General features: G+C 68.0%; 57 protein-coding genes, 2 pseudogenes and 1 other annotated feature (1 of these 60 only partly in view). Of the genes and pseudogenes, 22 read left to right on the top strand and 37 right to left on the bottom strand.

Features of this window, described 5'->3' with window-relative positions:
• Window positions 1-16: 16 nt before the first annotated feature.
• Window positions 17-238 carry a translation initiation factor IF-1 gene (infA, locus tag ACZ50Z_RS24805; RefSeq protein ID WP_003418601.1) on the bottom strand — a complete coding sequence of 74 codons (222 nt, stop codon included), beginning with the start codon at window positions 236-238 and terminating at the stop codon, window positions 17-19.
• Between the two features lie 253 nt (window positions 239-491).
• Between infA and ACZ50Z_RS24800 the strand changes: the two genes are divergently transcribed.
• From ACZ50Z_RS24800 to ACZ50Z_RS24760, 9 genes are all read left to right on the top strand, one after another.
• Window positions 492-2,156: an NAD(P)/FAD-dependent oxidoreductase gene (locus ACZ50Z_RS24800; protein ID WP_464485902.1), complete on the top strand. Its 1,665-nt coding sequence runs from the start codon at window positions 492-494 to the stop codon at window positions 2,154-2,156.
• Window positions 2,157-2,164: 8 nt separating this feature from the next.
• On the top strand, window positions 2,165-3,688 hold the full coding sequence (locus ACZ50Z_RS24795) for an ATP-binding protein (protein ID WP_464485901.1): 1,524 nt from the start codon (window positions 2,165-2,167) through the stop codon (window positions 3,686-3,688).
• 39 nt (window positions 3,689-3,727) lie between these two features.
• Window positions 3,728-4,576 carry an LLM class F420-dependent oxidoreductase gene (locus tag ACZ50Z_RS24790; RefSeq protein WP_464485900.1) on the top strand — a complete coding sequence of 283 codons (849 nt, stop codon included), beginning with the start codon at window positions 3,728-3,730 and terminating at the stop codon, window positions 4,574-4,576.
• A 16-nt stretch (window positions 4,577-4,592) separates the two neighbouring features.
• Entirely contained in the window at window positions 4,593-5,459 is an 867-nt protein-coding gene (locus ACZ50Z_RS24785; RefSeq protein ID WP_464485899.1) for an LLM class F420-dependent oxidoreductase, read from the top strand.
• A gap of 27 nt (window positions 5,460-5,486) precedes the next feature.
• A complete protein-coding gene (gene rfbB / locus ACZ50Z_RS24780; RefSeq protein WP_464485898.1) occupies window positions 5,487-6,482 on the top strand; it encodes a dTDP-glucose 4,6-dehydratase in 996 nt (331 codons plus the stop codon).
• 1 nt (window position 6,483) lies between these two features.
• The gene (gene rfbC, locus ACZ50Z_RS24775; protein ID WP_464485897.1) at window positions 6,484-7,101 is read left to right on the top strand and encodes a dTDP-4-dehydrorhamnose 3,5-epimerase; all 618 of its coding nucleotides are present in this window, start codon (window positions 6,484-6,486) and stop codon (window positions 7,099-7,101) included.
• 239 nt (window positions 7,102-7,340) lie between these two features.
• A complete protein-coding gene (locus tag ACZ50Z_RS24770; RefSeq protein WP_464485896.1) occupies window positions 7,341-8,462 on the top strand; it encodes an acyltransferase family protein in 1,122 nt (373 codons plus the stop codon).
• Between the two features lie 129 nt (window positions 8,463-8,591).
• Window positions 8,592-9,728, top strand: coding sequence for an acyltransferase family protein (locus ACZ50Z_RS24765; protein WP_464485895.1), 1,137 nt, complete (start codon window positions 8,592-8,594; stop codon window positions 9,726-9,728).
• 101 nt (window positions 9,729-9,829) lie between these two features.
• Complete coding sequence (locus ACZ50Z_RS24760; RefSeq protein ID WP_464486395.1) at window positions 9,830-10,918, top strand: acyltransferase family protein; 1,089 nt, start codon at window positions 9,830-9,832, stop codon at window positions 10,916-10,918.
• A 55-nt stretch (window positions 10,919-10,973) separates the two neighbouring features.
• On the opposite strand, the gene ACZ50Z_RS24755 is transcribed toward ACZ50Z_RS24760, so the two are convergent.
• A complete protein-coding gene (locus ACZ50Z_RS24755; protein WP_464485894.1) occupies window positions 10,974-12,419 on the bottom strand; it encodes an NAD(P)/FAD-dependent oxidoreductase in 1,446 nt (481 codons plus the stop codon).
• Window positions 12,420-12,522: 103 nt separating this feature from the next.
• Between ACZ50Z_RS24755 and ACZ50Z_RS24750 the strand changes: the two genes are divergently transcribed.
• The 3 genes from ACZ50Z_RS24750 to mmsB are packed head-to-tail and all read left to right on the top strand — an operon-like array spanning window position 12,523 to window position 16,123.
• The gene (locus ACZ50Z_RS24750; protein WP_464485893.1) at window positions 12,523-14,043 is read left to right on the top strand and encodes a CoA-acylating methylmalonate-semialdehyde dehydrogenase; all 1,521 of its coding nucleotides are present in this window, start codon (window positions 12,523-12,525) and stop codon (window positions 14,041-14,043) included.
• Window positions 14,044-14,050: 7 nt separating this feature from the next.
• On the top strand, window positions 14,051-15,232 hold the full coding sequence (locus tag ACZ50Z_RS24745) for an acyl-CoA dehydrogenase family protein (RefSeq protein ID WP_464485892.1): 1,182 nt from the start codon (window positions 14,051-14,053) through the stop codon (window positions 15,230-15,232).
• Window positions 15,233-15,244: 12 nt separating this feature from the next.
• Window positions 15,245-16,123: a 3-hydroxyisobutyrate dehydrogenase gene (mmsB, locus tag ACZ50Z_RS24740; RefSeq protein WP_464485891.1), complete on the top strand. Its 879-nt coding sequence runs from the start codon at window positions 15,245-15,247 to the stop codon at window positions 16,121-16,123.
• 77 nt (window positions 16,124-16,200) lie between these two features.
• Here the strand turns inward: mmsB and ACZ50Z_RS24735 are convergent, their stop codons facing one another.
• The 5 genes from ACZ50Z_RS24735 to ACZ50Z_RS24715 are packed head-to-tail and all read right to left on the bottom strand — an operon-like array spanning window position 16,201 to window position 21,225.
• A complete protein-coding gene (locus ACZ50Z_RS24735) occupies window positions 16,201-16,707 on the bottom strand; it encodes a MarR family transcriptional regulator (protein WP_464485890.1) in 507 nt (168 codons plus the stop codon).
• 8 nt (window positions 16,708-16,715) lie between these two features.
• Window positions 16,716-17,786, bottom strand: coding sequence for a pyridoxal phosphate-dependent aminotransferase (locus ACZ50Z_RS24730; protein WP_464485889.1), 1,071 nt, complete (start codon window positions 17,784-17,786; stop codon window positions 16,716-16,718).
• On the bottom strand, window positions 17,786-18,805 hold the full coding sequence (locus ACZ50Z_RS24725) for a 3-oxoacyl-ACP synthase III family protein (protein WP_464485888.1): 1,020 nt from the start codon (window positions 18,803-18,805) through the stop codon (window positions 17,786-17,788). The genes ACZ50Z_RS24730 and ACZ50Z_RS24725 overlap by 1 nt, the downstream gene beginning before the upstream one ends.
• A gap of 7 nt (window positions 18,806-18,812) precedes the next feature.
• On the bottom strand, window positions 18,813-19,460 hold the full coding sequence (locus ACZ50Z_RS24720; protein WP_464485887.1) for an SRPBCC family protein: 648 nt from the start codon (window positions 19,458-19,460) through the stop codon (window positions 18,813-18,815).
• Window positions 19,441-21,225: a thiamine pyrophosphate-binding protein gene (locus tag ACZ50Z_RS24715; protein WP_464486394.1), complete on the bottom strand. Its 1,785-nt coding sequence runs from the start codon at window positions 21,223-21,225 to the stop codon at window positions 19,441-19,443. The genes ACZ50Z_RS24720 and ACZ50Z_RS24715 overlap by 20 nt, the downstream gene beginning before the upstream one ends.
• A gap of 54 nt (window positions 21,226-21,279) precedes the next feature.
• Here ACZ50Z_RS24715 and ACZ50Z_RS24710 point away from each other — a divergent pair, with 54 nt between their 5' ends.
• Window positions 21,280-21,975 (top strand): ABC transporter ATP-binding protein, encoded by a 696-nt coding sequence (locus ACZ50Z_RS24710; RefSeq protein ID WP_464485886.1) that lies wholly within the window; start codon window positions 21,280-21,282, stop codon window positions 21,973-21,975.
• Window positions 21,972-24,488 (top strand): FtsX-like permease family protein, encoded by a 2,517-nt coding sequence (locus ACZ50Z_RS24705; RefSeq protein ID WP_464485885.1) that lies wholly within the window; start codon window positions 21,972-21,974, stop codon window positions 24,486-24,488. Before ACZ50Z_RS24710 ends, ACZ50Z_RS24705 begins: the two co-directional genes overlap by 4 nt.
• Here ACZ50Z_RS24705 and ACZ50Z_RS24700 read toward each other — a convergent pair.
• The 8 genes from ACZ50Z_RS24700 to secY all read right to left on the bottom strand — a co-directional run bounded on the left by ACZ50Z_RS24700 (window position 24,475) and on the right by secY (window position 31,052).
• A complete protein-coding gene (locus ACZ50Z_RS24700) occupies window positions 24,475-25,101 on the bottom strand; it encodes a class I SAM-dependent methyltransferase (protein WP_464485884.1) in 627 nt (208 codons plus the stop codon). The genes ACZ50Z_RS24705 and ACZ50Z_RS24700 overlap by 14 nt on opposite strands.
• Window positions 25,098-25,664 (bottom strand): DUF4389 domain-containing protein, encoded by a 567-nt coding sequence (locus tag ACZ50Z_RS24695; RefSeq protein ID WP_464486393.1) that lies wholly within the window; start codon window positions 25,662-25,664, stop codon window positions 25,098-25,100. Before ACZ50Z_RS24695 ends, ACZ50Z_RS24700 begins: the two co-directional genes overlap by 4 nt.
• Window positions 25,665-25,687: 23 nt before the next feature.
• Window positions 25,688-26,914: an FAD-dependent oxidoreductase gene (locus tag ACZ50Z_RS24690; protein WP_464485883.1), complete on the bottom strand. Its 1,227-nt coding sequence runs from the start codon at window positions 26,912-26,914 to the stop codon at window positions 25,688-25,690.
• A 15-nt stretch (window positions 26,915-26,929) separates the two neighbouring features.
• Window positions 26,930-27,649 (bottom strand): anti-sigma factor family protein, encoded by a 720-nt coding sequence (locus ACZ50Z_RS24685; protein WP_464485882.1) that lies wholly within the window; start codon window positions 27,647-27,649, stop codon window positions 26,930-26,932.
• Between the two features lie 30 nt (window positions 27,650-27,679).
• Entirely contained in the window at window positions 27,680-28,213 is a 534-nt protein-coding gene (locus ACZ50Z_RS24680; RefSeq protein ID WP_464485881.1) for a sigma-70 family RNA polymerase sigma factor, read from the bottom strand.
• Between the two features lie 168 nt (window positions 28,214-28,381).
• Window positions 28,382-29,182, bottom strand: coding sequence for a type I methionyl aminopeptidase (gene map, locus ACZ50Z_RS24675; protein ID WP_464485880.1), 801 nt, complete (start codon window positions 29,180-29,182; stop codon window positions 28,382-28,384).
• A 2-nt stretch (window positions 29,183-29,184) separates the two neighbouring features.
• Complete coding sequence (locus ACZ50Z_RS24670; protein ID WP_464485879.1) at window positions 29,185-29,730, bottom strand: adenylate kinase; 546 nt, start codon at window positions 29,728-29,730, stop codon at window positions 29,185-29,187.
• A complete protein-coding gene (secY, locus tag ACZ50Z_RS24665) occupies window positions 29,727-31,052 on the bottom strand; it encodes a preprotein translocase subunit SecY (RefSeq protein WP_020823569.1) in 1,326 nt (441 codons plus the stop codon). Before secY ends, ACZ50Z_RS24670 begins: the two co-directional genes overlap by 4 nt.
• 269 nt (window positions 31,053-31,321) lie before the next feature.
• On the opposite strand from secY, the pseudogene ACZ50Z_RS24660 reads away from it, so the two are divergent.
• Window positions 31,322-32,244 (top strand): annotated as a pseudogene (locus ACZ50Z_RS24660) (SAM-dependent methyltransferase).
• Between the two features lie 23 nt (window positions 32,245-32,267).
• Here ACZ50Z_RS24660 and ACZ50Z_RS24655 read toward each other — a convergent pair.
• Window positions 32,268-32,933 (bottom strand): GNAT family N-acetyltransferase, encoded by a 666-nt coding sequence (locus ACZ50Z_RS24655; protein WP_464485878.1) that lies wholly within the window; start codon window positions 32,931-32,933, stop codon window positions 32,268-32,270.
• 9 nt (window positions 32,934-32,942) lie between these two features.
• Complete coding sequence (locus tag ACZ50Z_RS24650; RefSeq protein ID WP_464485877.1) at window positions 32,943-34,304, bottom strand: xylulokinase; 1,362 nt, start codon at window positions 34,302-34,304, stop codon at window positions 32,943-32,945.
• A gap of 30 nt (window positions 34,305-34,334) precedes the next feature.
• Between ACZ50Z_RS24650 and ACZ50Z_RS24645 the strand changes: the two genes are divergently transcribed.
• From ACZ50Z_RS24645 to ACZ50Z_RS24635, 3 genes are read left to right on the top strand one after another with little or no spacing between them, the layout of a single operon-like run.
• Window positions 34,335-35,324, top strand: a complete 990-nt coding sequence (locus ACZ50Z_RS24645; protein WP_464485876.1) for an NAD(P)-dependent oxidoreductase — start codon at window positions 34,335-34,337, stop codon at window positions 35,322-35,324.
• Window positions 35,325-35,329: 5 nt separating this feature from the next.
• A complete protein-coding gene (locus ACZ50Z_RS24640; RefSeq protein WP_464486392.1) occupies window positions 35,330-35,983 on the top strand; it encodes an L-fuculose-phosphate aldolase in 654 nt (217 codons plus the stop codon).
• Window positions 35,980-36,921, top strand: coding sequence for an MBL fold metallo-hydrolase (locus ACZ50Z_RS24635; RefSeq protein ID WP_464485875.1), 942 nt, complete (start codon window positions 35,980-35,982; stop codon window positions 36,919-36,921). Before ACZ50Z_RS24640 ends, ACZ50Z_RS24635 begins: the two co-directional genes overlap by 4 nt.
• Before the next feature lie 15 nt (window positions 36,922-36,936).
• Here ACZ50Z_RS24635 and ACZ50Z_RS24630 read toward each other — a convergent pair whose 3' ends face one another.
• The 4 genes from ACZ50Z_RS24630 to ACZ50Z_RS24615 form a co-directional block, all read right to left on the bottom strand.
• Window positions 36,937-38,163 carry a cytochrome P450 gene (locus ACZ50Z_RS24630; RefSeq protein WP_464485874.1) on the bottom strand — a complete coding sequence of 409 codons (1,227 nt, stop codon included), beginning with the start codon at window positions 38,161-38,163 and terminating at the stop codon, window positions 36,937-36,939.
• Complete coding sequence (locus ACZ50Z_RS24625; protein WP_464485873.1) at window positions 38,160-38,735, bottom strand: TetR/AcrR family transcriptional regulator; 576 nt, start codon at window positions 38,733-38,735, stop codon at window positions 38,160-38,162. Before ACZ50Z_RS24625 ends, ACZ50Z_RS24630 begins: the two co-directional genes overlap by 4 nt.
• Before the next feature lie 120 nt (window positions 38,736-38,855).
• Window positions 38,856-40,088, bottom strand: coding sequence for a zinc-dependent alcohol dehydrogenase (locus tag ACZ50Z_RS24620; RefSeq protein WP_464485872.1), 1,233 nt, complete (start codon window positions 40,086-40,088; stop codon window positions 38,856-38,858).
• Window positions 40,085-40,861, bottom strand: a complete 777-nt coding sequence (locus ACZ50Z_RS24615; protein ID WP_464485871.1) for an SDR family NAD(P)-dependent oxidoreductase — start codon at window positions 40,859-40,861, stop codon at window positions 40,085-40,087. Before ACZ50Z_RS24615 ends, ACZ50Z_RS24620 begins: the two co-directional genes overlap by 4 nt.
• Before the next feature lie 97 nt (window positions 40,862-40,958).
• On the opposite strand from ACZ50Z_RS24615, the gene ACZ50Z_RS24610 reads away from it, so the two are divergent.
• Genes ACZ50Z_RS24610 through ACZ50Z_RS24600 form a run of 3 tightly spaced genes read left to right on the top strand, consistent with a single transcriptional unit; the run spans window position 40,959 to window position 43,729 of the window.
• A complete protein-coding gene (locus ACZ50Z_RS24610) occupies window positions 40,959-41,903 on the top strand; it encodes a class I SAM-dependent methyltransferase (protein ID WP_464485870.1) in 945 nt (314 codons plus the stop codon).
• Window positions 41,896-42,804, top strand: a complete 909-nt coding sequence (locus tag ACZ50Z_RS24605) for a class I SAM-dependent methyltransferase (protein WP_464485869.1) — start codon at window positions 41,896-41,898, stop codon at window positions 42,802-42,804. The genes ACZ50Z_RS24610 and ACZ50Z_RS24605 overlap by 8 nt, the downstream gene beginning before the upstream one ends.
• A 10-nt stretch (window positions 42,805-42,814) precedes the next feature.
• A complete protein-coding gene (locus ACZ50Z_RS24600; RefSeq protein ID WP_464485868.1) occupies window positions 42,815-43,729 on the top strand; it encodes a class I SAM-dependent methyltransferase in 915 nt (304 codons plus the stop codon).
• 59 nt (window positions 43,730-43,788) lie between these two features.
• Here the strand turns inward: ACZ50Z_RS24600 and sppA are convergent, their stop codons facing one another.
• Entirely contained in the window at window positions 43,789-45,591 is a 1,803-nt protein-coding gene (sppA, locus tag ACZ50Z_RS24595) for a signal peptide peptidase SppA (RefSeq protein WP_464485867.1), read from the bottom strand.
• A gap of 39 nt (window positions 45,592-45,630) precedes the next feature.
• Here sppA and ACZ50Z_RS24590 point away from each other — a divergent pair, with 39 nt between their 5' ends.
• Complete coding sequence (locus ACZ50Z_RS24590) at window positions 45,631-46,569, top strand: LLM class flavin-dependent oxidoreductase (RefSeq protein WP_464485866.1); 939 nt, start codon at window positions 45,631-45,633, stop codon at window positions 46,567-46,569.
• Here ACZ50Z_RS24590 and rplO read toward each other — a convergent pair.
• The 15 genes and pseudogenes from rplO to ACZ50Z_RS24515 all read right to left on the bottom strand — a co-directional run.
• On the bottom strand, window positions 46,566-47,009 hold the full coding sequence (gene rplO, locus ACZ50Z_RS24585; RefSeq protein ID WP_464485865.1) for a 50S ribosomal protein L15: 444 nt from the start codon (window positions 47,007-47,009) through the stop codon (window positions 46,566-46,568). The two genes, ACZ50Z_RS24590 and rplO, sit on opposite strands and share 4 nt — an antisense overlap.
• The gene (rpmD, locus tag ACZ50Z_RS24580; RefSeq protein ID WP_464485864.1) at window positions 47,006-47,206 is read right to left on the bottom strand and encodes a 50S ribosomal protein L30; all 201 of its coding nucleotides are present in this window, start codon (window positions 47,204-47,206) and stop codon (window positions 47,006-47,008) included. The genes rplO and rpmD overlap by 4 nt, the downstream gene beginning before the upstream one ends.
• Window positions 47,203-47,892, bottom strand: a complete 690-nt coding sequence (rpsE, locus tag ACZ50Z_RS24575; RefSeq protein WP_464485863.1) for a 30S ribosomal protein S5 — start codon at window positions 47,890-47,892, stop codon at window positions 47,203-47,205. The genes rpmD and rpsE overlap by 4 nt, the downstream gene beginning before the upstream one ends.
• Before the next feature lie 37 nt (window positions 47,893-47,929).
• Complete coding sequence (gene rplR / locus ACZ50Z_RS24570) at window positions 47,930-48,298, bottom strand: 50S ribosomal protein L18 (protein ID WP_464486391.1); 369 nt, start codon at window positions 48,296-48,298, stop codon at window positions 47,930-47,932.
• A gap of 41 nt (window positions 48,299-48,339) precedes the next feature.
• Complete coding sequence (gene rplF, locus ACZ50Z_RS24565; protein ID WP_464485862.1) at window positions 48,340-48,879, bottom strand: 50S ribosomal protein L6; 540 nt, start codon at window positions 48,877-48,879, stop codon at window positions 48,340-48,342.
• A gap of 11 nt (window positions 48,880-48,890) precedes the next feature.
• Window positions 48,891-49,289: a 30S ribosomal protein S8 gene (rpsH, locus tag ACZ50Z_RS24560; RefSeq protein ID WP_007773558.1), complete on the bottom strand. Its 399-nt coding sequence runs from the start codon at window positions 49,287-49,289 to the stop codon at window positions 48,891-48,893.
• 20 nt (window positions 49,290-49,309) lie between these two features.
• Complete coding sequence (locus tag ACZ50Z_RS24555; RefSeq protein ID WP_007167851.1) at window positions 49,310-49,495, bottom strand: type Z 30S ribosomal protein S14; 186 nt, start codon at window positions 49,493-49,495, stop codon at window positions 49,310-49,312.
• A gap of 4 nt (window positions 49,496-49,499) precedes the next feature.
• Entirely contained in the window at window positions 49,500-50,063 is a 564-nt protein-coding gene (gene rplE, locus ACZ50Z_RS24550) for a 50S ribosomal protein L5 (RefSeq protein ID WP_464485861.1), read from the bottom strand.
• On the bottom strand, window positions 50,063-50,380 hold the full coding sequence (gene rplX / locus ACZ50Z_RS24545) for a 50S ribosomal protein L24 (protein WP_066818226.1): 318 nt from the start codon (window positions 50,378-50,380) through the stop codon (window positions 50,063-50,065). The genes rplE and rplX overlap by 1 nt, the downstream gene beginning before the upstream one ends.
• Window positions 50,381-50,749, bottom strand: coding sequence for a 50S ribosomal protein L14 (gene rplN / locus ACZ50Z_RS24540; RefSeq protein ID WP_003403649.1), 369 nt, complete (start codon window positions 50,747-50,749; stop codon window positions 50,381-50,383).
• 240 nt (window positions 50,750-50,989) lie between these two features.
• Window positions 50,990-51,151: a hypothetical protein gene (locus ACZ50Z_RS24535; RefSeq protein WP_464485860.1), complete on the bottom strand. Its 162-nt coding sequence runs from the start codon at window positions 51,149-51,151 to the stop codon at window positions 50,990-50,992.
• A gap of 81 nt (window positions 51,152-51,232) precedes the next feature.
• A protein-coding gene (locus ACZ50Z_RS24530) for an IS3 family transposase (protein ID WP_464482219.1) occupies window positions 51,233-52,473 on the bottom strand; the annotation gives its coding sequence in 2 pieces (ribosomal slippage) (window positions 51,233-52,188 and window positions 52,188-52,473; 1,242 coding nt in all).
• Window positions 52,082-52,198, bottom strand: a sequence feature (AL1L pseudoknot). (Overlaps the previous gene by 117 nt.)
• A gap of 56 nt (window positions 52,474-52,529) precedes the next feature.
• Window positions 52,530-53,804 (bottom strand): annotated as a pseudogene (locus ACZ50Z_RS24525) (HNH endonuclease signature motif containing protein); the annotation flags it as partial.
• A 38-nt stretch (window positions 53,805-53,842) separates the two neighbouring features.
• A complete protein-coding gene (locus tag ACZ50Z_RS24520; protein WP_464485859.1) occupies window positions 53,843-54,733 on the bottom strand; it encodes a formylglycine-generating enzyme family protein in 891 nt (296 codons plus the stop codon).
• Window positions 54,734-54,758: 25 nt separating this feature from the next.
• Window positions 54,759-55,445, bottom strand: partial view of a DUF4436 domain-containing protein gene (locus ACZ50Z_RS24515; RefSeq protein ID WP_464485858.1) — the 3' portion only. Its footprint extends 231 nt past the window's final position; 687 of the gene's 918 nt are visible here — the last part of the coding sequence; its start codon lies beyond the right edge, outside the window; its stop codon occupies window positions 54,759-54,761.

Genomic DNA, 55,445 nt, shown 5'->3' with positions numbered 1-55,445 from the left:
GTTGTGATCGGGCTTTTTACTTGTACCGGTACACGATGCGGCCCCGGGACAGGTCGTAGGGAGACAACTCCACCACCACCCGGTCCTCGGGCAGGATGCGGATGTAGTGCTGCCGCATCTTGCCGCTGATGTGGGCAAGCACCTTGTGACCGTTCTCCAGCTCAATGCGGAACATCGCATTGGGCAGCGGCTCGACCACGCGGCCCTCGACCTCGATGGCGCCGTCCTTCTTGGCCATAACTCGTTAAGAATCCTCGTCGTTTAGTCTCGTTCGCGTCTGCGCCCAGATCGGCGCGACATGGCACACCGACTTGCAACGTGAGCCGGTGACAGGAAATTCCTAGGACTGGACACACAAAAAGTCGGCGCGGATGCCGCACCGTCGCTCCACGATACCTGGTCATCGGCCTGCACCAAAATCGCTGTCGGCGGAACGCGGGCCGCTCGCTCGACCTCCCACATGCCCGCTGACGAGCGCATACTTAACGCCGATGACCAACCCCTCAAGCGAGCGCAAGCCCGTCATGCTCACCGTCGACGACGATCCCTCGGTTTCCCGTGCCGTCGCGCGCGACCTGCGTCGCCACTACGGCGAGGACCACCGGATCGTGCGCGCGGAGTCGGGGCCCGACGCGCTGGGCACCCTCAAGGAGCTCAAACTGCGCGGCGAGACGGTCGCGCTGCTCATCGCCGACTACCGGATGCCGCAGATGAGCGGCATCGAGTTCCTCGAGCAGGCGATGGACCTGTATCCGGCGGCGCGCCGCGTGCTGCTCACCGCCTACGCCGACACCCACGCCGCCATCGACGCGATCAACGTCGTCGACCTCGATCACTACCTGCTCAAACCGTGGGACCCGCCGGAGGAGAAGTTCTACCCCGTCATCGACGGGCTGCTCGACGCCTGGCGGGCCGCGCCCGAGCACCCCATCCCGCACACCAAGGTGATCGGCCACCGCTGGTCGGCCCGGTCCTGGCAGGTGCGCGACTTCCTGGCCCGCAACGGCCTCTACTACACCTGGTTCATGGCCGACGAGCCCGCCGGCGAGCGGCTGCTGGGCGCCGCCGGCGAGGACGGCCTGCGGCTGCCGGTGGTGGTCACCCAGCGCGGCGACACCCTCGTCGAACCCACCGACGCGCAGCTGGCCGAAACCCTGGGCCTGACGACCAATCCCTCCCAGGAGTTCTACGACCTGATCGTGGTCGGCGGCGGGCCCGCGGGCCTGGCCGCCGCCGTGTACGGCGCTTCGGAGGGCCTGCGCACAGTGCTCATCGAGCACACCGCGACGGGCGGTCAGGCCGGGCAGAGCTCGCGCATCGAGAACTACCTGGGCTTCCCGGACGGGGTTTCGGGCGGCCAGTTGGCCGACCGCGCCCGCCGGCAGGCCGAGAAGTTCGGCGCCGAACTGATCACCGCCCGCAAGGCGACCGCCCTCGAGGTGAACGGGTCCAAGCGCACCGTGCGCTTCGCCGACGGCGGTTCGATCGACGCGCACGCGGTCATCCTGGCCACCGGCGTGTCCTATCGCCAGCTGGACGCCGAGGGATGCGCGGAGCTGACCGGCTGCGGCATCTACTACGGGGCGGCGGTCTCCGTCGCGCCGGAGTGCGAGGACGAAGAGGTGTACGTGATCGGCGGGGCGAACTCGGCCGGGCAGGCCGCCATGTACCTGTCCCGGACGGCCAAGTCGGTCAACATCGTGGTGCGCGCCCCCTCACTCGAGGCGTCGATGTCCTACTACCTGATCCAGCAGATCGAGGCCAACCCCAAGATCAACGTGCTGACCTGCACCGAGGTGCAGCGCGCGACCGGCGACGGCCACCTGGAGCAGCTGAGCCTGGTCAATAACCGGACCGGCGAGACCGAGGACGTCACCTGCGGCCGGATGTTCATCTTCATCGGGGCCGCCCCGCGCACCGCCTGGCTGGACGGGGTGCTGGCCCGCGACGACCACGGCTTCATCCTGACTGGCCCCGACCTGCGCAACGTGTGCGGCTGGACGCTGGACCGCCCGCCGCATCACCTGGAAACCAGCGTGCCGGGGGTGTTCGCCACCGGCGACGTCCGCTCGACGTCGGCCAAGCGGGTCGCGGCGGCCGTTGGCGAAGGGTCGATGGCCGTGATGCTGGTCCACCGCTACCTGGCCGAGAGCTAGGAGGGGCCATGACGAACACGCCCTGCGAGCCCGACGAGCTGCGCAGCCTGTTCCTGTTCGAGGCGCTCACCGACGAGCAGCTTGCGGTGTTGTGCGCGAACGGCCACATCGAAAACTACGAACCGGGCCCGATCTGCGTCGAGGGCGAACCCGCGACCTGCTTCTACGTGCTGCTCGAGGGCGAACTGATGATGTCCAAGCTCTCCGGCGGCCAGGACATCGAAACCAACCGCACCTCGCAGCGCGGCGTGTATTGCGGGGCCTGGCGGGCGTTCACCGGCGGAAAGCAGAAGAGCTACGACGCCTCGGTGCACGTCACGCGTCCGTCGCGGTTCTTCGTGATGGACGCGCCGGTGTTCGCCCGATTCATGAAGGACCAGTTCCCGATGGCCGTCCACCTGCTCGACGGCATCGCCGTCGGCACCGACCGGACCCGCCGGATCATCGACAACCGGGAGAAGCTGCTGGCGCTGGGCCGGCTCTCGGCCGGGCTGACCCATCAGCTCAACAACCCGGCGGCGGCGATCTCGCGGGCCGCGTCGGATCTGCGCGAACGGGTGGCCAGCATGCGGCACAAGCTGGCGATGCTCGCCGACGGCACCATCTCCCCCGAGGCACTCAGCGCCCTGGTGCGGTTGCAGGAAAGGGTCGCCGAACAGGTCGCCAAGTCCGCTTCTCCAGGAGGGGGAGCACACCTGAGCGCGCTGGAGACCGCCGACCGCGAGGACGCCGTCGGCGACTGGCTGGAGGCCCACGGCATCGACGGCGGCTGGGACATCGCGCCGACGTTCGTGGAGGGCGGCATCGACACCGATTGGCTGGAGCGGATTTCCGCGGTCAGCGACGAGCTGGCGTCGACGTCGGTGGAGCAGGCGATCCGGTGGATCAACTACACCATCGAGAGCGAACTGCTGATGAACCAGATTCTCGAAGCGAGCAAACGGATTTCGGCGCTGGTGGCCGATGCCAAGCAGTATTCGCAGCTGGATCGCGCGCCGTTCCAGGTGGCCAACGTGCACGAGCTGCTACGCAGCACGCTGGTGATGTTCGCCGACCGGTTGACCAAGGACGGCACCAAAAACTCTCGAGCCGTCACCGTGGTCAAGGATTTCGACCAGTCGCTTCCCGAAATCCCTTGCTATCCAGGCGATCTCAATCAGGTGTGGACCAACATCATCGACAACGCGATCGCCGCGATGCGCGATACCGGCGGCACGCTGACCATCCGCACCTGCCGGGAAGGCGAGAACATGGCCCGCGTCGAGATCTGCGACACCGGGCCGGGAATACCCGAGGACGTGCGCGACCACATCTTCGAGCCGTTCTTCACCACCAAGCCGTTCGGCGAGGGCACCGGCCTGGGCCTGGATCTGGCGTTCAACATCGTGGTCAAGAAGCATCGCGGGGACCTACGGGTGGAATCCACGCCCGGCGATACCCGATTCATCGTGCTGCTGCCGCTGCAACCGCCCGCCGTCGACGTCGTCCCCGACCTCGACGAGGCGGATGAAAGCGTCACGGCCCCGCAATAGATCCGGAATAGGGCCGCGCCGCGCCCGGTTAAGAAAACCATGACCGATGCAGCAAGCAAGCCCGACCTCGGCCGGTTCGGATCGTTCGGACGCGGCGTCACCCCGCAGCAGGCCAAGGACATCGAGGCGCTGGGCTACGGGGCCGTGTGGGTCGGCGGTTCGCCGCCCGCCGAGCTGGCCTGGGTCGAACCCCTCCTGGAGGCGACGACGACGCTGCAGGTGGGCACCGGCATCGTCAACATCTGGACCGCGGCCGCGGGGCCGGTCGCCGAATCCTTCCACCGCATCGAGGCGGCCTACCCGGGCCGCTTCCTGCTCGGCATCGGCGTCGGCCATCCCGAGGCTCACACCGAGTACCGCAAGCCCTACGACGCCCTGACGGACTATTTGAAGCAGCTCGACGACCACGGGGTGCCCGCCAACCGCCGGGTCGTCGCCGCGCTCGGCCCGCGCGTCCTCAAGCTGTCCGCGGAGCGCTCCGCCGGGGCGCACCCCTATCTGACCACGCCCGAACACACCGCGCAGGCCCGCGAAATCATCGGCCCGTCGGCTTTTCTCGCCCCCGAGCACAAGGCGATCCTGACCACCGACGCGGAGAAGGCGCGGGCGGTCGGCCGCAAGGCGCTCGACGTCTATTTCAATCTCGCCAACTACCGAAACAACTGGAAGCGCCTGGGTTTCGGCGAGGACGAGGTCGCCCGGCCGGGCAGCGACCGGCTGGTGGATGCGGTGGTGGCTTATGGCACCGTGGACCAGATCGCAGCACGGCTCAAAGAACACCTCGACGCGGGCGCCGACCATGTCCCCGTGCAGGTCCTGACGAAGGATGAAAACCTGGTCTCGGCGCTGGCCGAACTGGCGGGGCCACTGGGACTGAATCCGTCCTGACGACTGGGGGAACTGGATGACCGAGGGAGTTTCGCTCAAGCCCGACCTGGGCCAGTTCGGCGTGTGGCTGCCGACCCGATCCCTCACCCCGGAGTTGGCCGCGGGCATCGAAACGCTGGGCTACGGCGCCGCGTGGATCGGCGGCTCCCCGGATGCCGATTTGTCCTGGGTCGATCCGGCCTTGGCGGGGACGACGTCGCTGCAGCTGGCCACCGGGATCGTCAACATCTGGTCGGCGCCCGCCCCGGCCGTGGCCGAATCCTTCCACCGCATCGAAACTCACCACCCGGGAAGGTTTTTGCTGGGCGTCGGGGTCGGCCACCCCGAGCACACCGAAGAGTACGTCACGCCGTACGACGCGCTGGTCTCCTACCTCGACCAGCTCGACGCGGCCCTGGTGCCCACCAGCCGGCGGGTGGTCGCGGCGCTCGGGCCGCGGGTGCTGCGGCTCGCCGCGCAACGCAGCGCCGGCGCGCACCCCTACCTGACCACCCCGGAACACACGGCCAAGGCGCGCGAGTTGCTCGGCGGGGCAGTGTATTTGGCGCCCGAACACAAGGTGGTGCTGAGCACGGACCCCGAACAGGCCCGCGAGATCGGCCGCCAGACCGTCGGGCATTACCTGGGTCTGAGCAACTACGTGAACAATTGGCTGCGGCTGGGGTTCACCGAAGCCGACGTGCGCAAGCCCGGCAGCGACAGGCTGATCGACGCGGTGGTCGCCCACGGCACCCCGGCGGCGATCGCGGGCCGGCTGCGCGAGCACCTGGACGCCGGAGCCGACCACGTGGCCGTCCAGGTGCTGGGCGGCTACTCCGAAGAAACGCTGCTACCTGCGCTAACCGAATTGGCCGGCGCTCTGGGGCTAACTGCCACAAACTGACCGACCGGCTCGGTTAGGGTTTGGGGCATGCGGCTACTGGTCACCGGCGGCGCTGGTTTCATCGGCGCCAATTTCGTGCACAGCACCGTTCGCGAGCACCCCGAGGACTCCGTGACGGTGCTCGATGCCCTGACCTATGCGGGCCGGCGCGAGTCGCTGGCCGGCGTCGAGGACGCCATCGAGCTGGTGGTCGGCGACATCACCGACGCCGAGCTGGTGTCGCGGCTGGTCGCCGAATCCGACGCCGTGGTGCATTTCGCCGCGGAGAGCCACGTCGACAACGCGCTGGAGGGCCCCGAGCCGTTCCTGCACACCAACGTGGTCGGCACGTTCACCATTCTGGAAGCGGTGCGGCGTTACGGCGTGCGGCTGCACCATATCTCGACCGATGAGGTCTACGGCGACCTGGAGCTCGACGACCCACAGCGGTTCACCGAGGCGACGCCGTACAACCCGTCCAGCCCCTATTCGGCGACCAAGGCCGCCGCCGACATGCTGGTGCGGGCCTGGGTGCGGTCGTACGGGGTACGCGCGACGATCTCGAACTGCTCCAACAACTACGGGCCGTATCAGCACGTCGAGAAGTTCATCCCGCGCCAAATCACCAACGTGCTCACCGGGCGGCGACCCAAGCTGTACGGTGCCGGCGCCAACGTCCGCGACTGGATCCACGTCGACGACCACAACAGCGCGGTGCGGCGCATCCTGGAATCCGGCGAGATCGGTCGCACGTATCTGATCAGCTCCGAGGGTGAGCGCGACAATTTGACCGTGCTGCGAACGTTGCTGGCGATGATGGGCCGCGAACCCGATGACTTCGACCACGTCACCGATCGCGCCGGCCATGACCTGCGCTACGCCATCGACCCGTCGACGGTGTACGACGAATTGTGTTGGGCGCCAAAGCATACCGACTTCGAGGAGGGGCTGCGTGAGACCATCGACTGGTATCGCGCGAACGAATCGTGGTGGCGCCCGTTGAAAGACGCCTCGGAAGCACGCTACGAAGAACGCGGGCAGTGACGTGGAAATTCGCGAACTGAAGATCCCCGGCGCCTGGGAGATCACGCCCAGGGTTCATGGCGATCCGCGCGGCCATTTCTTCGAATGGCTGACCGACAAGGGATTCAGCTCCTTCGCCGGTCACCGGTTGGACGTTCGGCAAGCCAATTGCTCGGTGTCCTCGGCGGGCGTACTGCGCGGACTGCACTTCGCCCAGGTGCCGCCGAGCCAGGCCAAGTATGTGACGTGCGTGCGTGGCGCGGTGTTCGACGTCGTCGTCGATATCCGGGTGGGCTCACCGACGTTCGGGCAGTGGGATTCGGTGCTGCTCGATGACACCGAGCACAGGACGATTTACCTTTCCGAAGGCCTCGGACACGGATTTCTGGCATTGCAAGACAATTCGACGGTGATGTACTTGTGCTCGGCGGAATACAACCCGCAACGCGAACACACCATCTGCGCAACGGATCCGGCGCTGGGAATCGATTGGCCGCTGGTCGACGGCGCACCGCCCACTCTGTCCGACCGTGATGCCGCGGCCCCCAGCTTCGACGAAGTGCGCGCCTCCGGCCTGCTTCCCACGTGGGAGGAGACGAACGCGTTCATCGACGGTTTGCGGGCAAGACCCACGAATTGACGCGGTGAATACGATCGCCCATTCCGGCGAGGTGCGTTATCCCGCAACGTTGTTGACGCTCACCGAGCGCAAAATCGTTTTCACCGCCCTAGCTGCTTATTAGACGCATATATATTAACGAATCCGTTGCGCCCGCCGAATTGAACCAGTACGGTAAACCGGCCCAATTCAGCGTTCGGTGGCGCTAGGATTGCGCCGATGATGCCGACGACGCCCTGTTCAGATGGCGGGAACCGCCGATGAAACTCGGGCAGGTGTTCGATCCGCGAAGCAATGCGCTCAACGCATGGCGGTTAGCGCTCGCGGGCGAGGTCATCTTTTGGCACACCTACCCGATCCGGGGTCATCTGCCTTCGCTGCGGGCCGTGCTGCAGCTGCTGCTCTGCGTCGGCGTGGACGGGTTCTTCGCGATCTCGGGGTTCCTCATCACCGCGAGTTGGCTCAGTAACCCGCGGCTGCGTGCCTATCTCGCCGCTCGCGCGCTTCGCATCCTGCCCGGCTTCTACGTCTGCATGATCGTGACGGCGTTCGTGTTCGCCCCGCTCAGTTTGGCGATCCAGGGCGGTTCGGCGGCCCGGCTGCTGTTCTCGTTCGCGCCGTTCGAGTATGTCCTGAAAAACATCGCGGTTTTGTGGCTCAAGCCCGACGTCGGCGGCACCCCGCACGACATTCCCAACGCGGGCATCTGGAACGCCTCGCTGTGGTCGCTGTTCTGGGAAGTGATGTGTTATTTGGTCGTCGCCATCATCGGCGTCGCCGGACTCGCCAACCGCCGGTGGGTTTCCCCGGCGATCTTGGTGGTGGCGGCGATCGGGGCTTCGATGATGCCGCCCGTCACCTTCCCCGAGGTGTTCAATCGTCCGACCGGCAACGTGGGCGTCGTCATCATCTTCCTGGCCTGCCGCGCCGCGATCATGTTCGCGGCGGGGGCGTTTCTGTATCAGTGGCGCGACGTCATTCCCGCGCGGTGGTCGTTGGTCGCGGTGAGCGTGGTCATCGTGCTGCTGGCCGGTCAGCTGCCGGATTACCGGGTGGTCGCCGCCGTCCCCCTGGCCTATGCCGTCGTCGTTTCCGGCTCCCTGCTGCACAACAAGCGCTTGCGATTGCGCACCGACGTGTCCTACGGCATGTACATCTACGCGTACCCCACGCAGCAGCTTTTGGCCGTCCTCGGCCTGCTCAGCCTCAATCCGTTCGTGTTCTGTCTCGCCGTGGCGCTCGCGACCCTGCCGCTGGCCGCGGCGAGTTGGTTCCTCGTCGAAAAGCCGGCAAGGTCCCTCAAGGCGCGGCTCAAACGAAAATCTGCCCGTTCTCGCGAAGCGGCGATGGTGCTGCCGCCGGAGGTCCCGGGCGCCGCATAGCCGCGGACGTCGCCACAGCCCAAGGACTCACATGACGGCGCCACCGGGTTTCCCGGTTGTCACCGGCCACCGGCTTCCGGCCGATACGATGGCGCCGACGGCGCGTGGGGCAACGGAGTGCGGAGGCAGATGAAGATAGGGCAGGTATTCGATCCGCGACGGAACGCGCTCAACGTCCTTCGGTTGGCGCTGGCGGCCGAGGTCATGCTGTTTCATTCCTGGCCCGCCACGGGACACATGCCGCCGAAGTCGACTCTGCAGCTTTTCTTCTCGGTGGGCGTGGACGGCTTTTTCGCGATCTCCGGCTTCCTGATCACCCGCAGCTGGCTCACCGACCCCCGACTGCGTGACTACCTCGCCGCCCGCGCCCTGCGCATCCTGCCCGGGTTCTACGTCTGCCTGATCGTGACCGCATTCGTCTTCGCCCCGCTCAGTGTGGTGATCCAGGGCGGCTCGGCCGCAAAGTTGCTGGCGTCCACCGGACCGCTCGCGTACGTCCTGAAGAACAGCGCGGTCGCCTACCTGCAGCCCACTATCGAGGGAACACTGCACGACGTGCCGATGGGACCCGGCTGGAACGGTTCGATGTGGTCGTTGGTCTGGGAATTGCTGTGCTACTTCTTCGTCGCCGCCATCGGCGTGGCGGGGCTGGCGAATCGGCGCTGGGTATCCCCCGCGGTTTTGGTAATAGCAACGCTGGGCGCGTTGGTCCTGCCGCCCCTGACATTCCCGGGGGTATGGACCATTCCGCAGCTCGCGGTGCGCTCGGCCATCATGTTTTCGGCCGGCGCCATCATGTATCAGTGGCGAGACGTCATTCCCGCGCGATGGTCGCTGGTCGCGGTCTGCGTCGTCATCGTGGTGGCCGCGGGGTTCCTGCCCGACTACCGGGTGGTCGCCGCGCTTCCGCTGGCCTACGCCGTCGTCGTCTCGGGCTCCTTGCTCAAGAGCGAACGGTTGCGGCTGCGCACCGATTTGTCCTACGGCGTGTACATCTACGCGTTCCCCGTCCAGCAGTTGCTGGCCGTCTGTGGTCTCGCGACGCGGCTGCACCCGGTGCTGTTCTTCCTTGCCGCGGTGACGGCCACCCTGCCGCTGGCTGCCGCGAGCTGGTTCGTCATCGAAAAGCCCTCGATGTCGTTGAAACGCCGGCTCCGACGCAAGTGGGCCGCGCCCGTCGCCTCCAGCGGCGACGAACCCCGCCCCGATGACACAGCCGAGGCCATGGCCGACCGGCCCGCTCCGAAGGCCTCGGACACCGCCTAGCTGCGCATCGGTCGCCGCCGACAACGCTCGAACCCTGTCGGACCCCTAGCCGACGGCGGTAATATGCCCCCTGGGTGGCGGTGCACGACGGGCGGTGGCCGATGACCCTCGGACAGGTATTCGACGGGCGGAAAAACGCCCTGAACGCGTGGCGGCTGGTGCTGGCGGCCGAAGTGATGCTGTGGCACTGCTGGCCCATCACCGGGCGGTTGCCGCCGGCGGCGACGTTGCAACTTCTGTTCTCGATAGGGGTCGACGGGTTCTTCGCGATCTCGGGATTCCTCATCACCAGGAGTTGGCTCACCGACCCCCGACTGCGCGACTATCTCGCCGCACGCGCCCTGCGGATCCTGCCCGGCTACTACGTCTGCCTCATCGTGACCGCGTTGGTCTTCGCGCCGCTGAGCGTGGCGATCCAGGGCGGTTCGGTCGGCAAGCTCTTGTCGTCGGGCGCGCCGCTGGAGTACATCCTGAAAAACAGCGCGGTGGCTTACGTCCATCTCGATATCGGCGGAACACCAAGCGGCATACCACATTCCGGGCTCTGGAATGGCTCGCTGTGGTCTCTTGTCTGGGAAGTGATCTGCTACCTCGCGGTCGCCGGTATCGGTGTGGCGGGCCTGGCGCATCACCGCTGGGTCTCTCCGGCGATGCTGGTCCTGGCTACGGGCCTGGCAACGGCATTGCCTCCGATGACGTTTCCGGGGGTGTGGACCATCCCGCAGATCGCCGTGCGCTCGGCGATCATGTTCGCCGCGGGAGCCGTCCTCTATCAGTGGCGAGAGTTGATCCCGGCCCGGTGGTCGCTCGTCGGGGTAAGTGTCGTCATTGTGCTGGCGGCCAGCCTGCTGCCCGATTACCGCACGGTCGCCGCCCTCCCGCTGGCCTACGCGATCATCGTGTCCGGCGCCTTGCTGAAGAGCAGCCGCTTGCGGCTACGCACGGATCTGTCCTACGGGGTCTACATCTACGCGTTTCCCACCCAGCAACTGTTGGCCGTGTGCGGGCTTGCGCGCCTGCAACCGGTTGTGCTCTTCCTCGTCGCCGCGGCGGCGACGCTGCCCTTGGCCGCGGCGAGCTGGTTCCTCGTCGAAAAGCCCGCGATGGCTCTCAAGCGGCGGCTCAAACGGAAGCGGACGGATTGCGCCGACGCCGACGGTGGGCACCCTGCCACCACAGCGCCACGGTGAGCACTTCGGCCCCGACGCTGAACCATTCTGGCTTGGCCATGGACGTAGGAACCCCTCAGGGCGCGGCGAGTGCGGCTTCGTCGGCCATCAGCCCCTCGAGCTTGCTGGTGGTGGCGGAAAAGACGGACTTGGCGATGGCCAGTATCCGGTCGCGCACGCGGGGCTTCGCCGCCGCGGACGGCAGCAGGTGGCCGATCAGGTGACCGAAGAGGTCCAGGCGTGCCGTCGATAGCCACGACATCAGGTCCGGGTCGTCGAACCAGCACAACTGGCTGCTGTAATCGGCCAACGCAAGCCGCAGCCAGTCGACGTCGGTGTCCGGATGCGGCAGGGGCGCGCAGAGCGCGTTTTTGCGTGAGTCGTCGGGGTACGTGGCCTCCACGTGAGCGATCAGCGCCGCGCTGAAGATCTGCTGGCAGCCGCGCACGCTTTGCAGGGTGATGCGAGCCGAATCGAAAACCGGTGTGGCGGGCCGCTTTTCGGCGCCATCAGCGGTGCAGTCGAGGTAGAGCTCGCGGCCGCTGACCGCCACCGTGCCCCGGTCGAGGACCATCTTGTCGGCCTCGATGGCCTGCAGGTGACCCATGCGCACCACGTCGGCGATTCGTCGCAGCTGCTCGAGTTCGAGACGGGTGACGGTCGCGCAGCGGTACATCGCGGGCCGGACCGCGGGGTCGATCCGCAACAGCAGGCCGGCCTGCTCGAGGCGGGCGAACAGATCGGGCACCGACGCCGCGTCGTTGATCGCCCGCAGTTGCGCGGTGAAACTGGCCTTGATCTTCTCGGCGAACAACGCGCCGGGCTGCATGGTCTCGCGGTCCAACAGCCAGGAATCGCGGGGCATGATCCAGGTGAGCCGGTCCGGCTCGACGCCCTGGCCCAGTAGCCACAGGCAGGTGTCGATGCCGGTCTTGCCGGCCCCGACGATGACGTAGCGCTCGTAGGCGCCGCGCCGCGGCAGGTCGCCGGGCGGGACGCAGTCGATGCCGGCGTCGACCCGATACGGTGGCGGGCGCATCGCGGGGACCGTGACCCGCATGTAGGTGGCGTCGACGACGCGGCGCGCCACCCGGACGGTGTAGTCGGCGCCGGCCAGCGTGCGGAACCGCCCTTCACCGCGGTTTTGGCCGAGGTATTCGCTCATCGGGAAGTAGCTGACCCGCCCGGTCGGCAGCAGACGCCGACGCATGATGTGGTCGTAGTACGCACAGATCTCACCGGCGGTGGCCAGTTCGTAAAGGCCCTGGTTCCAACCGACTTGGTCGATGGCGTCACCGCCCAGCGGCATCGAGTTGACGCCGTAGAACGCCGAGGGCTGGTGCAGCCGCACGAACGGGTAGGCCATGGTCCAGTGCCCGCCGGGCGCGTGGTTGCGGTCCACCACCACGACGCGCGGCGGCGACGCCGGTGCCGCTGAGGCCTCAGAGACCAGCGCGTCGATGAACGCCATCGCCATGGCGCCCGCGCCGACCACCAGGTAGTCGGCCTCGATGGTGTGCATACCGCTGCCAGGCTAGCCCGCCACCCACCTTGCCAAGCCCCGAACCGGGTTACTAGGATATGCAAGTATCCGCTTGAGCGCGTCAATCACATTCGAGGGCCCAATGACCACACAAATTCCCCACTTCATCGACGGTCAGCGCACCGCCGGCCGGTCCGGCCGCACCGCCGACGTCTTCGACCCCAGCACCGGGGGCGTCCAGGCGCAGGTGCCGATGGCCGGCCAGGCCGACATCGACGCCGCGGTCGCGTCGGCCGCCGAGGCCCAAAAGGGTTGGGCTGCAACGAATCCCCAGCGCCGCGCCCGGGTGATGATGCGGTTCATCGAGCTGGTCAACAAACACAACGACGAGCTCGCCGAGCTGCTGTCGCGCGAGCACGGCAAGACCCTGGCCGACGCCAAGGGCGACATCCAGCGCGGCATCGAGGTCATCGAGTTCTCCATCGGCATCCCGCACCTGCTCAAGGGCGAGTACAGCGAGGGCGCCGGACCGGGCATCGACGTGTATTCGCTGCGCCAGCCACTCGGCGTGGTCGCCGGCATCACCCCGTTCAACTTCCCGGCGATGATCCCGCTGTGGAAGGCCGGCCCCGCGCTGGCTTGCGGCAACGCGTTCGTGCTCAAGCCCAGCGAGCGCGACCCGTCGGTCCCGGTGCGCCTGGCCGAACTGTTCGTCGAGGCAGGTCTGCCGCCGGGCGTGTTCCAGGTCGTGCACGGCGACAAGGAGGCCGTCGACGCCATCCTGAACCACCCCGACATCGCGGCGGTCGGGTTCGTCGGCAGCTCCGACATCGCCCAGTACATCTACGCCGGCGCGGCCGCCACCGGCAAGCGTTCGCAGTGTTTCGGGGGCGCCAAGAACCACATGATCGTGATGCCCGATGCCGATTTGGACCAGGCGGTCGACGCGCTGATCGGCGCCGGATACGGCAGCGCGGGCGAACGCTGCATGGCGATCAGCGTCGCGGTCCCGGTCGGTGAGCAGACCGCGGACCGGCTGCGGGCCCGGCTGATCGAGCGGATCAACAATCTGCGAGTGGGCCACAGCCTGGACCCCAAGGCCGACTACGGCCCGCTGGTGACCGAGGCCGCCGTGGCACGGGTGCGCGACTACATCGGCCAGGGTGTCGACGCGGGCGCCGAACTGGTCGTCGACGGCCGCGATCGCGCCAGCGACGACCTGACTTTCGGTGACGCCAACCTCGAAGGCGGCTTCTTCATCGGGCCGACCCTGTTCGACCACGTCACCCCGAACATGTCCATCTACACCGACGAAATCTTCGGGCCGGTGCTGTGCATCGTGCGGGCCCACGACTACGAGGAGGCCTTGCGGCTGCCGTCGGAGCACGAGTATGGCAACGGCGTGGCGGTGTTCACCCGCGACGGCGACACCGCCCGCGACTTCGTCTCCCGCGTGCAGGTCGGCATGGTCGGTGTCAACGTGCCGATCCCGGTGCCGGTGGCCTACCACACCTTCGGCGGCTGGAAGCGTTCCGGCTTCGGCGACCTCAACCAGCACGGGCCGTCGTCGATCCTCTTCTACACCAAGACCAAGACCGTGACCCAGCGGTGGCCGTCGGGCATCAAGGACGGTGCCGAATTCGTCATTCCCACAATGGATTAGGCCGCACATGTTTACCCTTGACGACGACGAACGGGTGATCACCGAGACGGCCGCCGCGTTCGCCGCCAAGCGCATAGCCCCACACGCCCTGGAATGGGATGCTGCCAAACACTTTCCGACCGACGTGCTGCGGGAATCGGCCGAGCTCGGCATGGCGGCGATCTACTGCCGCGAGGACGTCGGCGGCAGCGGGCTGCGCCGGCTGGACGGGGTCCGCATCTTCGAGCAGCTGGCCATCGCCGATCCCACGACCGCGGCGTTCCTGTCGATCCACAACATGTGCGCGTGGATGATCGACACGTTCGGCACCGCCGAGCAGCGCAAGGACTGGGTCCCGCGCCTGGCGTCGATGGACGTCATCGCCAGCTACTGTCTCACCGAGCCCGGCGCCGGCTCCGACGCCAGCGCGTTGAGCACCCGGGCCGTCAAACAGGGCCCCGAAAAAAATGCAGATTACGTGCTCGACGGGGTCAAGCAATTCATCTCCGGCGCGGGCGCCTCGGACGTCTATGTGGTGATGGCCAGGACGGGCGGCGAGGGACCGCGCGGCATCTCGGCGTTCGTCATCGAAAAGGACAGTCCCGGGCTGAGTTTCGGCGCGCTGGAGGAGAAAATGGGCTGGCACGCCCAGCCCACCGCCCAGGTGATCCTTCAGGGGGTACGGGTGCCCGCCGACGCGATGCTGGGTGGCGCGGACGGCGAGGGCGCCGGGTTCGGCATCGCGATGAACGGCCTCAACGGTGGGCGGCTCAACATCGCCGCGTGCTCGCTCGGCGGCGCGCAGGCCGCCGCCGACAAGGCCGGAGCCTACGTTCGCGATCGGCAGGCGTTCGGCAAGTCGCTGCTCGACGAACCGACCATCCGGTTCACCCTGGCCGACATGGCGACCGGCCTCGAGACGTCGCGAATGATGTTGTGGCGGGCGGCCACAGCGTTGGACACCGACGATCCCGACAAGGTGGAGTTGTGCGCGATGGCCAAGCGCTACGTCACCGACACCTGCTTCGAGGTCGCCGACAAGGCTTTGCAGTTGCATGGCGGCTACGGCTACCTGCGCGAGTATGGTCTGGAAAAGATCGTGCGCGACCTGCGGGTGCACCGAATTCTGGAAGGCACCAACGAAATCATGCGAGTGGTCATCGGTCGGGCAGAAGCCGCACGGTTCAGAGCTTCTCCGGCAACCGCATAGAAGGGTCTTCAGATGACCGAGCACTTGACCGTGGCTTTCCTGGGGTTGGGCCACATGGGCGGGCCCATGGCGGCGAACCTCGTTGGGGCCAACCACGCGGTGCGCGGATTCGATCCGGTGCCTGCCGCACTGTCCGCGGCGACCGCGGCCGGCGTCACCGGATTCGACAGCGCCGTTGACGCGGTGGCCGGGGCCGACGTGGTCATCACCATGCTGCCCAACGGCGAGTTGGTCAAACGTTGCTACGCGGAGATTCTGCCCGCGGCACGATCTGGTGCGCTGTTCATCGACAGCTCCACGATCTCGGTCGACGACGCCCGCGAGGTGCACGCGCAGGCGGAATCGCGCGGCGTCGCCCAGCTGGACGCGCCCGTCTCGGGAGGGGTGAAGGGGGCCGTCGCTGGGACACTGGCGTTCATGGTGGGCGGTGACGAGGACGCCCTGCAGCGGGCGCGCCCGGTGCTCGAACCCATGGCGGGCAAGATCATTCACTGCGGGGCGGCCGGGGCCGGGCAGGCCGCCAAGGTGTGCAACAACATGGTGCTGGCCGTGCAGCAGATCGCGATCGGCGAGGCGTTCGTCCTGGCCGAGAAGCTCGGGTTGTCGGCGCAGTCCCTGTTCGACGTCATCACCGGGGCGACCGGCAACTGCTGGGCCGTGCACACCAATTGCCCTGTGCCGGGCCCCGTTCCGACCTCGCCGGCCAACAACGACTTCACGCCGGGCTTCGCGACCGCGCTGATGAACAAGGACCTGGGTCTGGCGATGGACGCGGTGTCCTCCAGCGGTTCGGCCGCCCCCCTGGGCCGCCACGCCGCCGAGATCTACGCTGAGTTCGCCGCCTCCCACGGCGACAAGGACTTCAGCGCAATCATCGAGACGCTGCGCTGACCTTGCGCGCAGCGTCGACTTGTGGTGGGAAATAAGCCGATTCGCGCCAACAGTTCGACGCTGGGGGCGCCACAGGGTTAGAAGTCCCCCGCGTTGCGGCGCAACGTCTCGATGGACGACGCCAGGTCCTGCGATTCGGTGTCGGTCATCCCGAGATCGGCGAACACCTGCTTGTTGAGCGTGACGGTGGCGTCCTCGACCGTCGAGCGGCCCAGGTCGGTGATCTGCACCAGCGTGGTGCGCCCGTCGGTGGGGTGCGGAACCCGCTGCACCAGCCCGTCGGCCTCCAGCCGGCGGATCGCGTGGGTCACGCTGGTGACATGGACCTGCAGCCGGTCGGAGGCCTTGGTGATGGGTAGCGCCCCGGCCCGGCTGAACGCCAGCAGCCGCAGCAATTCGTACCGGGAGAAGCTCAGGTCGTAGGGGCGCAGCGCCGTCTCCACCCGGGCCAGCAGGATCTGGTGCGCACGCATCACCGACGTCACCGCGACCATGCCCGGAGCCACGTCGCCCCACCCGGCGCGCTCCCAGTTGGCGCGCGCCGCGGCGATCGGATCACGCTTGTCCGGTCGTGAGTCGGCCACGCCCCTTCTTACCGCACTTGGCGCCCCAGCGTGGCCTTTCCCAGCGCCGCCAGCACCGCCGTCGTCGATGCCCGGCCGCCCACGGTAATCCGCGCGCCACCGTCCGCGTAATACCGCACCCGCGGCCCATTGTCGCCGAAAACCTCACGCCACGGCCGACACTGCCTATCCCGCCCACCCGTCGGGGACGGCAGATACATGAAATTCGCATGCGCGTCGGTCGTATAGATGCCCACCGCGCTGAGCCGCATCCGGAGATAGCGGCGTTCGGCGGTGATCAACCGGATCCGTCGCGCCAGCTCGCTTTCCGCGTCATACGACGCCGCGACCGCAAGCAAACCGGTGATCGCGATGCCGAACGGCGCCTGCTGGCGCCATAGCATCGGCGCCAGCTCGTGCGACGCCACCGCGTAACCGATCCGCAGGCCCGCCAGGCCATAGGCCTTGGAGAAGGTCCGCACCACCACCACGTTGGGGAATCGCGCGACCAAGGCCGCCACGTCGAAACGGTGTTCGGGATCGGCGAACTCGATATAGGCCTCGTCGAGCAGCACGACGGTGTCGCGCGGGACCCGGCGCAGAAACCGAATCACGGCGGCCGTGGGTTCGAGCGTGCCGGTCGGGTTGTGCGGCCGGCACAGCACCACGACGCGGGCGCCCGCGGCCGCGTCGGCCAGCGCGGCGAGGTCGTGGTGGCCGTGTTCGTCCAGCGCGACGAGCGACGGGTTCAGCCGTGCCATTTGCGCGATGATCGGATAACCGTCGAACGTCGGCGACGCCATCACCATCGTGTCACCGGGCACCGTCAGCGCCTGCAGTGTCTGCAACACGACACCGGTCGCCCCGGCGCCCGGCACCACCCGGCCGGCGGGCACGCCGATGTGGCGGGCAATCACGTCGCGCAACCGCTCCGGTAGGAACTCCGGATACCGGTTCGCCGCGCACACGGAACGAATCAACGCCGAACGCACCGCCGGCAGCGGCGGAAACGGATTCTCGTTGAGCGACAAGGCAAACGGATCGACGGCGTGGGGCAGCGCATCGCAGGCCTCCCCGGCCACCAGGCCCCCGGGGTGCATCAGTCTCGCCCGCCCCAGCGCACCGCGGCCGCGCCGGCGAAATCGCCGGCGTGCGCGAATGCCGCCATCATGACCACGTCCCCGGCGCCCAGCCGGCCGTCGGCTATGGCGCGGTCCAGGTTGATCGGGATCCCAGCGCCGAACAGGTTGCCGCACTCGTCAAAAGTGTCGACGTGCCTGGCTTCGGGCAACTCGAGCGCGTCGCGCCAATTGCGCAGAAACGCCCTGTTCGGCTGGTTGGTAACGAGCACGCCGATGTCCTTGGCGACCAGCCCGATTCGATCGCATACCGCCAGCGCCACTTCGGGAACCTGCCGGTTGCCGCGGGCCAGCACTTTGGTGATCTTGCTCTCGGTGAAACCGATGCTGCCCTCGCCGGGACCGGCTTGCCACCACTTGCGCGGCGGATCGTAGGAAAGCGTCATTTCGCCCGCGAATTGCCCGTAGGTGCGGCACTCGACATCGAGTATCGGCGATTGCTCACTCACCGCGACCAGCCCCACCGCCGCCCCGTCACCGGGCACCGCCGACTGCGCCTTGCGGCGAATGGTCGGCTGATCGAAGAATTGTCCGGCCGCATTTTGCGCGATGGCGATGAGCGCGGTGCGCCCTTCGCCGGCCGTCAACAATTTCCGGGCCACGTTGAGCGCCAAGACAAATGCGGCGCAGCCTCCGTTGTTCAGGTCGAGCACCCAGGACGGCCGCATGCCCAGCCGATGGGCAATGCTGCCGCCCTGGCCGTAGAAGGCCATATCGGGCACCTGAGTGTGCGTGATCAGCACGTCGACGCTCTCGATGGCGTCGTGGCCGTGCCGCTCGATCAACCCGCGGGCCGCACGTTCGATCATGTCGACGGAACTCTCGTTCGCGCCGACGTGATGGCGAAACCTCGGGGCGCGGAACATCACGTTGTCGCGCAGCTCGTCGGATTCGGCGAATCGCGCGTAGTAGTCGGCGGGAATCGGCTCGCCCGGCAGATAGGAAGAGACGTCGATCAGGCTGACGCTTGGCTTACCCATGGTGCGCTCATCTCATCCATCCAGGGGTCACCGGCAGACCGTTGCGGTGGCGGTACTCGGCGATCGCTTTGAGGTTGCGCATCTCCAGCAGATGGCCGGCCCCGAACATGTCCCAGAAATCGCCGACCCATACGGGCCGCTGCGCCGGCGCGGTCTCCGGATACGGATTACGGTCGTAGAAGGGGTGGTGGCAATTGGTCCACAGCACAACCGATCCCGGCCTGTCGAGAACGGTCTGGGCGTCGACGACCCGCATCAGGTAGATCATCCACAGATGCTTGCCTTGGTCCCAGGCGCAGTGATAGTCCACGGTTCGCCCCTGCGGATTGGCGACGGTGCGGGTGTAGATCTTCGTTTCCGACCCGAGCCGGTCGTACGCCAGCCACAACCCGGCCTCTTCGGTGGGTGTGAACCCGCGCAGGCTGTATGTCCACTCCTCGAGGCTGCGGGTGTCGGCCATGTACTCGTACAACTCGTCGGGTGGACAGTCGACGTATTCGTTTACGGTGCAGTACTGTCCGAAAACCTGATCGTGCGGGTAGACCGACCGCATCATGTCCATGATGATCGGCGTGGCCTTCTCCCTCGGACTGGTTTCGATGCGGGTGACCCCATCGATGAGGTCGGGAATGTCCTCAAGCGCTGGCAGCGACATTGGCGTGGTTCTCCTTGTCGAACGAGATCTGATCCACGGCAGCGCCTTTGGCTGGTGCTGCGGTGAGAAATGGTGCAAACGGCGGGATTTCGTCGGCAGCGCACTCGACACTGACCACCGCCGGACCGTCGACCTCGAGCGCCGCGCCCATGGCCGCGGCGAACCCCTGGACGTCGCTGACGTCCACCGATGTCAGGCTCGGGAACATCGCCGCCAGGCCAGCGCCCAGCCGGCTGGGACGAAAACGGTTGTAGCTGTAAAGGTCGCCGTAGAACAGCTGCTCGCGGGTCACGCACATGGCGTGCGCGTTGTTGTTGAACAGCACGAACGTCATCGGTAGCCGGTATTGCACGGCCGTGTGCACCTCCATGCCGTGCATGAAAAACGCGCCGTCGCCCGCGATCACCACGGTGCGGCCCCCGGGGCGGCCACTGTTGGCGCGCCCCAACGACATTCCGATCCCGGCACCGAAGCTGTAACCCATGCCGCCCATGCCGAGCGCGACGACGAACCTGCCGCCGCGACGCACCGGGAGATAGTGGATCGCCGCCGCGCCGGTGTTGCCGGCATCGACCACGATGTCGGCCCCGTCGGGCACGATGCCGTCCAGCACCGCCATGGCGTCGCGGTACCGCACGCCCGGGCCGGCGCAGGGCGGCGGTGACATCTCGGCGGGCCGGTCCGCGCCGGGGATGCGCGGACCGGCCGGCCGCCCGCGGTGGCGAACCGCATGGGTCAGCATGCGCAGCGAGCCGCGCAGGTCATCGGTGTGCACGTGGGTGCACGGCAGATACGGCGGCGCCGACCCGATCGAGATCGTCCGCACCGCCGCCAGCGCGTCGTCCAGGCCGGCGCGAGCGGTGACCCCCAGCCGGGTCCCGACAACGAGGCATACGGCGCTGCCGGCCACCGCTTCGGCCACGTCGCGGTGCCCCATGACGCCGGTCACCCCCAGCGCGCCCGGCGCCCGGGGCCCTGGTGCGCCGGCAACATCCTTGGCATCCGGGACGGTGGCCACCGGCGCGTGCAGGAGCGTGCGCAGCTCTTCGAGCTCGGCCCGGGCGTCGTCGCGGGCGACCTGCTCGCCGGCGATGATGATGATTCGGCCTCGCGCACGGCGCAATTCGCGCGCGATCGGATGCGGGTCGCCGATCCGCCCTCCCGCGCCGCCCTGAGCGCCGGTGTCGTGATGCCCTACCCCGACGTCCGCCTGCTGAATGTCCTTGGGCAGCAACAACACCGCCGGGCCACCGGTGCGCGCCGCGGCGATGGCCCGGGGCAGCAGCGAGACGACGTCGGCCGGCGTGCGCGGCCGTTCGCAGAACACCGATACCGCCGAGAACAGCGCCTCGGCATTCAACGATCCATTTGCGCCACTGGTGTCCTGGAAGCTGCCCCGGCCGTCCATCGTGGTGGCGGGCTGGCCGACCAACGCCAGCACGGGAACCCGGCTCGCCAGCGACTCGCCCAGACCCGCGACGAGATTCAGCGATCCCCCACCCGAGGTCGCGGCCACCACGCCCAGGCCGGCACCGCTTCGGCTGTACCCGTCGGCCATGGTGGCCGCGGAGAACTCGTGCTTGGCCAGCACCGCCTCGATCGCGGAGCTGAAGTGCGCGGCGTCGTACAGGTCCTCGATGTTGGCGCCATCGACACCGAAGACGTGATCGACTCCGATGGCCGCGAGGCGCCCGACAATATGGTCGACCACCCGGTACCTGCCAAGCATGCCTGAAGAAACGAGGCAGGCGCGGCATCGGTTCATCACCGCCCGGGGCCAGCAAATGAACCGTTCGCCGCCGGCCACCGTGGTGCCTTAATGACGATCGAACTGCGCAACGTCGTGCGCGAGTACCGGGTCGGCGGCCAGGCGGTGCGCGCACTCGACGGCATCAGCCTGCGGCTGGCCGACGAGCAGTTCGTGTCGATCGTCGGGCCCTCCGGCGCGGGCAAAAGCACGTTGCTGCACCTTCTGGGCGCATTGGATTCCCCCGATTCCGGGTCCATCGCCTTCGACGGCGAAGAGATCGGCCGCCTCGGCGACGAACAGCAGTCGCGGTTCCGCCATCACCGGGTGGGCTTCATCTTCCAGTTCTTCAATCTGTTGCCCACGCTGTCGGCCTGGGAGAACGTGGCGATCCCCAAGTTGCTCGACGGCGTCCGGCTGGGCAGGGCCAAGCCGGGGGCGATCCGGCTGCTGGAACGCGTCGGACTCGGCGACCGGACTGAGCACCGGCCGGCGGAACTGTCCGGCGGCCAGATGCAGCGGGTGGCGGTGGCGCGCGCGTTGATGATGAACCCGCCGCTGATCCTGGCCGACGAACCGACCGGAAACTTGGACTCCACGACGGGCGCATCGATCTTGGCGCTCCTGGCCGAGGTGGCACACGAGGAAGATCGCGGCCGGCTGGTGGTGATGGTCACCCACAACCCCGAGGCGGCCGCGGCCACCGACCGGGTGATCACCCTGCAGGACGGCCGGGTCGGGTCGGACGTTATGGCGGTCGCGGGGTGAAACCCGGGGCGCAGCGCGGCTTTAAGATCACGGCGACGGCGAGCAGGCTGCGCGTGTTCAGTCTGCGGGAGCTTGGGGTGCATCGGCGCCGCACGTTCGCGTCGATCGCCGTAATGGCGGTCTCGGCAACGTATTTGGTGGCGATTATCGGGATCTTCGGGTCGATCACCGGCTCGGTCAGCCGGCTGTCCGACGGGATCGCGGGCGTCGCCGCGCTCGAGGTGTCCGGCATCACCGATGCCGGATTCCCCGACTCGATCCTGGCGGAGGTCGCAGCCGTCCCCGGCGTCGCCACCGCGGCACCGATGATTCGCACGTCGGCGTCCACGCCGACGGGGCCGGTGCTGCTGCTGGGCGCCGATGCGAGCACCGCCGCTCTGGGTGGCACCCTCAAAGACGCGGTCACCCGGCCCGTGCAGGCGCTGTCCGCGGCGCCGTCCGGCGTCCAGGTCGGGCCCCGTGTCGGCTATGCGAAAGGCCAAGCATTCCAACTGGGTTCGACTTCGGTCACGGTCACCGACGTGCTCGCCGGCAAACACTACGCGGACCTCAACGGCGGGCACTACGTTCTTGCACCACTTGCTTTGGCGCAGAACGCGACCGGCCGCACCGGCCAACTCGACTCGATACTGATCAGCACGAAGCCGGGCGCCGACGCCGGCGCCGTTCGCGCCGCGGTCACCGGGGCCGTGAACGGGCGCGCGATCGTCGCGGCCCCGAGCTTCCGGGCGGCCCGCGCCGGTGATGGTGTGCGACTGATGAACTACATGGCCCTGCTGGGCGCAGCGGTCGCGTTGGTGGTCGGCGCGTTTTTGATCTACACCACGATGACGATGGCGATCACCGCGCGCCGGCCGGTCATCTCGATGCTGCGCGCGATCGGCGGCCGGCGCGCCACCGTCGTCGGCGACATGCTCGCGGAGGCCGCGATTCTCGGGCTGATCGGCGGAGCCATCGGATCCGGCATGGGGATTGTGGCGGGCCACATCGCGATCGGCCGATTGCCCCCGGCGATGACACAGGGACTCGAGGCCCGTATCGAGTATTGGCTGCCCGGTTATGCGATACCGCTGGCGGTGGCGGCGACGGCGCTCACCAGCGTGGCGGCGTCGGCGATGGCGGCGCGGCAGGTGTACAAGGTTTCGCCGATCGAGGCGCTGGCTCCGATAGGGGCCTCGGCGGCCGACGTCGTGCCGCGCTGGCTGCGGGTCGCGAGTGGGGTTGGGGCCGTGGCGGTGTTCGCGGCCGCGACGTTTGTCGTCACCGGCCAGCGCGGCAACTACGCATTCGTCGCGATGGCCGTCGTGTTGGGCGCCGAGATCGCCCTGGGCTTCGCTCTCACCGCGCCCATCGTCAATGCCACGGCGGCGACGGCGCGCACGTTCGGCTCGTTCGGGGCGCTCGCGGCGGCGACGATCGAGCGCGCACCGCGCCGGGTGTGGGCGACCGTGATGACCGTGCTCATCGGGGTGCTCACCACCGTCGTGATCACCGGCACGAACGCCGACATGATTCGCTCGGCACGGGACATCTTTGCACCGGTCGCCGCTGCCGACGTGTGGGTGAGCGCGGACCCTCCCGACAGCTACCCGACCGGCGTTCTGCCACAAGGGCTTTCTGAGAAGGTCGCCGCGCTTCCCGGCGTGGCGCGGGTGACGGAGGGCGCGTTCGGGTTCGCCGTCGTCGGCGGCACCCGCGTCCTGCTCGACGGGTTCTCCGCGGGCAGCCACGACGCGCTCTTCCGCGCGCTCGACGAACGGGTGCGCGCCGACGTGCTCTCCGGTCGCGGGGTGGTGCTCACGCAGAACCTGGGCAGGGCCCTGCACGTTCGGACCGGCGACCAACTGCGGCTGCAGACGCCGCACGGCCCGCGGTCGGTGGCCGTGCTGGCCTTGGTGCCGTTCTTCTCGACCGTCATCGGCACCGTCGGAATCGATCTCGATCACATGCGCGCATGGTTCGATCGCCCGGCGGCGACGACGCTGCAGATCGCAGCGGCCCCCGGAGTGACTCGGCAGCGAGTCTTGGCCGACGTCCGCGAGGCGGTGCCGGCGCCGAACCACGTGTACGACGGCCGCGAAGCGCTGGCGGGGCTTCAGGCTCCACTGCACCAGAGCATGTTCATCGCCAACGCGGTGTGGATCATCGTCGTGGCGGTGGCCGCGGTCGCGCTGCTCAACACGTTGACGCTCTCGGTGACCGAACGCCGCCGCGAAATCGGTGTGCTGCGCGCGATGGGGTCGAGCCGTCGGTTCACCTTGCGGATGGTGCTGGCGGAGGCGGCCGGAATCGGTTTTGTCGGCGGCGTTTTGGGGCTTGCGCTCGGCCTGACCGACCAGTGGCTGTTCAGCCGCATCAGCGGGGGCGTCATGAATTTCGAAGTCGGCTTTCGGTTGAGCCCCTCCGCGCTCGCCTTCACGCTCGGGGCGCTGGCGATCAGCCTGCTCGGCTCGGTGCCGCCGGCACGACGCGCGGCGCACCTCAACATCATCGAGGCGGTCAGCGTCGAGTAGAGGTGGCGAATCCCTGCAGGTGGGGTTTGCACGGAAAGGGCACCGGAGTTCGCGGAAGGCTGCACAGCGCGGTGGTCTCGAATCCGGCCGCGGCGATGGCCTCGAGGGTTCGCCGGTTCGGCTCGCAACCGCCGGCCAGCCACGACCACGGCTTGGCGATCAGGTCTTGGAACCGGCCCGTCGCGCCGTGCCCGCGCACATGCTCGAGGACGACCAGCCGGCCCCCGGGAACCAGTACGCGCCGGATCTCAGCGAGGGTGGCGGCCACGTCGTCGACCGAGCACAACACGAGTCCGATATGCGCGGAGTCGAAAGAGTTGTCCGGGAAGGGAATCGACTCGCCGGCTCCCTCGACGATGTCCACCGGGACGCCGCGCCGCTCGGCGAGCCGGGAGGCCATCCGCCGAAACGGCGCCTCGGGCTCGACCGCGGCGACCGACGTCACCGTCGCGGGCAGAAACATCAAGTCGGTCCCCGGCCCCAGTCCGAGCATCAACAACCGGCCGGTGGCATTGCTCAGCGCAGCTCGTCGATAGCGGTGGTAGAAGAGCCGGTCGAAAACCGGCTGACCGAATCGATAGACATACGGAAACAAGAGATTTCGCAGCGTCATCGACCACCCAGGTCGATTCGGAACGGCGGATATTCGTCGCGCATCAACGACACGTACACCGCCACCCGGTAGCGCCAGCGCACCATGCCCATGAGCAGATCGAACGCGCCGTGCGGGATCGTCCCGGTGCACAACAGCGCCACCGCGGCGATGAGGCACAGCACCTGCAGCAGCGGCTCCATGGACCAGCACAGCAGAACCTGAGGGATCGCCAGCAGCCACTTCGCCGGCACGGCCGAGCTTTTCAGCCGTTCCGGATAGTCGACCGCGAGGTCGGCCGGGTAATCGGGCTGAGGCGCGAGCGTGAAAGGGGGGTACTTGTCGGTGCTGTTCATCGGGAACCGGTAGTTCATCACTCGCCACGACCAGCGCAGCACCCCGACGTTGAATTCGAAGAGCGGCCGCGGGTATCGCCCGGTGCACAAGATGGCCGCGCCGGCGGCGGCCACCGAGAACGGATACACCAGGTAGAGCAGTATCAAGATCGGGTAGTGCGGGACGGCCAGCACACACCACTTCACCAACCACAGCCAGCGCGACGGCGCATCGACATCGCCTCGCACCGTCACGCAATCCGCCGGGCTGTTCACGGGCTTGACGGAACCGTCGCCGCTACCCCCAAGTTTCGGCTGATTTCAGTGGACATCCGGCGGTGGCTCGTGGCGCGCAGAAATGCCGTCAGCGCCGAGGCCTGCAGCCGGTCCGAGATCAGTGCGGCCGGCCCCAACACGAGTTCACCGTGCGACACCGGCAACGAGGCCACCCACGACACGGCCATCACCTTGCGCCGCCGGGTCTTCTCGTACCACCGCAGCGCGCTCGACACATCGGCGCCGCCGCGGCGTGCCCCACGACGCAGGTCCGCCAGCGCCCGGCACAGCACCATCGTGTCGAGCAACGCCTGGTTGGTCCCCTGCGCGAGAGTGGGCGGCATCGTGTGCGCGGCATCGCCGAGCAGCGTGACCGCGCCCCGGCCCCCGCGCGGGATCGGGTGCCGGAAATGCGGAAACGGCGAGCGGGCCAGATCGTCGTCGGTCAACGTCGCCAGCACCCGATCGACCGAGTCGGACCATCCGGCGAAATGGGACCGGATCATCTCGATCGGGCGTTGCGGTCTGACGAAGTCATGCGACCACGGCAGGTCGAACCACCACTGCACGTCACAACCGCCGGCCGGCCACAGGCCGAGATTTCCCCGCGCACCGATGATCATCAGCGCGGCGTCGGAGTCCGTGATCTCGGGGGTCTCCGGCAGAGTGGCCAGGCCCTGCCAGCTACACCAGCCGGTGGGCTTCGCGTCGCGCGCGCCCACCCAGTCGCGCACCATCGAGTGCAGGCCGTCGGCCCCGATCAGCACGTCCCCGTCGGCGACGGTGCCGTCGGCGAACTCGACGCGGACCCCGTCACCCGAGTCGATCACCGCGATCACCCGCGCGCCGCACCGGATCCGCTCGACCGGGAACCCCTTCAGGAGCCGTTCCAGCAGGACGCGGCGCGGAACCATCCGCACCGGTGCGCCCAACCGCCGCACCATCGCGGTCACGTCGAGGGTGGCCAGCGGACGCCCCGCCGACGTCACCGCCCGCACGGTGGCCAGCAGCCGACCGGCGCCGTCCATGTCGACACCCAGCTGGTTCAGCACCGTCTCGCCGTTGGACCAGATCGTCACCGCGCCGCCGGCGGCCTCCACATCGGGCCGCCGCTCGAAGACGCTGACGTCATGGCCATCGCGCAGCAATCCCCGGGCGACGGAGATGCCGGCCACGCCGGCGCCCACCACCAGCACCCGAAGCGGACGCCCGTAGCCGAACACGCTGGCTCCGATCCTCTACAGCGAACGCTGCAACAGCACCTTGCCGCTGTCGGCGGCGACCACTTGCACGGCGGCGATCTGGTCGACCGGGGTCGAGATCGCGCCCGCGGGTGTCGCGGTGTGGCCGGGTACGGCCACCCACGTCGCCAGCCGGGTTTGGCTGCCGTCGCGGCCCACCACGACCATCGCCAGCGTGTCATGGTGCGCGTTCAGCGGGGCCAAACACACGCACCGAAGGGCGATGGATGTCCCCCAGTGCTGGCCGGTGACCTGCACGCTGGAGGTCAGCAGCGAGGTGCCCACCTGCGCCATCGGCTCAGCCGACGCGGTCACCTGCTGCGCCGGAGTCGACGACCACCCCTCAAGGCCGACGAACACCCCGATGGCCAGCACCGCGGCCGCGGCGGCGGACGCCACCCACGTCACCACCCGGGTGCGGCGCCGGCGCCACCGCACCGCGGCCAGCAACGACGGCAGTAACTTGTCAGACATCTCCGGCGCCGGGCCGGACTCGTCGATCGCGGCCACCTCGTCGCGGTCCAGTTGCGAAAGCAGGCCCGGCACACCGCTGAGGTCGGCGACCGCCTCCCGGCAGGCGGGGCAGTGCGCCATGTGCGCCTCGAATTCGCGGCGTTGCGCGGCCGACAGCGATCCCAGCACGTATGCGGCATCCCACATCGCGTAGCGGTCTTCTGGAGGGCCGATATCGGCCACCGGCGTACTCATTTCATCCATGTCCTTCACCCCTCAAGCATTCGGAGCCCCTCATCGGGTAACTCCAAGTTCCTGCAGAGTGAGTCGCAACGCCCGCACCGCATAGTGTAGTCGCGACTTCACCGTTCCCTCGGCGATGCCGAGGTCTGCAGCGATCTGCGTGGTAGTCCAACCGCGGTAGTAGGACCGTTCGATCACGGCGCGATGATCGGCGGACAGCTGGGCCATCGCGTCCGCTATCAGCAACCGGTCCAAGGCCGCGTTGACCTCGTCCGGCGTGGACTGTTCGGGCGCCCCCGACACGTCCGTCGAACCCACGACGTTGCGGTACCGCGCGCTGCGCCGATCGTCGATGATCATGTTGCGGGCCACGGTGAACAACCACGCCCGCGCCGACCGCTCGGTGTCGCCGATGACTTCGGGATGCTGCCACGCCCGCAGCAGCGTCTCCTGGACCACGTCCTCGGACTGGCTGGTGTCCCCCGTCAGCCGGAGCGCGTAGCGCCACAGCACCGCGGCGTGTTCGTCGTAGAGCGCCTTCATCAGAGCGGCTTCGGCAGCCGCACTGTTGGCAACACGAGCCACTCGATCACCTCCTGCCAGGGGAACGAGGCGAATCGGCGCTGGGTTCAACGGCCCCGACCCGCCGCGCCCGGCTACGCCGCGCTTGCGATCGCGGCGAGTTCAACGGCCCCGACCCGCCGCGCCCGGCTACGCCGCGCTTGCGATCGCGGCGAGGTCAGCTCCAGGCTCCTAGGCCAGGGTCAGGATGCGCGGCCCGGCGTCGGTGACCGCGACGGTGTGCTCCCAGTGTGCCGCACGGGAGCCGTCGGTGGTGATGACCGTCCACTGGTCGTCGAGCACCACGGTCTTGCCGGTCCCGAGCGTCAGCATCGGTTCGATGGCCAGCACCGACCCGGGCGCCAGCAGCGGGCCGCGCCCGGGAGAGCCCTCGTTGGGCAGGAAGGGGTCCATGTGCATCTGCCGGCCGATGCCGTGCCCGCCGTAGCCCTCGACGATCCCGAAGGCCCGCGAGTGGCGGGCCTCGGCCGCGTGCGTGCCCATCTCGATGGCGTGGGATACGTCGGTCAGCCGGTTGCCGGGCACCATCGCCGCGATCCCGGCTTCTAGCGATTCCCGGGTGGCCTGCGACAGCGCTTCGTCGGCCGCATCCAGCGTCCCGACCCCGAAGGTGATCGCGGCGTCGCCGTGCCAGCCGTCCAGCACCGCGCCGCAGTCGATCGAAACGAGGTCACCGGACGCCAAAACCTCAGCAGCCGAAGGGATTCCGTGAACCACCCGCTCATTGACCGACGAGCAGATCGACGCCGGGTAGCCGTGATAGCCGAGGAAGGACGGCACCGCACCGGCGTCCCGGATCACCGCTTCGGCGATTTCGTCGAGGCTCAGCGTCGACACTCCGGATACCGCGGCCGCGCGCACCGCCTCCAGCGCCGCCGCGACCACCGCGCCCGCCGCGGCCATGGCGTCGAGTTCACCGGCACTGCGCTGCGGCACCACCTTGCGACTCCGCAGCCGCGCCAGCGGGTTCATGACTACTTGCCCAGGGCCTGCAGCGCGCGGGCGAACACCTCGTCCATGGTGCCGATGGCGTCGACGGTCTTGAGCTGGTGGCTGTAGTAGTCCAGCAGCGGCGCGGTCTCGTCGCGGTAGATCTTCATCCGGTTCAGGATGACGTCGTCGGTGTCGTCGGCGCGGCCGCGGGATTTGAGTCGCGCCAGCAGCTCGTCCTGGGAGACCCGGAACTCCAGCACCGCGTCGATGTCGGTGCCGCGGCGTTCGAGCATCTCGTGCAGCGCCTTGGCCTGCTGCAACGACCGCGGGAACCCGTCCAGGATGAAGCCGTTGGCCGCGTCCGGATCGCTCAGCCGGTCGTCGACGAGCTGGTTGGTCAGCTCCGAGGGCACCAGGTCGCCGGCGTCCAGGTAGCGCTTGGCCTCCAGGCCGAGTTTGGTGCCGTTCTCGATGTTGCTGCGGAACAGCTCACCGGTGGAGATTTGCGGGATCCCCAGCTTCTCGGAGAGCTTCTGCGCCTGCGTCCCCTTGCCCGCCCCCGGCGGCCCCAGCAAAACGACTCTCACTTGAGGAACCCTTCATAGTTGCGCTGCATGAGCTGACTCTCGATCTGCTTGACCGTATCCAAGCCCACGCCAATCATGATCAAAACCGCGGTACCGCCGAACGGCAGATTCTGAACCGCCCCGCCATTGCCGATCTGCAAGAACAGGTTGGGCAGCACCGAGATCGCGCCGAGGTAGATCGAGCCCGGCAGGGTGATCCGGCTCAGCACGAATCGCAGGTAATCGGCGGTCGGCTTGCCCGGGCGGATGCCGGGGATGAACCCGCCGAACTTCTTCATCTCGTCGGCACGCTCGTCGGGGTTGAACGTGATCGACACGTAGAAGTACGTGAAGAAGATGATCAGCCCGAAATAGATGCCGATGTAGACCGGGTCGCTGGGGTCGGACAGGTAGCTGCCGACGAACTTGTCCCACCAGCTGTTGCCCACGCCGCCGCTGCCGCTGCGGATCAGCTGGGTGATCAGGTGCGGGATATAGATGAGCGAGGACGCGAAGATCACCGGGATAACACCGGCCTGGTTGACCTTGAGCGGCAGATAGGTCGAGGTGCCGCCGTACATCCGCCGGCCCACCATGCGCTTGGCGTACTGCACCGGGATGCGGCGCTGGCCCTGCTCGACGAACACCACGCCGACGATGATGATCAGCGCGGCGATGAGCACGGCGGTGAAGATCATCCCGCCGCGGCTGTCCAGGATGGTTTTGCCCTCGGCCGGGATGCGGGCCGCGATGCCCACGAAGATCAGCAACGACATGCCGTTGCCGATGCCGCGTTCGGTGATCAGCTCACCCATCCACATGACCAGCGCCGCGCCGCCGGTCATCACCAGCACGATGACGACCAGCGTCAGGATGCTCTGGTCGGCGATGATGTCGAGCGAGCAACCCTGCAGCAGGCCCCCGTTGGCGGCCAGCGCCACGATGCTGGTCGCCTGCAGGATGGCCAGCGCGATCGCCAGATAGCGCGTGTACTGCGTCATCTTGGCCTGGCCGGATTGGCCTTCCTTGCGCAGCTCCTCGAACCGCGGGATGACCACCGTGAGCAGCTGCACGATGATGCTGGCGGTGATGTAGGGCATCACGCCGACCGCGAACACGGTGAGTTTGAGCAGCGCGCCGCCGGAGAACAGGTTGATCAGCGAATAGATCTGCCCGGCTGCGCCGCCGCTGGCCTCTTTGATGCACTGCTGGACGTTCGGATAGTTGACGCCCGGGGACGGCAACGCGGCGCCAACCCGATACAAGACGACGATGCCAAGCGTGAAGAGGATCTTCCGTCTCAGGTCGACTGTCCGCAGCGATGAGATGAAAGCGGAAAGCAACTCTTCCTCCTGCGCAGCCGTGGGTTTCCTGCATCACGCGCCCAACTCCCGCAGGCCAGGACGTACGGCGTCGCGCGTCGAACCGTGTACGAGACTAACAGCTGGTCCGGTCAGGTCCGGTCAGGGCCTTTCCGGCGGCCGCTGGAAATGCTCCGATCGGGTGCCGACGCCGAGGGCCGTAGGGCACCGCAAAAAGCACAGGAAGCCGTCAGGCGAAGGGCGTAGAGTGCGTCTGGCTCGTTGCATTTGCTAAGTAACTTGGGAGCAGCATGACACGCACTGACCAAGACAGCTGGGACTTGGCCTCGAGCGTCGGCGCCACGGCCACGATGGTCGCCGCGGCCCGGGCACTGGCCAGCGGTGGGACCAATCCGATCATCAACGATCCCTTCGCCGCGCCCTTGGTGCGCGCGGTCGGCCTAGATTTCTTCCGCCGCCTAGTCGACGGTGAGGTCTCCGAGTCCGAGGCCGACGCGGCACCGGGTGGCGGGGCGAAGGACCTGGCGCTGGAGACCGATTCGATGGCGGTGCGCACCCGCTTCTTCGACGACTTCTTCCTCAATGCCGCGCGCGACGGGATCCGCCAGTCGGTGATCCTGGCCGCCGGCCTCGACGCCCGCGCCTACCGGCTGGGCTGGCCGCCCGGCAGCGTGGTGTATGAGGTCGACCAGCCCAAGGTCGTCGAATTCAAGAGCGCCACCCTGGCCAGCCTGGCCGCCGCCCCCACCGCGGACCGGCGGACCGTCAGCGTCGATCTGCGCGAGGACTGGCCGGCGGCGCTGCGCGCCAGCGGCTTTGACGTGACCCACCGACGTCGTGGAGCGCGGAGGGGCTGCTGATGTACCTGCCGCCCGACGCGCAGGACCGGCTCTTCGACAACATCACCGCGCTCAGCGCACCCGGGAGCAAGGTGGCCACCGAATACCACGCCGACAACGGGACGACGATGATGCAACGCGCGCAGGAGTTCAACGACAGGTGGGCCAGGGTCGGCTGCGATATCGACCTGTCGGGGCTGTTCTTCGACGGCGAGCGCAGCAACGTCGTCGACTATCTCACCGGCCGGGGATGGCAGGTGACCACCCGGGCACGGCGGGATCTGTTCGGCGACTACGGCCTGGACTTCCCGGACGAGGACGCGACAGCGCCGCACCCCAACATCATCGCGGTCAGCGCGACATTGGGCTCATAAGCGCGCTCCCACCCGCGTAGCGGTCAGCGGGGTTTGGCCGCCGGCGCGCGTACGACCATCGGGACGGCGGGGAAACACCACGCCATCTCCGACCGCGACTTGCGCAGGGCGGCGGTGCCGTAGCCCCGCTTGCGGTAGTCGGGGTGAATCCAGATCCGCACGTTGACCTCGCCGCGGACCAGCTCCCCGAAGACCATGCCGACCTTCTCGCCGGAATCGACGGCCACGAACCACGCGGCCTCCTCGTCGTCGACGCGCCCCAGGGCCGCGCTGATCTCGTCGTCCAGGCTGCCGGCCGGACCGCCGGAGCCGTCGCCCGCCGCGCCGATCTCCTCGGTGCGCACGGCGAAGATGTCGCGGTCGGTCGTGGCGGAGAACGGTCGAAGCTCCAGGGTCTCCCCCGAACTCGCCGGACGCTCGCCCAGGGTGAAGCTCAGCTGCTTGTTCAGGTCTTCGAGTTCGGCCAGGATCTTGCGGCGCGAGTCGATCGTGAGCTGATCGAAAGACATGCCCATCACCGCCTCGGCGGCCAGGTGGGACGTGTCGAGCAACCGGACGATCGACTGCACCGCGGCCGCCCTGTTCTCTGATTCCACGATGGCGTCGGCGATTTCGTGCCGCCGCTCCACGGCTTTCGACAGGGCGTCGGCGATTTCCCGGCGGGTGGCTTTGCGGTCGTGGTCGGTCATTGCACCAGCCTAGAACGGCGGTGGTGCCAGCGCGCCACATCGGCGATCTGCCATCTCCAGGAAGCGGTGGTAGCGGTCCTCGACCGCGGCCGCCCAAGCGGGATCGGGCTCGACGATGCGCTCGGTGCGCACCCACCGGGCGGCATCGGCGATCGTCGTTTCCAGGCCGACCGCCATGCGCGCGAGGAAGGCCGCCCCCAGCGCGGCCCCCTCCGCCACCGCGGACACCTGCACCGGGCGCCCGGTGGCGTCGGCGATGGCCTGCAGCCACGGTCCGACGCGCGTGCCGCCGCCGGTGGCCACGATGCGCGACACCGGCGCGGCGGACAGCTCGATGAGCTGGCGCACCACGAAGCCCGACGCCTCGTAGGCGGCGCGCCGCAACGCGGCGGCATCGTGGGTCAGGTCCAGCGCCTCGAGCGCGCCGCGGCGGTCCGGGTCGTGGAACGGGCTGCGCTCGCCGCGCAGGTAGGGCGACCACACCGGGACGCGGCCGGGTTGGGTGGCCGTCGGATCCGCCTGCGCCACAACGCGATCCACCCAGCCGAGAAACAGCCCGCCGGCGTTGCTGGCCCCGCCGATCTGACTCTTGCCGGGCGTGGTGTGCGGAATGGTCCACAGCCCGGGCATCTGCCGGGCCTCGGAAATGGTCGTCCACACGATCAGCGTGGTCCCGCACATCACCAGCACGTCGCCGTCGCGGTCGGCGCCGGCCACGATCTGTTCGCACAGCGCATCGATGGTGCCGGTGGCCAGCGCGGCGTCGCTGCCGCGCACCTGACCGACGACGGCTCCCATGCTTTCCACCCGCGGCATCTGGTCGGCGCGCGCGCCGCGCTCGGCACACGCGGACCGATCCCAGCCGGTCCCGTCGAACAAGGGGAATGCCGTGGCGGCGGTGGCGATGTCGATCACCGCGTGGCCGGCCAGCGCGTGATTGGCCACCGCCGGCGCGGGCCAGTAGCCGGCGGCATCCGGCGCGTGCGCGGCCGTCCAGCGCAAGAACTCGGCGGCCTCGCCGAGTGCCGGCAACGGCTGGGCGTCGCCGCCGGGGGTGCGCCCCCGGCCATCGCCGTACAGCAGCCCCGGCGCGATCGGCGTGCCCGCCTCGTCGACGGCCGTCATCGACGGCACCATCGCCGAGACGGCCACCGCCGCGGCGTCGGCCCGCGCGACCAGTTCGTCCAGTGCCGCCGACGGCCCTCGCCGCCACGCCTCGTCGGCGTCGTGCTCGAGGCGGTCGGCCGCCGGGACCCGCAGCTCGTGCGGGATGCGCACCCGCGCGGTCACGTTGCCGTCGGCGTCGGCGGCTATCGCCTTGACCGCGGTGCTGCCGACGTCGATGCCGATTGTGACGTCTTTGCGTGACACGGGCGTCACCGTACGCCAGCATTGGCATTCGTGACGTCTAAACCGCGCGCCTTGGTGACCGCCCCGCTGCGTGGCCCGGGCTTCGAAAAGCTGCGCGAGCTGGCCGACGTGATCTATGACCCGTGGATCGAACAAACCCCGCTGCGCATCTACAGCGCCGAGCAGCTGGCCGACCGGATCGCGAGCGAAGGCGCCGAAATCGTGGTGGTGGAAAGCGATTCGGTGCGCGGCCCGGTGTTCGAGGCGGGGCACCGGACCCTGATCGCCGTGGCCTCCACCCGTGGCGACCCCAACAACGTCGACATCGCCGACGCCACCGCGGCCGGCGTCCCCGTGCTGAACACTCCCGCCCGCAACGCCGACGCCGTCGCCGAGATGACCGTGGCCCTGCTGCTGACCGTCACGCGACACGTGCTGCCGGCGGACGCGGATGTGCGCAGCGGCAACATCTTTCGCGACGGCACCATCCCCTATCAACGGTTCCGCGGCGGCGAGATCGCAGGCCTCACGGCCGGGCTGGTAGGCCTCGGCGCCGTCGGCCACGCCACGCAGTGGCGGTTGTCGGGGCTGGGCCTGCGGGTCATCGCCCACGACCCCTACAACCCCGACGCGCGCCACGGCCTCGACGAGCTGCTCGGCGAGGCCGACATCGTGTCCCTGCACGCCCCGGTCACCGACGACACCGCCGGCATGATCGGCGCCCGGCAATTCGCGGCCATGCGCGACGGCGTGGTCTTCCTCAATACCGCTCGTGCCCAGCTGCACGACGCCGACGCGCTGGTCGAGGCGTTGCGCGACGGCAAGGTGGCCGGCGCGGGGCTCGACCACTTCGTCGGCGAATGGCTGCCGGCCGACCATCCGCTGGTGGGGATGAACAACGTCGTGCTGACGCCGCACATCGGCGGCGCCACCTGGAACACCGAGGCTCGGCAGGCGCAGATGGTGGCCGACGACCTCGACGCGCTGCTGAGCGGCGGCGCACCCACCCATATCGTCAACCCGGAGGTGCTAGGGCCATGACGTCCGTGAAATCCGTCGACAACCCGGAGACCGCGGTGCTCGACGCGGCCAAGGACATGCTGCGGCGGGGGCTGGTGGAGGGCACCGCCGGCAACATTTCGGCGCGCCGCGCCGACGGCAACATCGTCATCACCCCGTCGTCCGTGGACTACCGCGACATGCAACTGGATGACCTGGTGCTCGTCGACGCGAGCGGCGCGGTGCTGCAGGCCGCCGAGGGCCGATCGCCCTCCTCGGAGATGCAGCTGCACCTGGCGTGCTACCGGGCCTTCGACGACATCGGCAGCGTCATTCACAGTCATCCGGTGTGGGCCACCATGTTCGCCATCGCCCACGAGCCGATCCCGGCCTGCATCGACGAGTTCGCGGTGTATTGCGGCGGGGACGTCCGGTGCACCGACTACGCCGCGTCCGGGACGCCCGACGTCGGCACCAACGCGGTCTCCGCACTCGAGGGCCGCGGGGCCGCGCTGATCGCCAATCACGGCCTGGTGGCCGTCGGGCCCCGCCCCGACAAGGTTTTGCATATCACCGCGCTGGTCGAGCGCACCGCCCAAATCGTGTGGGGTGCAAGAGCTCTCGGGGGACCGGTGCCGATCCCCGAGGACGTCAACCGCAACTTCGCCGCGGTCTACGGCTACCTGCGCACGAACGCATGACGCAATGGCTACGGCTCGGCCGCGCGAGCGTGGCGCGGGTGGTGGAACTCCGATTCTCGTTGGGCACGAAGGCCTTTCCTCACACCCCGGCGTCGGCCTGGCCGAACAACGCCGACTTGCTGGTGCCCGACTTCTTCGATCCCGACACCGATCAGTTACACATCGCGATCCAGAGCTGGGTCATTCGAGTCGACGGCCTGACCGTCGTCGTGGACACCGGCGTCGGCAACGATCGGCAGCGCCCGCACATGCCACCCCTGGATCGCCTCAACACGGCCTTCCTGAGCGCGCTCAAATCGGCGGGCATCGACCGCGACGCCGTCGACGTCGTGGTCAACACCCACCTGCACTCCGACCACGTCGGCTGGAACACGATGCTCGACAACGGCGCGTGGGTGCCGACCTTCCCCAATGCCCGGTATCTGCTGGCCGCCGCCGACTACCGCCACTTCGAGCCCGGCGGGCCCGCGGCGCGTGCGACGCCGCGCACCGCGGCCGAAGCCGCCCAGCAGCGCGGCAACCAACTGGTGTTCGCGGACAGCGTGCTACCCATCGACGCTGCGGGACAGCTGATCCAATGGTCCGACGACTTCCGAATCAGCGATGCGCTGCGGCTGCGGCCAGCCGCCGGGCACACGCCGGGCTCTTCAGTGCTGTGGCTGGATGCGGGCCAACCGAGCGTGTTCGTGGGTGATCTCACGCACAGCCCGCTGCAACTGCGCCGACCCGGCGAGGCGTGCGCGTTCGACGTCGACGCGGCCGCGGCTGCGCTGACCCGTCGCCGTATCTTCACCGAGGCCGCCCAGGCGAATGCGGCGGTGATACCTGCGCACTATCCCGGCCATGGCGGCGCGACGATCCGCGCGGTCGAGGATCGATTCGACGTCGATCAATGGTTGGACATTCCCTCCCTTCCGGGTGGCCCGCCTCACCCCTGATCGGCGAGCCGGGGGCTAATTGAGGATGACCGGGAGCGATTCGTACACGGTCATGTTGTTGCACAGATCGGGCAGCGTCATGGTCGGCTCGCCGACCTCGATGCCGGTGGTATTCAGCAAGATCTCGTCGAGGGCCGCCCTGACTTCCGCCCGCGCGAGCATCGCACCCAAGCAGTGGTGGGCGCCGCCGCCCCCGAAGGACTGGTGGGGGTTGGGATCGCGGCGGATGTCGAACCGGTAGGGATCGTCGAAGACGTCCTCGTCGCGGTTCGCCGAGCGCAGCATCGTGACCACCCGCGCCCCCTCGGGGATCAGCACGTCACCGAGCGGCACATCCCTGGTCGCTCCGCGCACCCAGAACATGATCGGCGTGGAATAGCGGATCACCTCCTCGACCGCGGTGCGCCGTGCGTCCGGGTCGGATCGGTAGAGCGCGAGCTGATCCGGATTGCCGACGAAGGCTCGAATCCCGTCGCACAACGCATTTCGCGTCGTGTCGGCGCCGGCCAATCCGAGGATGAAGAAGAAGATTTCCAGCTCATTGGACGGCAGCAAAAAGGTCTCGCCCGATTCTGCGGTGATCTCGGTGGTACACAGCGCACTCCAAATGTCATCCACCGGATGCTCCCGCTTGGAGGTGGTCAGCGCGCTGGCGTACTCGAACAACTCCATGAAGGGCAGCAGCTCGTCGCCGTCGGGGACCGACATCTGTGCGCCGGCGGTCTTGAGCACCCGGTCGATCAAGTCGAACACATGCGGGCGGTCGGCGTCGGGAATCCCGACGATGTCGCCGATCACCGAAATCGGCAATCCCGCGGCCAGATCGACGAACTCGCCACCGCCGGATTCCACGAGTACGGCGGCCATTGCCTTGGCCCTCTCGCGAATGCCCTCTTCCAGCTTGGCCACCGCACGCGGCGTGAACGCGCGGGAGATGACCTTGCGGCGAATCGTGTGATCCGGCGGGTCCATACTCACTATCGCCGGATAGGCGTCGAACAATGGCACGTCCTGAATCAGCGGCCCACGGGTCGCCGTGAACGTCTCGTGATCGCGATGCACTCGTGCGACGTCCGCATGCTTGGTACACACCCAGAACTCGCGTCCCACAGCGGATTTCACCGGAGGAGTCAGTCGCTGGTGGAAGACCGGCGTACGGGCGCGCAACTCGGCGAACAGATCGTCGGGAAAGCGCGACGCCCAGACGTCCGCCTCGGCCAGATCGATGGTCGTGTCCGTCATGATCCGTCTCGATTCCGCTTGAGCTCGCCGCGCAGCCCGGTCAGGATCAGGCGCAGCCCGTAGGCGAACGTTTCGCCGCTCGGCCCGTTTGCCGCGCCCCCGGCACGCTGGGTGTGCTCGAGCTGCACCGAGCCCAGTAAATGGATGTACAACGTGGCGTGGGCCGCATCGAAATCCTCTGCCCGCAAACCCGATTCGTGCAGGATGCCGCGCGAGGCGCGATCTAGCGCGGTGGCCGCGGGGGTGTGCGGATGCTCTTGGAGGACGGCCGCGATCCCGGGCACCTCGACGAGCACGGTCCAGGCATTCATGTAGAGCGCAACCAACCGCGCCTCCCAGTCGCCCTCGTGGGGCACCTCGATCTCGGTGAGCACCGATTCGATCAGCAGGTCGAACAACTCCCGTTTGTCGCGCACGTGGTAGTACACCGAGGACGCCGCCGTACCCGCTTCGGCGGCCAGCTCCCGCATCGTGACTCGGCCGACGCCGACGCGTTTCGCCAATTGCAGGAGGTGCTTGGTCAGATGGGCCCGATCCAGGGCCCCGTAGCGCAGCACCGGTGCATCCGGCACGACCTCTACCCCCAATTCCGAACAGTGTTCTGTTTCGAACGGTATTCAGATTAGAACAATGTTCGGCTGGGTTGTCAAACGTGGCATCCTGCCGGACGGCAACGACTTCGAGGTGGTGGGCTAACGCTGATCGATCGCAACCTTTACGGCCCCGCTCTCACCCTGATCGGCAAGCGCCAAAAAGGCCTCGCGCCAACGCTCTAACGCGAACGTGTGGGTGAGCATGGGCCGCAGGTCGATGCGTCCGGCGCCCGCCAGGTCGAGGTAGTGGGCGATGGCGTGCTTGCGCTGCCCGTCGACCTCCTCGACGCCGAAGGCGTTGGAGCCGATCAGTGAAATCTCCTTGAAATACAGCGGGCTGTCCTCCCACCGACCGGGGGCGTGGACGCCGGCCTTCACCAGGGTGCCGCGCGAACGCAGGACCCGAACTCCGACCTCGAAGGTCTCCGGCTTGCCGATCGTGTCGTAGACGACGTCGACCGCGCCGGGGTGTGCCATCGGCAGACCCAGCAGGGGCTGACGCAACCGGCCGCCGCCCCACGCGACGACCTCTTCGATGAGGGCCGAACACGGCTCGTGCGCAAGGACTTTGGCGGCGCCGAAACGACGGGCCAACTCGGCCTGGGTGCCGAAACGGGCCACGACAGCGACGGCCACGTCGGGGTACAGCGCGCGCAGGATCGCGACCGCACACAACCCCAGCGAGCCGGCCCCGTACACTAGCACCGAGCCCGCGCGGGGCGGCGGGTGGCGGGTGATCGCGTGCAGGGACACCGAGAACGGGTCGGCGAACACGGCCGCCTCGTCGGGAATTGCGTCCGGCACGGCGAACAGCATGCTTTCGTGGGCGGGCATCAATTCGGCGTAGCCGCCGGTCACGTCGGCCGAGACGCCCGTGTGGATCCCGGCGCGCAGGTCGCCGTCGGCAAAGCTCCAGCACAGGCTGTAGTCGCCGGCCTCGCACGCCGGGCACGGCGGCGCGACGCCCCGCGGCCCGCAGGACAGCCACGGGTTGAGCACCACCCGCTGCCCCACCTGCAGGCCGCGCGCCTTCGGGCCCAGCGCCACCACGTCGGCGACCACCTCGTGGCCCATGACTTGCGGGAACGAACAGAACGCGGACATGGCGTTGTCGGCGTCTCCTTCGCCGAAGTCCATCAGGATCTGTTTGGAATCCGACCCGCAGATGCCGGTCAGCCGGGGCCGGGTGAGCACCCAGTCCTCGTGCGGCAGTTGCGGATCCGGCACCTCGCGCAGCGCGGTCGGGGTGCGGGTCAGGTTCTGGGTCAACGCGTTGGCGTACTCGGGCACCTCGAACGGCTCGGGCGGCACCCCGTACACCAGCGCCCTCATTGCGCCGCCATCCCGGCCGCCCCGGCGATGAACGCGTCGAGGTCGGCGTTCTTGGCGTCGATGACCGCTTTCATGTCGGGAAGGTAATGCTCGAACGTGTCGCTGCCCAGGGCCGCGACGATGCCGGCGGCCACCTCGTCGGCGGCGACCTTGGGTCCCCGGTAGAGGGGTTCCTCGCTGCCCGGGTGATCCCAGATCTCGGTGTCCACCGGCCCCGGCTCGATCAGCTTCACCGAGATCGCGGTGCCATGCAGGTCGACCGCCATCGCCTCGCTCCAGCCACAGAGCGCGAATTTGCTTGCGCAGTAGGCACTTTCGTGGACTATCCCGAGCCTTCCCCCAACGCTGGACACGTTGACGATCATGCCCGATCCGCGCTCGTGCATCCGCGGCAACAAAGCCAGCGTGAGGCGCATCGGGGCGAAGAAGTTGACCCGCATGACGTCTTCGACCTCGTCGGGATCCAGCGCGGTGACCGGGCGCCGCTTCGGGGTGGCGGCGTTGTTGATCAGCACGTCGATGCCGCCGAGCCCGTCCCAGGCGGTCGCCGCCAGGTCGTTCAGGGCCGAGCCGTCGGCCAGGTCGGCCACCCACATCGCCGACCCCGGCGAGGCGCGCCGGCAATTGGCCAGGACGTCGGCCAGCCGGTCCCGACGCCGCGCGACCAACCCGATCACCGCCCCCGCGTCGGCCAGCCGCCGGGCCAGGGCCGCGCCCAATCCCGACGACGCACCCGTGATCAGCACGCGCTTGCCCGCCGGCTCGTACGCCATCAGTAAAGGTTGCCGCGAATCGCGGGAAGCGTACAGTGGGGGAAGCTTGTTATATCGGCTAAATATTAGATTGTCTATCTCCGATAGGGGCACCACGATGACTTCCACCAGGTACGAGGGCGACACCTGGGACCTCGCCTCCAGCGTCGGCGTGACCGCGACCATGGTCGCGGCGGCCCGCGCGATGGCCACCCGCGCCGAACGCCCGCTGATCAACGATCCGTTCGCCGAGCCGCTGGTCAAGCTGGTCGGCGTCGACCTACTCTCCCGGCTGGCCAGCGGTGAGCTGGACCCCGCCGAGCTGAACGACGTCCACGACGGCGCCGCAGGATCCGCCGGGGCGATGTCGCGGATGGCCGACAACATGGCCGTGCGCACCAAGTTCTTCGACGAGTTCTTCCTGGACGCCACGAACGCGGGCATCAAGCAGGCGGTGATTCTGGCCTCCGGGCTGGACGCGCGCCCGTACCGGCTCGCGTGGCCGGCCGGGACGGTGGTCTACGAGGTGGACCAGCCGCAGGTCATCGAATTCAAGACCCGCTCGCTGGCCGAGCTGGGCGCCTCCCCCACCGCCGAGCGGCGCGTGGTGGCCGTCGACCTGCGCGACGACTGGCCCGCCGCGCTGCGCGGCGCCGGGTTCGACCCGGCGCAGCCGACCGCGTGGAGCGCCGAGGGCCTGCTCGGCTACCTGCCGCCGGAGGCGCAGGATCGCCTGTTGGACACCATCACCGAGCTCAGCGCGCCGGGCAGCCGGCTGGCCACCGAGAGCGCGCCCAACCCCGAGCCCGGCGACGACGAGAAGCTCAAGGAGCGCATGCAGACGATCTCCGAGCGCTGGCGTGCGCACGGCTTCGACCTCGACATGGCGGGGCTGGTCTATTTCGGTGACCGCAACGAGGCAGCCCCCTACCTGGCCGACCACGGCTGGCGGCTGAACAGCGCCAGCATCCGGGATCTGTTCGCCGCCAACGGGCTTGACCCACTCAGCGACGACGATATGCGGATGGGCGAGATGCTCTACACAAGCGGCACCTATGAGTGAGGGGCGCGCCGAGGGCGACAGCTGGGGGCCGGCACTCAGCGTGGGGGCGACCGCCACCATGGTCGCCGCCTCCCGCGCGGTGGCCTCGCAGGGACCCGACGCGCTGCTCGACGATCGGCTGGCCGAGCCGCTGGTGCGCGCCGTGGGGCTGGATCCCTTCATCCGGATCATCGACGGCGAGGTCGACTTCGAGGACGACCCGCTGTTCAACCGAAGGGCGCGCGCCGAGCAGATCACGGTTCGCACCAGGTTTTTCGACGACTTCTTCCTCGCCGCAACGCGCGACGGTGTGCGCCAGGCGGTGATCTTGGCCTCCGGCCTGGACACCCGGGCCTACCGCCTGGCGTGGCCGGCGGGCACCGTGGTCTACGAGATCGACCAGCCCGACGTCATCGCCTTCAAAACCGACACGCTGGCCGGCCTCGGCGCCGCACCCACCGCGCAGCGCCGCACGATCAGCATCGACCTGCGCGATGACTGGCCGGCGGCGTTGCGCGAGGGCGGTTTTGACGTGACCCAGCCGACCGCGTGGAGCGCCGAAGGGCTGCTGCCCTACCTGCCCCCCGAAGCTCAGGACCGGCTGTTCGACAACATCACCGCGCTCAGCGCGCCCGGCAGCCGGGTGGCGACCGAACACGTGCCCGACCCCAACGCGTTCTCTGACGAGCGCTTGGCGCGCATCTCCGAGCGGTGGCAGCGCTTCGGCTTCGACCTCAACGCGGCCGACCTGTTCTACCGGGGCGAGCGCAACGTCGTCGTCGACTACCTGAACGGACATGGCTGGCAGGTCAGCGCCCATCCCGCCCGGGAATTGTACGCCCGCAACGGGTTTGAGTTTCCCGAAGACGAGATGGCGGCCACCTTCGGCGACCTGAGCTACATCGCGGCCACGCTGAAGTAAGGTTCTTTTCATGTCACGCACTCACGACGACAATTGGGATCTGGCGTCCAGCGTCGGCGCCACCGCGACGATGGTCGCGGCCGGGCGCGCGATGGCGACGAAGGATCCGCGAGGTTTGATCAACGATCCGTTCGCCGAACCACTGGTGCGCGCGGTAGGCGTGGATTTCTTCACCAAGATGATGGACGGCGAGCTCGACATCGATGCGATCGAGAACGCCTCGTCAGTGCGCGTTCAGGCGATGATCGACGGAATGACGGTGCGCACCAAATACTTCGACGACTATTTCATGGATGCCGTCGGCACCGGGCTGCGTCAGGTGGTGATCCTGGCTTCCGGCCTGGATGCGCGCGCCTACCGGTTGCCATGGCCGAACGGCACCGTGGTCTATGAGATCGACCAGCCGCAGGTGATCGAGTTCAAGACGACCACGCTGGCCGGCATCGGCGCCGAGCCGACGGCCGATCGGCGCACCGTCGGCATCGACCTGCGGGCGGACTGGCCGGCCGCGCTGAAGGACGCCGGATTCGATACGACGGCACCGACTGCGTGGCTGGCCGAGGGCCTGCTGATCTATTTGCCGCCGGACGCCCAGGACCGGCTGTTCGACAACATCACCGCGCTCAGCGCGCCCGGCAGCACCATCGCCACCGAATTCGTGCCCGGCATCGTCGATTTCGACGCCGAGCGGGTGCGGGAGATGTCCGGTTCGTTCCGCGACCACGGCGTGGACATCGACATGGCGTCGCTGGTCTATGCCGGGGAACGCAACCACGTCGTGGACTATCTGTCGAGCACCGGGTGGCAGGCCGGCGGCATCACTCGAACCGAGCTCTTCCAGCGCGGTGGCTTCGACGTGCGCGCCCCGGAGAACGACGACCCGCTCGGGGAAATCATCTTCATCAGCGGGCGCCTGACGGGCTAAAGCGGCTAGTGGTGATCGCAAGCGCGGCTAGCCGGGCGCAGCGGGTTGCCACCATCGGATCAGAGCCGCCAGGGCCCCACCCACAGCGCACTGGCGCCGCTGAAGGATCGTTCGACGTTGTCCACGATGCCGCCGATGGCGCTGCCCAGCAGCGCACCGAGCGCGTCGGGCAGCGACGCGGCGGCCGGTTGCGACGAGGCCCGGGGCCGCAGCAGCTCCAGCAGCGATCCACTCGGGTAGGTGGCGATGCGCACGTCGGTGTCCTCGTCCAGTCCGGCAAGGATTTTCGCGCGGCGCAGCGCGGTCCGGAACCCGCCCAGTTCGTCGACCAGGCCGCGCTCCAGCGCGTCGGCGCCGGTCCAGACCCGGCCTCGCGCGACCCGGTCGACGGCATCCTTGGTCAGGTTGCGGTCGTCGGCGACCCGCTCCACGAAATCGGCGTAGAGCAGGTCGGCCTCGGCCTCCCGATGGGCGCGCTGCTCCGGTGTGAACGGCGCATCGATCGCCCAGGCGTCGGCATTGGCATTGGTGCGCACGGTGTCCGAGCCGACGCCGAGGCGCGCCAGCAGATCACGGATCACCAGCTTGCCGGTGAGCACGCCGATCGACCCGGTGATCGTCGCCGGGCTGGCGACAACCGCGTCGGCCGCCACGGCGATGTAGTAACCCCCGGAGGCGGCGACCGCCCCCATCGATGCCACCACCGGCTTGCCGCGTTTGCGGGCCTTTTTCACCTCGCGCCACAGGGTTTCCGATGCCGTGACCGAGCCGCCGGGGCTGTTGACCCGCACCACGATCGCCGACACCGAATCGTCGGCGGCGGCTTGCCGCAGCGCCGGCGCGATCGTGTCGCTACCGACCGTGGAGCTGCCGAACGGCAGGAACTGCGGTCCGCCGCGCCCGTCGACGATCGTGCCGTCGATGTTGATGACGGCCACCGTCGGCCTGGGACGGCGGCCTGGCAGCGAGGGCACCGGCGGGGCCAGCCGCGAGCGGGCCGCACCGGCGTAGCGCGACAGATAGAGCCGGGGCGGCTCGTTCTCGTCGGTGCGGTCCTTCTCTGAATGCTTTTGCGGCCCAACTAGTTCCGCGATACGTGCGTAGGCCTCGTCACGGAATCCGATGCGGTCGACCAAACCCGACGACACGGCCTCCTCACGCAACAGCGGAGCGCGGTCGGCCAGCGCGTCGAGCACCGTCGCGTCGACGCCTCGTGATTGCGCGACCGCCTGCCAGACCTGTTCGCGGATGCTCTCGAGCATTCGGGTGACGGCCTCCCGGTGGGCCTCGGTGAAGCCGTGCTCGGTGAAACGGTTTGCCGCCGACTTGTATTCGCCCCGCGCAACGACTTCGGCCTCGATGCCGGCCTTGTCGAATGCGTCGCGCAAAAAGGTGGCATTGCTGGCGAAGCCGATCAACCCCACGCTGCCCGCGGGCTGCATCCAGACCTCGCCGAAGGCCGAGGCCAGGTAGTACGACAACGTGCCCGGGTACGTCTCGGCCCAGGCCAGTGACGGCTTGGCGGCGGTGAACGCGACGATGGCCTCGCGCAGCTCCTGCACCGCGGCCGACGGCGACGCCGTCAGTTGCACGCGGGCGATCAGCCCGGCGACCCGCGGATCCTCGGCCGCCCGGTAGACGGCGGACACCACGTCGCGCAGCGATACCGTCCGGTTTCCCCCGGTGATCATCGCCAGCGGGTCGAAGCCCGACGTCTCCGGCGGCATGGAGCGCAGATCCAGTTCGAGCACGCAGCCATTGGGAACGCCGCGATGACGTGCGGTGTCGACCCGGTCGGCCAGCGCGCGGACCTCGTCGGCCCCTTTGGACAAGCCGGGTATCGAGGGCAGGAAAGCGAACATGCCTGCAGACTACCGAGCGCCCACTCGTACGGTGGTCCGGTGAGGTTTTCCATCGCCATCCCGCAGTTCGACTACGACGGCGCGGGCGGCGGCTTCGACGCGACGGGGCTGCGGTCCTTTCTCGCCCGCGCCGAGGAACTCGGGTTCGAGGGTGGCTGGGTGCTCGAACAGATCATCGGACCCGCGCCCCTGCTGGCCCCGCTGGAGCTGCTGGCCTTCTGCGCCGCCTGTACCGAACGGCTGCGCCTGGGCGTCGGCGTCCTGGTGACGTCGCTGCACGAGCCGCTTCAGTTGGCGTCGGCGATCACCGCCGTCGACCGGCTCAGCCACGGACGCCTCGACGTCGGCGTCGCCCCCGGTGGCGGTCGACGGAAATTCGCCGCCTTCGGCGTGGACAAGGACACCTTCATCTCGTATTTCACCGAGGGCCTGGAGCTGATGAAGGCCGCCTGGTCCGACGAACCCCGGGTGACGTTTCACGGCCGGTTCCGCGAGGTCGACGACCTGCCCATCGCGCCCAAACCGGTGCAGCGGCCGCACCCGCCGATCTGGTTCGGGGGCCTGGCGCCCAACGCCCTGGCCCGCGCCGTGCGGCACGGCGATTCCTTTCTGGGCGCCGGTTCGTCGGCCACCGAAGCATTCGCCAGGGCCGTCGGCGTCGTGCGTCGCGAGCTCGACGAGCAACACAAGGACCCCGCCGGCTTCACCATCGCCAAACGGGTCTACCTGACGGTTGACGACGACGCCGCCAGGGCCCGCGAACGTGTGCTCGCCGGGCTGGACCGCATCTACGGGCGGATGCCCGGCGTGGCCGACGTGCCGGTATCCGGCACCCCCGACGAGGTGGCCCGGGGGCTGCGCGAGGTCATCGACGCGGGGGCGCAGATGCTGTTACTGAATCCGGTCGGCCTCGGTGTCGAAGAGAACCGTGAGCAGATGGAACGCCTTGCCGCGGAGGTGATTCCGCAGCTGAGCTAGGACAGCTCGGTGGCCGAACCGCCGGCGGCGGAGATCTTCTCGCGTGCGCTGCCGCTGAACTTGTGCGCGGACACCTCGACCTTGACGGTCAGCTTGCCGTCGCCGAGGACCTTGACCAGAGAGTTCTTGCGAACGGCACCCTTGGCCACCAACTCGTCCACACCGATCGAACCACCCTGCGGGAAAAGCCGATTGAGGTCGCCGACGTTGACGATCTCGTACTCGGTGCGGAACCGGTTGCGGAAGCCCTTGAGCTTGGGCAGCCGCATGTGGATCGGCATCTGCCCACCCTCGAAGGTGGCCGGCACGTTCTTGCGCGCCTTGGTGCCCTTGGTGCCGCGGCCGGCGGTCTTGCCCTTGGAGCCTTCACCGCGACCGACGCGGGTACGCGCCGTCTTCGAGCCGCGCGCGGGTTTCAGGTCGTGCAGCTTGATAGTCACTGTGTTGTCCCTTCGGGCGCCGACTCCACCTCGACCAGGTGGCTGACCACCGCGATCAGGCCGCGGGTCTGCGCGTTGTCCTCGCGGATCACCGAGTGGCGGATCCGCCGCAGGCCCAGGGTGCGTAGGGACTCACGCTGCTTCCAGCGGGCCCCGATGGTGCTGCGCACCTGGGTGATCTTCAGTTGACTGCTCATGGTTGGGTCCCCGAAATCTGCGCCTCACGTGCCGCGGCACTGGCCAGCGCGTCGCTTTCGCGGCGCGCCTTGAGCATTCCGGCCGGCGCAACGTCCTCGATGGGCAGCCCGCGACGAGCGGCAACCTCCTCGGGGCGCTGCAGCAGCTTGAGCGCGGCGACGGTCGCGTGCACCACGTTGATGGCGTTGTCACTGCCCAGCGACTTGGCCAGGATGTCGTGCACGCCAGCGCATTCCAGCACCGCGCGGGCCGCGCCACCGGCGATCACACCGGTACCCGGGCTGGCCGGGCGCAGCAGCACCACCCCGGCGGCCGCCTCACCCTGCACCGGGTGCGTGATGGTCCCGCGGATCAGCGGCACCCGGAAGAAGCCCTTGCGGGCCTCCTCGACACCCTTGGCGATGGCCGCGGGGACTTCCTTGGCCTTGCCGTAGCCGACGCCGACCATGCCGTTGCCGTCACCGACAATCACCAGCGCGGTGAAGCTGAATCGCCGACCACCCTTGACCACCTTCGAGACGCGGTTGATGGCGACAACCCGCTCCAGGTAGTTGCTCTTGTCGCCGTCGCGGTCCCGGTCACGACCGCCACGTCCGCCACCGTCGCGCCGACCGCGGCTGTCGCGGTCACCGCGCGAGTCACGGCTGTCGCCGGCGCCTTGTCCGCCGGCCGGCTGCTCCGCCATTATGCGGTCCTTCCAGTCGTGTACACGTTCTCAATCATCAGAATTGCAATCCGTTCTCGCGTGCGGCATCGGCCAGCGCCGCGATCCGTCCGCCGTAGGTGTATCCGCCACGGTCGAAGACCACGCTGTCGATGCCGGCGGCCTTGGCGCGCTCGGCGATCAGCTGGCCCACCCGCACGCTGCGGGCTTTCTTGTCCCCCTGCAGGCTGCGCACGTCGTCCTCGATCGACGACGCGGCGGCCACCGTGGTGCCGTTCTCGTCGTTGACCAGTTGCACGTGAATGTGTCGCGACGACCGGTTGACCACCAGCCGCGGACGCTGCGAGGTACCTTCGATCTTCTTGCGCAGCCGGGCGTGCCTGCGCAGCCGAGAGACGCGCCGAGTCGCGGATACGCTCTGCCCCACCGGCTTTCGCGCGGCGGTGCCAGCTTGTGATTGCGCCATGATTACTTACCTGTCTTTCCGACCTTGCGGCGGATCTGCTCGCCCTCGTAGCGCACGCCCTTGCCCTTGTACGGGTCGGGGCGACGCAGACGGCGGATGTTCGCCGAGATCTGGCCGACCTTCTGCTTGTCGATCCCGGTGATGGTGAACTTGGTCGGCGACTGCACGGCGAACGTGATGCCGTCCGGCGCCTCGATCACCACGGGGTGGCTGTAGCCCAGCGCGAACTCGAGGTTGGAGCCCTTGAGCTGCACGCGGTAACCGACGCCGAAGATCTCCATCTTGGTGGTGTAGCCCTCGGTCACACCGGTGACCAGGTTGGACACCAGGGTGCGCGACAGCCCGTGTAGCGAGCGGTTGCGCCGCTCGTCGTTGGGGCGGGTGACCACGATCGCGCCGTCGTCGTTGCGCGCCACGGTGATCGGCTCGGCCACGGTCAGGTCCAGGGACCCCTTGGGGCCCTTCACCGAGACCTTCTGACCGTCGATCGTTACGTCGACTCCGGCGGGAATCGGAACCGGCTGCTTACCAATACGCGACATCTTCTACCTCCTCACCACACGTACGCGAGGACTTCGCCGCCCACGCCCTGTCGGGCTGCCTGGCGGTCGGTCAGCAGGCCCGAGGAGGTGGAGATGATCGCCACACCCAGGCCGCCGAGCACGCGCGGCAGATTGGTGGATTTCGCGTACACCCGCAAACCGGGCTTGGACACGCGCCGCAAGCCGGCGATGCTGCGCTCCCGGCTCGGCCCGTACTTGAGCTGAACGATCAGCGACTTGCCGACCCGAGCATCCTCGGTGCGGTAGTCGGTGATGTAACCCTCGCTCTTGAGGATCTGGGCGATGTTTGCCTTGAGCTTCGAGTGCGGCAACGTCACCTCGTCGTGATACGCCGAATTGGCGTTGCGCAGACGTGTCAAGAAGTCCGCGATCGGGTCGGTCATAGTCATGGTTTAGCCCCTGTGTCCCGTCACCAGCTGCTCTTCTGCACGCCGGGCAGCTCGCCCGCATGCGCCATCTCGCGCAGGCAGATGCGGCAGAGCCCGAATTTGCGGAAGACCGCGCGCGGCCGGCCGCACCTGTTGCAGCGCGTGTAGCCGCGCACCGCGAACTTCGGCTTGCGTGCGGCCTTGTTGACCAGTGCCTTCTTTGCCATTTACTCAGTTCTCCTTGAAGGGAAAGCCGAGGGCCCGCAGCAGCGCTCGTCCTTCTTCGTCAGTCGTCGCCGAGGTGACGACGTTGATGTCCATGCCGCGGACCCGGTCGATCTTGTCCACGTCGATCTCGTGGAACACCGACTGCTCGGCCAGCCCGAAGGTGTAGTTGCCGACGCCGTCGAACTGCTTGGGCGAAAGGCCGCGGAAGTCGCGGATACGGGGCAGCGCGATCGAGGTGAGGCGGTCGAGGAACTCCCACATCCGGTCCCCGCGCAGGGTGACCCGCGCGCCGATCGGCATACCCTCACGCAGTTTGAACTGCGCGATGGATTTGCGTGCGCGACGAATCTCGGGCCGTTGCCCGGTGATCAGCGCCAGATCGCTGACGGCGCCGTTGATCAACTTCGCGTCCCGCGCCGCGTCACCGACACCCATGTTGACGACGACCTTGGTCACCGTCGGGATCTGCATGACGTTGCCGTAGCCGAACTCCTTGTGCAGCGCATCGCGAATCTCGCTGCGGTAGCGCTCTTTCAGGCGCGGCTGCACTTTTTCTGCAGTAGTCATCAGATGTCCTTGCCGTTGCGCTTGGAGATACGGACTCGCTTGCCGGTCTCCTCATCGACCCGGTAGCCGACACGGGTCGGCTTGCCGTCCGAGTCGACCACCATCACGTTGGAGGCGTCGATCGGGGCTTCCTGGGTGACGATTCCACCCGACTGGGCGCCGCGCTGGTTGGTCGAAACCGCGGTGTGCTTCTTGATCGCGTTGACGCCCTCGACCAGCACCCGGTTGCGCTCAGGGTAGACCTTGAGCACCTTGCCTTTGGCGCCCTTGTCCTTACCGGCGATCACCAGGACGGTGTCGTCCTTTTTGACCTTCATCTACAAAACCTCCGGAGCCAGCGAGATGATCTTCATGAACCGCTTCTCGCGCAGTTCGCGGCCGACGGGCCCGAAGATGCGCGTCCCGCGTGGGTCGTTGTCGGGCTTGATGATCACCGCGGCGTTCTCGTCGAATTTGATGTAGCTGCCGTCGGGTCGCCTGCGCTCCTTGACCGTGCGCACCACGACCGCCTTGACGACATCCCCACGCTTGACGTTGCCACCGGGAATGGCGTCCTTGACGGTGGCGACGATGACATCGCCGATGCCGGCGTAGCGTCGCGACGAACCGCCGAGCACGCGGATGCACAAGATCTCCTTGGCGCCGGTGTTGTCGGCGACCTTCAGCCGCGATTCCTGCTGAATCACTCGATCTCCTGACCTGGTTGCGTGTGCACGGCAGCAGATCCCACCTGAGTGAGCATTCGGCGGGCATGGCCCGCCAAAAACCTGACGTGCGCGGTCTTGTTAAGCGGTTTGTCACCGAAAGGCACGCAGGGCCGATTCGCACCGGCCGAGGTCTGCCCAAGGCAACCCCTAGAGTCTAGGGGACGACCAGCTCAGAGCCAAATTCCGCTTGGACGGCTTCCAGATGGGGAGATTCTGCACCTAAAAGGGGGGCGGATCGTCGTCGGGGCCGTAGGTGGCGGGCCAGGAGTTGCTAACCGATGGTGCACGCCGGGCCAGCCGGGCGTCGCGGTTGTGTTTGCGTTCGGTGGCGATGCGGGTGGCGCGGTCGTGGGCGCGGGTGCGGCGGCGTTGGGGCATCATCGCGGTGCGCTCCCCACACCTCTCGGCGGCCGCGGGCGCAACAACCTCGCGGGTGGGTGTGAAGTACCCCAGGTTTTGTTCCTAGTCGGTTGCGAGGGCCGGGGTCGGCTGGCTCGCGGGGTGTGAGGTGCCGGTCAGGGCGGCCTCGTACTCGGCTGGGGTTTGATAGCCGAGGGCTTCGTGCAGGCGTTCCTGGTTGTACCAGGCCACCCATTCGGCTGTTGCCAGTTCGACGTCGTCGATGCAGCGCCAGGGTTTAGCGCGGTTGATCAGCTCGGTCTTGTAAGCGGCATTGACCGCCTCGGCGAGGGCATTGTCATAACTATCGCCACGCGAGCCCACCGAGGGGGCGATCCCGAGCTCGATCAGGCGGTCGGTATAGGTCACCGATAGGTACTGCGATCCGCGGTCGGAATGATGCACCAACTCAGATAGAGTCGAGTTAGACTGCCACACAGCATGATTGAATGCCTGTAGCGGAAGGTCCTCGGTGCGCATGGTTGCCGAGACCGCCCAACCGACGATCTTTTTCGTGGCGGCATCGGTGACGAACGCGGTGTAGCAGAATCCCTGCCAAGTCCGCACGAAGGTGATATCGGCGACCCACAACCGGTTTGGTGCCGGCGCCCGGAACTGCCGGTTGACCAAGTCGGCGGGTCGCGCTGAGGCGGGATCGGTGACGGTGGTGAATACCGGCTTGCCGCGCTGCACCCCGCGCAGCCCAGCTTTGCGCATCAACCTGCGAGTTTGTTCTCTACCTAGTGTCCAGCCACGCCGGGTCATGGCCTGATGCATCTTCTTGACGCCATAGACCGAGTAATTCTGCTGGTGCACCGCCTGCAGGTCGGCGATCAGTTGCTCATCGCGAATCTCACGATCTGAGGGCGGCCGGGTCAACGCTGCGCGATACCCCCGTGAGGTGAAAAATCCCGGGATTGGCGCCCGCAAGACACGGCAGATGAGCTCGACCCCGAACTGATCGCGATGCGCGTCGATGAAGGCGATCATTTCGGTGCGGGGCGGTCGAGCTCCGCTGCGAAAAACGCGGATGCAGACTTCAAAATCTCATTGGCCCTACGCAATTCGAGATTCTCTCGCCTAAGGCGGCGTATCTCGGCGTGCTCAGAACTGGTCGTGCCGGGACGCTCCCCGGTATCGACCTGCGCTTTGCGCCGCCATCGACGCACCGACTCCTGCGCAATACCGAGTTTGCTGGCCACCGACCTGATGGCCTCAAACTCCGATATATCCGAGGTTTCCAACATGGTGTCCAACAACCGCAACGCACGAGAGCGAAACTCCGGCGGATACTGACGGGGCATAGCTTCCAATCCTCCTATAAGGATCGGAACAAAACCTGGGGTACTTCAGTGCGCTCTAGGCTGGGGAACAGCAGGGCGCTGCCCGGGAAGGTGACGTAGGTGCGCGCGGCCGGGGAGGTCCAGATCAGGGTGCCATCGGGTAGCTGCTTTTCCTTCCAGCCCCAGAAGGTTTTCACCAAATGATGCGTGCGGCATAAGCATTTGAGGTTCGAGGCCTGGGTGGGCCCACCGGCGGCATACGGGATCGTATGGTCCACATCGCAGTCGGTGGCCGGTCGATCACACCCGGGCCAGCGACACGTCAGATCCCGACAGCGTATGAAATCGGCCAGCGCCCTCGAGGGCACATACCCGGGCTCGGCGGGGGCATCACCGGGATGGGTCAGCGCCACCAGGCGCGCCGAGGCGGCCAACTCGGCGATGAGTTCGGGTGGGATCAACCCCTCAGCGCCGATCTCGTAGCCGTGGGTCGAACCGGTGCCATCGAGGCCGGTCTGGCCGGCGATCACATGCATCACCACCGGCCCCGCCGCCCTACCCCCGGCCGCACAATCGGCGCGCCCACACCGACACCCGAGGCGGTCAGCACCGGCAGCCAACACCCCCAACGCATCAGCGCGGCGCTGCTCACGGGTGCGCGGGTCGTGCGCACACACCGTGGCCGCCAACGCATCCAACCGCCGATCCAGCGCGTGGGCATCCGGGCCGGCCAGCGTGCCCTCCAAATGCGATAACCCCTCACCCATGTCGGCGAACCACACCTCCCGACCGGCGATGCGCTCGGTGCGACGGCGCACCGCATCGGCGTCGGCTTTGGCGACCACCTTGTCGACCTGGGCGGCCAGCCGGGTCTGACTCAACGACGGCCACCGGCCCACCGAGGCCGCCAACTGCGCATCCACCGCCGCCAACACCTGCAGGTCCTCGATCAAATCCGTGCGGAACACGATCGTCTGAAACACCCGCAAGTCGATATCCCCGGCGCCAAACACCGCCCCCACCTTCGGGAGCCGCTCCCGCAAAGCGCGGGCATACCGCACCCGACTCGCCGCCAACCCTGGGCCGATCCGCAACTGGGCAGCCACCTCCGCAGCCACCGCCGCCTCGGTATCGACCGCCCACGCCTCGGTCTCAGCACACCGCGACAACCGATAGGCAAACAACTCCCCGATCGCCACCAACTGCGCCGCCGCCGCCCGATTCTCCACCCGCCCCACCACACCGATGCAGTCCAGCAGCGCCGCCGACTCCAGCGTCGCCGACGGGTGACAACGCTCGACGAGCTCCTCCAGCGCCGCGATCCCCGCAAGCCGCCCCGCTTCATCGAACATACGTTCGACAATGCCACAGGGGTACGACAATCCCAGGGCTAGCGCGACCGCGGATCCGCCACGCAGCGAAACCCGATGTGGGTGGTCGCGGTGTCCTGCGACTGCGGGGAGCGCGCCGCCGGCCGGTAGCGGTGGCAGTACTCCGGTGCGCACAGGTGGCTGCCGCCCTTCAACGTCTGGCTGACGGATGGATCGGCGGGGCCCGACGGGGTGCAGCAGGCCTTGGGCGGCGAATCGAGCCGGTGATGCGGGGAGAACTCGGTGGCGGTCCACTCCCAGACGTTGCCGATCATGTCGACGAGGCCGAACGCGTTGGGCGCAAACGTGCCGACCGGCGAGGTTCCCACCCAGCCGAGCGCCCCGTCATTGCGGTAGGGGAAGCTGCCCTGCCAGGTGTTGGCCATCAGCCGGCCATCGTTGGTGGCCTCTTCTCCCCACGAATAGGTCGTGGTGCTTCCGGCACGGGCCGCGTACTCCCACTCGGCCTCGGTCGGCAGCCGGCGCCCCGCCCAGCGCGCGTAGGCCGCGGCGTCGGGATAGGCGACCTGCACCACCGGATGGTCGCCACGGTCGGCGACGTCGCTGTCGGGCCCGAACGGATGACGCCAGTTCGCGTCCGGTACCCACTGCCACCACTGCCGCCAGTCCCTCAGGTCCACCGGCCCCGGCGTCGGCCGGAAAACCATTGCGCCCGGGCACAGATCGTCGGGATCCGCACCGGGGTACAGCGCCGGGTCGATCGGTTGCTCGGCGACCGTCACATACCCGGTGGCGGCGACGAATTCGGCAAATTGCGCATTGGTCACCGGGTGCCGTTCCACCGCAAGGGGACCCACCGTCACCGTATGGATCGGCGCCTCTTCGGGGTAGAAGCTGGTCGAGCCCATACGGAATTGCCCGCCGGGTAGGTCAACCAGTTCGCTGCGCACGGGTCCAGGGTATGACGACCCCGGTTCAGACCTTGGTAGGCGTTTTTCGATCGCGCTGACGCCACCAGCCGACCAGGAACAGGGTGAGCGCGACCACCAGCCCGATCAGGACCCACAGCACGATGGCCTGGTCGACCCACGAGCCGTACGGCGGACTGCCCGGCAGGATGTTGCGCAGCGGGACGATGGCGAACAGCATTGCGCCGTACCAGGTGGTGAGCGGCGGCAAGAACGAGGTCCTGCCCAACGCCACCGGAATGGCCACCCACAACGCCAAGACGGGCAGCGAGATCAACACCAGGCAGATGCCGACGTCGAAGATCAGCTGACCCTTGGCCCGGTGCAGCGTAATGATCAAGTCGTCCTTGACATCTGGGCTGGCGTCCGCGGCGTCGTGCACGCGGGTGACGGTGGCATCCCAGCCGTCCAGCCGTCCGGTGGCTTCGACGCGGGCGGCCGTTTTCTCCCGGTGGGACCCGGATCCGGTGAAGACGTCGGCCGAGATCACCCCGGTCTCGTACGAATCGAACGGCCAGTTGGCGGGATCACCATGTGCCTCGATGGTCGTACTCACTTGCGCCGGCGCCTTTCCCACCGGGTACTGCAGGTCCCCCAGGTCGTTGTCCGGGTACAGGCGCACCGCGGCATCGGTGGTCAGCACGCCAAAGTTCTTGTCGTACAACGTATCTTTGGGATAGACGAGCACGTTGAC

The organism is Mycobacterium sp. NTMscope_MAC_269 (genome assembly GCF_976985695.1).
This window is presented reverse-complemented; position numbering and strand designations above follow the sequence as displayed.

Coding starts and splice junctions, on each gene's coding strand:
- ACZ50Z_RS24605 (WP_464485869.1), top strand. CDS start 41,896: ATGAGTGAGGGGCGCGCCGAGGGCGACAGCTGGGGGCCGGCACTCAGC.
- map (WP_464485880.1), bottom strand. CDS start 29,182: ATGAACCCGCTGGCGCGGCTGCGGAGTCGCAAGGTGGTGCCGCAGCGC.
- ACZ50Z_RS24715 (WP_464486394.1), bottom strand. CDS start 21,225: ATGAACCGATGCCGCGCCTGCCTCGTTTCTTCAGGCATGCTTGGCAGG.
- ACZ50Z_RS24700 (WP_464485884.1), bottom strand. CDS start 25,101: ATGACGCTGCGAAATCTCTTGTTTCCGTATGTCTATCGATTCGGTCAG.
- ACZ50Z_RS24685 (WP_464485882.1), bottom strand. CDS start 27,649: ATGGATGAAATGAGTACGCCGGTGGCCGATATCGGCCCTCCAGAAGAC.
- rpsH (WP_007773558.1), bottom strand. CDS start 49,289: ATGACTATGACCGACCCGATCGCGGACTTCTTGACACGTCTGCGCAAC.
- ACZ50Z_RS24630 (WP_464485874.1), bottom strand. CDS start 38,163: ATGACGGACACGACCATCGATCTGGCCGAGGCGGACGTCTGGGCGTCG.
- ACZ50Z_RS24760 (WP_464486395.1), top strand. CDS start 9,830: ATGACCCTCGGACAGGTATTCGACGGGCGGAAAAACGCCCTGAACGCG.
- rplF (WP_464485862.1), bottom strand. CDS start 48,879: ATGTCGCGTATTGGTAAGCAGCCGGTTCCGATTCCCGCCGGAGTCGAC.
- ACZ50Z_RS24770 (WP_464485896.1), top strand. CDS start 7,341: ATGAAACTCGGGCAGGTGTTCGATCCGCGAAGCAATGCGCTCAACGCA.
- ACZ50Z_RS24610 (WP_464485870.1), top strand. CDS start 40,959: ATGACTTCCACCAGGTACGAGGGCGACACCTGGGACCTCGCCTCCAGC.
- mmsB (WP_464485891.1), top strand. CDS start 15,245: ATGACCGAGCACTTGACCGTGGCTTTCCTGGGGTTGGGCCACATGGGC.
- ACZ50Z_RS24725 (WP_464485888.1), bottom strand. CDS start 18,805: ATGGGTAAGCCAAGCGTCAGCCTGATCGACGTCTCTTCCTATCTGCCG.
- rplE (WP_464485861.1), bottom strand. CDS start 50,063: ATGACTACTGCAGAAAAAGTGCAGCCGCGCCTGAAAGAGCGCTACCGC.
- rpmD (WP_464485864.1), bottom strand. CDS start 47,206: ATGAGCAGTCAACTGAAGATCACCCAGGTGCGCAGCACCATCGGGGCC.
- ACZ50Z_RS24620 (WP_464485872.1), bottom strand. CDS start 40,088: ATGAGGGCGCTGGTGTACGGGGTGCCGCCCGAGCCGTTCGAGGTGCCC.
- ACZ50Z_RS24785 (WP_464485899.1), top strand. CDS start 4,593: ATGACCGAGGGAGTTTCGCTCAAGCCCGACCTGGGCCAGTTCGGCGTG.
- ACZ50Z_RS24600 (WP_464485868.1), top strand. CDS start 42,815: ATGTCACGCACTCACGACGACAATTGGGATCTGGCGTCCAGCGTCGGC.
- rfbB (WP_464485898.1), top strand. CDS start 5,487: ATGCGGCTACTGGTCACCGGCGGCGCTGGTTTCATCGGCGCCAATTTC.
- ACZ50Z_RS24535 (WP_464485860.1), bottom strand. CDS start 51,151: ATGATGCCCCAACGCCGCCGCACCCGCGCCCACGACCGCGCCACCCGC.
- ACZ50Z_RS24615 (WP_464485871.1), bottom strand. CDS start 40,861: ATGGCGTACGAGCCGGCGGGCAAGCGCGTGCTGATCACGGGTGCGTCG.
- infA (WP_003418601.1), bottom strand. CDS start 238: ATGGCCAAGAAGGACGGCGCCATCGAGGTCGAGGGCCGCGTGGTCGAG.
- ACZ50Z_RS24765 (WP_464485895.1), top strand. CDS start 8,592: ATGAAGATAGGGCAGGTATTCGATCCGCGACGGAACGCGCTCAACGTC.
- ACZ50Z_RS24790 (WP_464485900.1), top strand. CDS start 3,728: ATGACCGATGCAGCAAGCAAGCCCGACCTCGGCCGGTTCGGATCGTTC.
- ACZ50Z_RS24720 (WP_464485887.1), bottom strand. CDS start 19,460: ATGTCGCTGCCAGCGCTTGAGGACATTCCCGACCTCATCGATGGGGTC.
- ACZ50Z_RS24555 (WP_007167851.1), bottom strand. CDS start 49,495: ATGGCAAAGAAGGCACTGGTCAACAAGGCCGCACGCAAGCCGAAGTTC.
- ACZ50Z_RS24800 (WP_464485902.1), top strand. CDS start 492: ATGACCAACCCCTCAAGCGAGCGCAAGCCCGTCATGCTCACCGTCGAC.
- ACZ50Z_RS24710 (WP_464485886.1), top strand. CDS start 21,280: ATGACGATCGAACTGCGCAACGTCGTGCGCGAGTACCGGGTCGGCGGC.
- ACZ50Z_RS24655 (WP_464485878.1), bottom strand. CDS start 32,933: ATGACCGACCACGACCGCAAAGCCACCCGCCGGGAAATCGCCGACGCC.
- ACZ50Z_RS24755 (WP_464485894.1), bottom strand. CDS start 12,419: ATGCACACCATCGAGGCCGACTACCTGGTGGTCGGCGCGGGCGCCATG.
- rplX (WP_066818226.1), bottom strand. CDS start 50,380: ATGAAGGTCAAAAAGGACGACACCGTCCTGGTGATCGCCGGTAAGGAC.
- ACZ50Z_RS24750 (WP_464485893.1), top strand. CDS start 12,523: ATGACCACACAAATTCCCCACTTCATCGACGGTCAGCGCACCGCCGGC.
- sppA (WP_464485867.1), bottom strand. CDS start 45,591: ATGTTCGCTTTCCTGCCCTCGATACCCGGCTTGTCCAAAGGGGCCGAC.
- ACZ50Z_RS24795 (WP_464485901.1), top strand. CDS start 2,165: ATGACGAACACGCCCTGCGAGCCCGACGAGCTGCGCAGCCTGTTCCTG.
- ACZ50Z_RS24745 (WP_464485892.1), top strand. CDS start 14,051: ATGTTTACCCTTGACGACGACGAACGGGTGATCACCGAGACGGCCGCC.
- ACZ50Z_RS24635 (WP_464485875.1), top strand. CDS start 35,980: ATGACGCAATGGCTACGGCTCGGCCGCGCGAGCGTGGCGCGGGTGGTG.
- rpsE (WP_464485863.1), bottom strand. CDS start 47,892: ATGGCGGAGCAGCCGGCCGGCGGACAAGGCGCCGGCGACAGCCGTGAC.
- ACZ50Z_RS24730 (WP_464485889.1), bottom strand. CDS start 17,786: ATGCACCCCGGGGGCCTGGTGGCCGGGGAGGCCTGCGATGCGCTGCCC.